Source organism: Mycobacterium sp. SP-6446 (genome assembly GCF_001954045.1).
GTDB lineage: Bacteria > Actinomycetota > Actinomycetes > Mycobacteriales > Mycobacteriaceae > Mycobacterium.
Map to the genome: position 1 here is coordinate 1 of NZ_MBEM01000064.1, position 56,749 is coordinate 56,749.

Here is a 56,749-nt window from a genome sequence, read left to right on the forward strand (position 1 = left end):
TGGTTGACCAGCTCGGTCAGGCCGTCGGTCAGGTGATGCCACAGCGTCGGCGAGTACAGCGCCATGATGGTGCCCACGATCGCGTCGCTGTAGCTCAGCCCGCGCGGGTCGTTGGTGGGCATCGGCCTGCCGATCAGCTGGTTGTTCGGGTCGACCATCGGGTCGATCAGGCTGTGGTAGACGTCGACGGCCTTGGCGGGGTCGGTGCCCAGCGGGCAGGTCGGCTGCTTGGCGCAGTCCGCGGCGAACGCGTTGAACGCGTCCTGAAATCCCTTGGCCTGACGCAGGTCCGCTTCGATCTGGTCGGCGTTGGGATCGACGGCGCCGTCGAGGATCATCGCCCGCACGTTCTGCGGGAAGGCTTCCGCGTAGGCGGAGCCGATCCGGGTGCCGTAGGAGTATCCGAGATAGGTCAGCTTGTCGTCGCCGACCGCCTTGCGGATGGCGTCGAGATCCTTCGCGACGTTGACGGTGCCGACGTTCGCCAGGAAGCTCTTGCCCATCTTGTCCACGCACCGGCCGACGAACTGCTTGGTCTCGTCCTCGATGTGGGCCACGCCCGCCGGGCTGTAGTCGACGTTCGGTTCCGTGCGCAGCCGGTCGTTGTCGGCGTCGGAGTTGCACCACAACGCCGGTCGCGACGAGCCTACCCCGCGTGGATCGAACCCGATCAGGTCGAACCGCTCGCGCACCCGCTTCGGCAGCGTCTGGACGAGGCCCAGGGCGGCCTCGATGCCCGACTCGCCCGGGCCGCCGGGATTGATGACCAGCGACGCGAGCTTGTCCCCCGTCGCGGGGAAGCGAATCATCGCCAGGGTCGCCAAGTCGCCGTTGGGATCGTTGTAGTCGACCGGCACGGCCAGCTTGCCGCACAGCGCGCCGGTGGGGATCTTGGCTTTCGGGTTGGACGAACGGCACGGCGTCCATTCGATCGGCTGGCCCAACTTGGGCCCGGCCATGAGCGGACGCCCGCCCACGACGCGGACACAGCCCGCGAGGAGCAGCGCCACGGCAGCAATCGCCGTCCAGATCAGCAGCAAGCGCGCGATCATGTCGCGGCGAGACGAACCCATGCCAACATATGCTGCCAGAGCAGCACCGAGTGCCTGATCAGCGGCCGGATGTCAGCCCGCTACCCGGCGGCCTCGAGCAGCTCTTCCATCCCCACCGCGAACTCGTCGGCCATCTCCCACAAATCGGGCAGTAATTCCGGGCAGGAGATGAGCCCGACGTCCAAATTTCCGCACAGCGACATCACTGTGATGTTGAGACCCGAGCTGTGAAAGATCGGCCCCAACGGGTACATCGCCTTGACGGCGCAGCCGAGCAGGTACAGCGGAACCTGCGGACCCGGCACGTTGGAGACGACGAGGTTGTGCACCGGCATGCTCTCGGTCAGTCGGGAACTGGCATAGAGCCGCATCGCCACGCCGAACACCGCCGGCGCCGCGAACTGCGACCAATCCTGCAACAGCGAAGCGCCGATAGCCGAACTATGTTGCTTGGCAACCGAATTCGCTTCGGCGATGGCCTTCAGGCGCTGCACCGGGTCGCTGATCTGGGTGTGCAGACTGGCAAACATGCCCGAAACCTTGTTGCGGCCAGGGCGATCGGACTTGCCGTGCACCGAGACCGGCACCATCGCCACCAGCGACTCGTCGGGCAGGTCGCCGCGGTCGGCCAGGTATTGCCGAAGCACCCCGGAAACCAACGCCAACACCACGTCGTTGACCTTGACGCCGAATCGGTTCTTTACCTTCTTGATGTCGTCGAGATCCAATGTGGCGTAAGCGATGTTGCGCCGGGCGTTGATGCTGGCGTTGAAGACGGTCCGCGGCGCGCCGAAGGGACGCGCCATCGTCTGACCCTGGCGGGCCTTGCGCAACGTCGAGACGAGCGACGACACCGTGTCGGGCACCGCATTGGCCAGACGCAACGGCCGGGTGGCGAATCGGTACAAGCCGCCCGCGGCGATCTGCCAGGTGCTGGCGCTCCCGACGCCGTCCACCGGATCCGGCGCGGGCGCGTCGGCCTCGGTGGCGCACAGCTGCGACATCAGGTTGGCGCCGGTGACCCCGTCGACTCCGGAGTGGTGCACCTTCGTCATCACGGCGACGCGCCCGTCGCGATGACAATCGGTGCCCGCCACGCCCTCGATGACCCACATCTCCCACAGCGGCCGCTGCCGGTCCAGCGGCAGCGACGCGATGTGCCCGCAGATTTGCGACATCTCGTCGCGCCCTCCCGGTGGCGGCAGCCCGATCCGGTGCAGGTGGCGGTCGACGTCGAAGTTGTCGTCGTCCACCCACACCGGGTGATCGAGGTTCAACGGACTGTTGGCGAGTTTTTCGCGGAATTGCGGCATCGCTTTCAGGCGCAGCGACAGCGCGTCGCGCAGCCGGTCGAAGGTGTAGCCGCCGGGCATCGTCGAGGTGTCCAGATCGAGGATCGAGCAAACATGCATGGGCTGCGAGGGGGTCTCCAAGTACAAGAAACTGGCGTCGAGTCCGCTGAGCCGCTGCATGGCCTGAATGGTATGTCTCACACTGCCGGGGCGGTGCAATTGCGCAGCCGAGATGGCAGAATGGCACCGTCAAGCGAACCCGGGGACCCCGTGGGGCCACGAGGATCGACCGACCACTACCAGGGACAATGATGTCTGAGCACAACGTTTACGGTGCAAACTCATCCGCAAACTCGGCCGCCGACGCCAAGCCGCCGACCAAAATCCGCACTCATCACTTACAGAAAATGAAGGCCGAGGGCCACAAGTGGGCCATGCTCACGGCCTACGACTACTCGACCGCCCGCATCTTCGACGAGGCCGGCATCCCGGTTCTGCTGGTCGGGGATTCCGCCGCCAACGTCGTGTACGGCTACGACACCACGGTGCCCGTCTCGGTCGACGAACTGATCCCGCTGGTTCGCGGCGTGGTCCGGGGGGCGCCGCACGCGCTGGTCGTCGCCGACCTGCCGTTCGGCAGCTACGAAGCCGGACCGAACGCCGCCCTGGCCACCGCCACGCGGTTCATGAAGGAGGCCGGCGCGCACGCCGTCAAGCTCGAGGGCGGCGAGCGGGTAGCCGAACAGATCGCCTGCCTGACCGCCGCGGGCATCCCGGTGATGGCGCACATCGGCTTCACCCCGCAAAGCGTGAACAGCCTCGGCGGTTTCCGGGTGCAGGGCCGCGGTGACGGCGCCGAACAAACCATCGCGGATGCGATCGCCGTCGCGGAAGCCGGAGCGTTCTCCGTCGTGATGGAGATGGTGCCCGCGGAGCTGGCCACCCAGATCACCGGCAAGCTGACCATCCCGACGATCGGGATCGGCGCCGGCCCCAACTGCGACGCGCAGGTCCTGGTCTGGCAGGACATGGCCGGGATGAGCGGCGGCAAGACCGCTCGGTTCGTCAAGCGGTTCGCCGACGTGGGCGCCGAATTGCGCCGGGCCGCAACGCAATACGCCCAAGAGGTGGCCAGCGGGGTTTTCCCGGCCGACGAGCACAGCTTCTAGCATCGGCTTGACCATCGCGGGCTTTCCGCCCGCCCGAACCGTCGAACCCGTCACGGCAGCTTCTGCCGAAAATCGTTGTGTGACAACGGTGGTAGGATTTCTCCTATATATAAACGCGACTCCGTGGGCGGGGGGTTGAACATATAGTCGGCAATCGTGGTTGCTTCGTGCACCGCCGAACGGTCTTGAAGTTGCCGCTGCTACTGGCAGGAGGCACCGCCCTGGCGCGAGCGCCTCGCGCCACCGCACAACCCCTCGACCCGCCGGACTCGGCCCGGTGGTCAACCGACCGCGCCGACCACTGGTATCGAGCGCAAGGCTGGCTCGTCGGCGCCAACTACGTCACGTCGAACGCCGTCAACCAGCTGGAGATGTTCCAGCCCGACACCTTCAACCCCCTGCGCATCTATCTCGAGCTGGGCTGGGCCCGGGCCGCCGGATTCAACACCGTGCGGGTGTTCCTGCACGACCAGCTCTGGACCGAGGATCAGCGGGGGTTCCAAGGCCGTCTGGCCCAGTTCGTCGCCATGGCGGCCGAGCACGGCATCAAACCGCTCTTCGTCTTGCTCGACTCCTGCTGGGACCCGTTCCCGAAAGCCGGCCCGCAGCGCGCCCCGACGCCCGGCGTCCACAACTCGGGCTGGGTGCAAAGTCCGGGCGCCGAACGGCTCGGCGACCGCGCCTACCTCGACACGCTGCGCGCCTATGTGACTGGCGTGCTGTCGCAATTCCGCAATGACGACCGGGTTTTGGGTTGGGACCTGTGGAATGAGCCCGACAATCCCTCGCGCCACTATGGGTCCGTCGAGAGGCCGGACAAGGTGGAGCTGGTCGCGGACTTGCTTCCGCAGGTTTTCGCGTGGGCGCGTTCGGTTGATCCCGTTCAACCGCTGACGAGTGCCGTCTGGCAGGGCGAGTGGCCGGACGCCGGAAGTACCGACGTCATCAGCCGGATCCAGCTCGACAACTCCGACATCCTCACATTCCACTCCTACGGCGCACCGGTGGACTTCGAGAGGCGCATCGACGATCTCGCCTCGGGGGACCGACCGATCCTCTGCACCGAGTACCTGGCCCGGCCCCTGGGCAGCACCGTTGCGGAGATCCTGCCAATCGCCAAACGCTACAAGGTTGGTGCGATCAATTGGGGACTCGTCGCGGGGAAGACTCAAACCTACTTGCCCTGGGACTCGTGGGATCACCCGTACCCGGCGATTCCGGATGTCTGGTTTCACGATCTGCTGCAACACGATGGACGGCCGTTTCAGGACGACGAAATCCAAGCGATTCGTCAGCTCAACGGCCTGGCGATGCACCTCCGCCCTTAGGGCCGCTTAAGCGCGGCACCGCGGTGTGGCAATCTGTGTGTGCCCGGCCGCGAGCGCCGACGACCTTTTGACAGCGCAGCAACGCGCAACGGAGCCGAAAATGCCTGCAGAAGCGCAAAACACCTCCCGCTATCTGGAGGTGGAGCGCAAGTTCGACGTCGTCGAATCCACGGTGTCGCCATCGTTCGAGGGCATCGCGGCGGTGGCTCACGTCCAGAAATCGCCGACCCAATCGTTGGACGCGGTGTACTTCGACACCCCGTCGCATGACCTGGCGCGGCACAAGATCACGCTGCGGCGCCGCACCGGTGGGCACGACGCGGGCTGGCACCTGAAGTTGCCGGCCGGACCCGATGCGCGCACCGAGATCCGGGCGCCGCTGGGCACATCCGACCCGACGGCCGCCGACACCGTGCCGGGAGAGTTGGTTGACGTTGTGCTCGCGATCGTTCGCGACCGCCCGATCGAGCCGGTCGCGCGCATCGCCACCCAGCGGGAAAGCCAGCTGCTCTACAGCGCCGACGGCACCGCGCTGGCGGAGTTCAGCAATGACCACGTCACGGCCTGGTCGGGCGGCGCGGCCGCGGACGCCGGCCCGGCCCCGGCCGAACAGGAGTGGCGCGAGTGGGAACTCGAACTCGTCGCCGGGAACGGCGCCGCCGACGCCTCGTTGTTGAGCCGGCTGAGCAATCGGTTGCTCGACGCGGGTGCCGCGCCGGCCGGCCACGGCTCGAAGTTGGCGCGAGTGCTGGGCGCGACGTTGCCGGCCAACGGCAGCCGGCCGCCCGACGACCCCGTGCACCGCGCGGTGGCCGAACAGGTTGACGAGCTGTTGGCGTGGGACCGCGCCGTGCGCGCCGACGTGGACGACGCCGTGCACCAGATGCGGGTGACCACCCGCAAGATCCGCAGCCTGCTGCGGGAATCGCCGGAGTCCTTCGGGTTGTCCGACGGCGCCTGGATCCTCGACGAGCTGCGCGAGTTGGCCGGTGTGCTGGGCGTGGCGCGCGACGCCGAGGTGCTCGGGCAGCGCTACGAGCAGGAGCTGAACCGGTTGGCGCCGGAGCTGGTGCGCGGGCCCATTTGGGAACGTCTGGTCGAGGGCGCCCGCCGCCGCTACCAGACGGGGCTGCGGCGATCGTTGATCGCGATGCGCTCGCAGCGATACTTCCGTCTACTCGACGCCCTCGATGCGCTGGTGGCCGAGGTCCCGGCGCCCGCGTCCGGTGCGGAATCGCATGCGATAACCATCGAGCGCGCCTACAAGAAGGTGCGGAAGGCGGCCAACACCGCGGCCGAACTGGATCAAGTCGATCAGACCGACCAGGAGTACGAGCATCATCGCGACGAGGCGCTGCACCGGATCCGCAAGCGCGCCAAGCGACTTCGCTACACCGCGGCGGCCACCGGCGACGACGAGGTGTCCAAGCAGGCCAAGGCCATCCAGACGCTGCTCGGTGATCACCAGGACAGCGTGGTCAGCCGCGAGCACTTGAATCAACAAGCCAACGCCGCACACCTCGCCGGCGAGGACACCTTCACCTACGGTCTGCTCTATCAGCAGGAGGCCGAGCTGGCCGAGCGTTGCCGCCAGCAGCTCGACGACGCGCTACGCAAGCTCGCCAAGTCGGTGCGCAGAGCCCGCGAATGAGGCCGCGCCCCTGAGGGGCGGACGAGTTGGCCTGTAAGCCGGATTCTGTTCCCCGTCGCCGCGCTTGAGCAACGGCGACGCGGCGGCGACCATCCATCTGGACACACCGTTGCCGGGTGCCTCGAGCGGCCTACCCGCAGGCTCGGGCGAGCAACCCTCGGACGCCTGCGCGGCCGCACTTTCGTGCGGCCTTCTTGGCCTTGCTTCGGGTGGGGTTTGCCAAGCCACCCCGGTCACCCGGAATGCTGGTGCGCTCTTACCGCACCGTTTCACCCTTACCACCGCGAGGGTGGCGGTCTGTTTTCTGTGGCACTTTCCCGCGAGTCACCTCGGATTGCCGTTAGCAATCACCCTGCTCTGTGAAGTCCGGACTTTCCTCGAACCGCCTTGCGACGGTCCGCGGCCGCCCGGCCAACTCGTCCGCGACGATCCACGGTACCCGCAGCGGAATCTGCTGGCCAGCGGCGTTTGTCCATTACGCCATTTATTCAATCATTGCCTAATTAGCGACGTTGGTGTCACGCTGACCGCATGACAGAAACCGAAGGGTATGTCGATCAGGCGTACATGGGAATCGCCGAGCCCCAGCCGATGTACAAGGCGTTGCGCGAATCCACCCCGGTGTTCCGAGGCCCCACGGCGGTGGTTCTCAGCCGCCTGGCCGACATCGAGATGGCGCTCAAGCACACCGAGCTGTTCTCGTCGAACATGGACGCCGTCGACCTCGGCAACGTCCGACCGATGATCCCGCTGCAAATCGACCCGCCCGACCATGCGAAGTACCGCCGCATCCTCGATCCGTTGTTCACCCCGCGAGAAATGGCCCGGCGCGAGCCCCGCGTCAGCGAGCTGGTCAACGAGATGATCGACCGCTTCGCCGGCCGGGGCGAATGCGACTTCCACGAAGAGTTCGCCGTTCCCCTCCCCTGCACCGTCTTCCTGCAATTGCTCGGTCTGCCGCTGGAGGACCTCGACCAGTTCCTGGAGTGGAAGGACGGCATCATCCGGCCTGAGGGCGACTCGGGCTTCGACCGCCGCCACGACACCTGTGCGGGCACGGCGCAACAGATCTACGACTACTTCGACCGCGCCATCGACGACCACATCGCCAGCCCGCGCGACGACGTGCTCTCCGCCATGATCGCCGCGAACGTGGAAGGTAGACCGCTAACGCGCGAGGAGCTCCTCGACATCTGCATCCTGTTCCTCATCGCGGGGCTGGACACGGTGACCGACTCGCTCGACTGCTTTTTCGTGTACCTGGCGTGCCATCCCGACCACCGTCGTCAGCTCGTCGAGCAGCCCGACATCCTGCCGAGCGCCATCGAGGAGTTGTTGCGCTGGGAGACCCCGGTGCCGGGTGTGGCCCGCGTCTGCATCCAGGACACCGAGGTGGGCGGTTGCCCGATCAGCAAGGGCGAAAGGATCAGCCCGCTGCTCGGTGCGGCCAACACCGACCCCGCCGAATTCCCCGACCCCGAACTCGTCGACTTCAACCGCAGCCCAAACCGGCACCGCGCGTTCGGCGGCGGACCGCACCGCTGCCTCGGATCGCACCTGGCCCGCATGGAGCTGCGGGTGGCGCTGCGCGAATTCCACCGGCGCATCCCGGATTACGAGATCAAGCCGGGCGCGCAGCTGACCTACACCGCAGCGCTGCGGTCGGTGGAGTCGCTGCCGCTGGTATTCCCGGTGTCATGAGTCGCGTGTCGGTTGACGCCGAGCGCTGCACGGGGCACGGCCGCTGTTACACGTTGGCGCCCGACGTCTACGACGCGGACGAGGTAGGTCACTGCGTCGTGCTCGTCGAAGACGTCTCCGGCGACCTCGAAGCACAGGCCGCCGTCGGCGAGCAGAACTGCCCGGAGCAGGCAATCACGTTGTCTCGCTGAGTATTTCAGCGATATTTAGGCGAAGCAGACGACGCTGCGCGCCCCGCGCCCCGCGGTCATGTCGGTGAAGGCCGCCTCGACGTCCTCGATGCCGATCCGCCGCGTCACCAGCGCCTCGAGATCGAGGCGGCCACGCTGGGCGAGCTCGGCGAGCACCGGGATGTCGCGCACCGGATCGCTGGCGCCGTAGACGCTGCCCTGAATCGTCTTGCCGTCGGCCATCAACGACAGCGCGGGAAACGTCACCTCCTCCGCGATCCCGGCCGCGCCGACCAACGTGACCTTGCCGCCGCGGCGGGTGGCCTCGTAGGCGGCGCGCATCGTGGCGGGCTTGCCGACCACCTCGATTCCGTGATCGACCCCGGCACCGCCGGTCAGGTCGAGCACCGCCTTGGACAGGTCGACGTCACTCGCGTCGACGGTGTCGGTCGCGCCGTTGGCCACGGCGGCGGGGAGTTGGGCGGCGACCCGGTCGGCGGCGATGATCCGCGACGCGCCCGCCAGCCGTGCCCCCTGGATCGCGGCCAAACCCACACCGCCGCAACCGATCACGAGCACGCTCTCCCCCGACCGCACGGCCGCCGTGCGCATCACCGCGCCGACCCCGGTGGTGACGCCGCAGCCCAGCAGCGCGGCAAGGTCGAGCGGCAGCGACTCGTCGACCGGCACCACCGCCGCCGCCGGGAGCAGCGTCTGTTCGGCCAGCGACCCCACGCCCATGCCCGGCCACACCGGCCCGCCGGCGCTCTCCGCGTACGGATCGCCGTAGGCGTGGTCGTAGCCGTGCGCGCACAGCTGGGCCTCCCCGCGCAGGCAATGTGGGCAGGCCCGGCAGGGCACGTTCCACGTCAGCACGACGTGGTCACCCGGGCTCACGTTGGTGACGTCGTCGCCGACCTCGGCGACGACGCCGGCGCCCTCATGTCCGAGCGTCGACGGCAGCAGCGTCGGTATCGACCCGTCGCGCAGCGACAGGTCGCTGTGGCAGACGCCGCTGGCGCGCAGTTGCACCCGCACCTCCTGCTTGCCGAGGGGCCGTAGTGAGAGTTCCTCCAGCGCGGTGGGCTGTCCGACCTCGCGCAGCACGACGGCTTTCATGGGACGGCCGCCTTCATGAAACCCATACTGTGATCCACGTCATATCGACTTACGATGGCGGGACATCCGCACTGGGTCAAGGGAGGCGGGCATGACGGGATCAACGACGATCACGCGAGAAACCCACGCCGATCAGGCGGTGCTGACGATTGGCGGACAGACGCAGCCGGGTGCCGCGGGGACCTACCCCGTACACAATCCGGCCCGGCCGGCCGAGATCGTCGGCTATGCACCCGCCGCCGACAAGGCCCAGCTCGACGCCGCGGTGTCGGCCGCACGTCGTGCGGCGCCCGAATGGCGAGCCCTCGGCGTCACCGAACGCATCGCGGCTTTCACCGCCGCGGCCACCACGGCCGCCGAACAGTTGGCCGCGCGAGACGGCGCACGCCTGTACACCCGCGAGCACGGCAAGGTGCTGTCCGAAGCGAATTTCGAGATCGACACCGGCCCCGGCCTCGCCGCGCTGATCGGCTCGATGGCCGAGGCCGCGCTAGCGCCCGAGCAGATCGACCCGCAGTCGGAATACCCACGGCTGCACCGCGAGCCGTTCGGTGTGGCCGCGCTCGTGCTCCCGTTCAACTGGCCGCTGGCGCTGACGATGACGAAGCTGGCGTCGGCGCTGACCGCCGGCAACACCGCCGTCGTGAAGGTGCCGCCGAGCTGTCCCCTGGCGGCGCTGCAACTTGCCGGGGCGCTGGCGCAGGCACTGCCGCCGGGTGTGGTCAACGTGCTCGCGGGCCCCGGGAGCGAGCTCGCCCAGGCGCTGGTCACCCACCCCGGCATCGACCTCATCTCGCTGACCGGCGGCGTCGCCACCGGGCGGGCCGTCATGGCGGCCGCCGCGCGCCGGCTCACCCCGGTGTTGCTGGAGCTGGGCGGGAACGACGCCGCGATCGTCGCACCCGACATCGCGATCGGCGACGAGCTGGTCGAGCGGCTGGTGACGGCGACCTACACCACCGGCGGGCAGGTGTGTATGGCGATCAAGCGGCTGTATGCGCCCACCAAACGCGTCGGTGAGCTGGCCGAGGCGGTGCTGGCGCGCTGCGGGCGGGAGGTGCTCGGCGACGGGCTCGCCGAGGAGGTGACGCTGGGCCCGCTGCACACGGCCGCCGGCCGCAACCGCGTCACCGCGCTGGTCGCCGACGCCGAGGCGCAGGGCGCGACAGTGCGAACGGCGGGAAGGGTCCGCGACGAGGACGCCGACTCGGGCGGATACTTCGCGCTGCCAACCGTCGTCACCGATCTGGCGCCGGACTCGAAGCTGGCCACCGAGGAGCAGTTCGGTCCGGTGCTGCCGATCTTCGGCTACGACAGCATCGATGACGCCGTAACCGCCGCGAACGCAACCGAATTCGGCCTCACCGCGTCGGTCTGGACCGGTGATGACGCCCTCGCCGACCGCGTCGCCGGGCAACTCGTGGCGGGCACGGTCAGCGTCAACTGCCACGGCCTGGCCGCCCAGGACCCGCGCCTGCCGTTCGGCGGCTGCGGCCAGTCCGGCATCGGGCGGGAACTCGGCGTCGAGGGAATCCGGGCATTCACCCAGCCGCGCACGTTCGTCCGCCACCCGGCGCCGGGCTAGTTCGTCGGCTGGCGTTGGCCGGCGTTTCCACTGTGCGGTCTGGGCCTTGAGTGTGCGCTGAGGGCGGCCTGGATGCGCACTCAAATTCCAGACGCATACCCTAACGGACGATCTTCGCATTGGTAGACAACGGATTTGAGTTCATCCGCTTGTCCAAGACGAAGTTGTGCGACGCAGCGACGTGGACCATCCACGACTCTCAGTCGGAGGCGCCAGGCTGTCTCGAATGTCGTCTTTTCAGGACAGACGGATCGCCGTAACAACCGGCTCGAACAGCCCACTTCGACTACCCTTGCCGTCCACGGCTTCAGCGACTTGCGGCCTAGTATGACGCCGGAGGTGATCGAATGTCGCAACGGCTGCGCATCGCACACGTCGGGTCTGGCCGAACGGGGCACCTCGTGCTGCGAATGATCCTGACTACGCCTGCGCTCGATCTGGTCAGCCAGTATGTTCACAGCCCGGATAAGGTCGGTCGCGACTCTGGCGAACTCGTTGGCGCGTCAGCGACCGGAATCGTCACTACGCAAGACTTTGAGGCGTTCTTGGCTACCGAAGCCGACTGCGTCACGTATCTCGCGACCGGCACCGGCCGCGCGATCGACGAAGTCATCGATCAGCACTGCGCGATCCTAGCTAGCGGCAAGAACATCGTCACCACAGCGCTGGGCGAACTGATCCATCCCGAGACGCTCGGCGACGCACGGCTGATGAGATTGCAGAATGCCAGTCGTGCAGGTGACACCTCACTCATCGCCGCTGGCATCGCGCCCGGATTCGCGATGGACGTGTTGCCGGTGCAGGTGGCCACGTTATCGGCCATGCCAACGAAAGTCGTTGTAAGCGAACGGATTCTGTGCGGTGCGTACTCGGTGCCAGGATTCTTTGCGGCATTCGGCTTCGGCACGACCCCCGCCGTCGACGCCCAGGCGTACCGACCGGGGACCGGTGTCGCACTCTTCGGGAGTCCTATTCGGTTAATGGCACACGGGCTGGGGTGGCACCTCGACGAGCTTCGCGACCGCAAGGATGTCGCGGTTGCACGAAGCGACTATTCCTGTCCCGCTGGTGAAGTGCCTGCCGGGACAATCATCAGCGTTCGGATTACCGCAGAAGGCATCATGAACGGCGAACCTCGCCTGGCCATCTCCGAGATCTGGTCCTTGAGCGACGAGGTCATCGACGATTGGGAGCCGCGGCCAACCCCCGACGCTGCACCCCGGCTAACGCGGATCACCGTCGACGGAACGCCGTCAGTAATTGTCGATCTTGCACTCGCCGGAAGCCCATTGCCCGGCGCAGACGCGACCGCGGCGCGGGTAGTCAACTCGATCGCTGCGGTATGCGCTGCCGAGCCCGGAATTTATGGCGTACTTGACTTGGCGGTCACACCGGCGATGACGTCGTCCGCTCGTCGGTGACCGGAAGGCAATCTCAGCGCGACCCGTGACGACCCAATCTGAGCGATAATTTCGTCATCCGACGAGGCCGGGAAGCGACGACCCGGCAAGCCAGCGCAGCATCTGCAGCCGACCTGGGCGAGGCAAAGGCGCAACAGGATACATGTGACTTCTGCTCGTAGAAAAAGTCCGATGCGCCCTACGGCATAGTGTGCGAGGCCCTGAGTTGGTCGCTCGCCCGGCTGTCGGGTTTGGGGTCGATGCGTCGCCGCACTGAATCAACGGCCTCGCGCAGCGCCGGCACGAACTGCTCGGACTGCAACACGCTGCATGAATGGCCGGCATCGACGGTCACCACGTGCGCATCGGGTATCTGCTTAGCCAGCCAGAACTGTTGTTTTGGCGGAATCGCCCTGTCGCGCAGCGGAATCAGCACCGCCGTCGGAACATCGATCTGCCCAACCCACGAAGTCGAGTCGAACCGCGTCATCTCGGCAACCGCACGGGCGATTCCACCCGGGCTTGTGCTTCGGAACTGGCCCAGCAGCCACTTAACGTCACTGCGGACGAGGGTTTCGGCGTCGGCCGCCACGGGCCGCGGCAGCCCGGGACGTGGGCTGAACGCCTCAATCAGCCCCGCCAACACGCCGGCTCCCATCCGTTCCCACGTCACCCCATTCCACCATCCGGTTGGCGCCGCCCCCAGCACCAGCCCGTCGAGCCGCTGCGGGTGCCGACGCCAAACTAGCTGGGCCACAGCCGAACCCATCGAATAACCAACCGGGACGAATGTCTCCACGCCGAGCGCATCGGCGAGCGCGGCGACGTCATCGGCGCAGTCCTCGAGCAGAAACCGGGGCGATGAAATGCCCTGACCGTGGAAGCGTTGATCGAACACCACCACGCGGCCAAACCCGCGCATCATCTCCAAGACCGGATACCACATCATCAGCCCGGTACAGGCGAGCCCATGCAGCAGCATGAATGTCGGCGCCCCGGCAACCGGCCCGGAATCGACCACATAAGTGCAACCGCGGCCCGGCAACTCCACGGTCCGGCCGCTGGGAACGTGACCGACCCGAGCAAACCCGGGCAGCCGAGGCGGTTGCCACTGAAAGCCAAGCGGGCGGCGATAGCCGGCCATACCGCCATTACAGCACAGCAACCCCGATTGCGCCGTCAGCCCGCCGGACGGGAACCGGCCGCCACCTCTTGGGCGTATTCGTCGTAGTAGGGCACGTAGCCCTCTTCGCGACCTTCCAGCACGTACAGAGGGTCGGGGACATCGGATCCGTAGCCCTGACTGCGCAGATCACCCTTCTTGCTCTTGAACGTCGAGGTCTGCTCCAGCGAGTCGACCACCCGCACAAACAGCGGGCGAGCGTAGCTCGGCAGACCCTCGGACACCGTGTTGGCCAACGACACACCGTCGAACTGTTTACCTTCGTGCAGCACCACGGCGGCCATCCCGGCGCGTCCGTCGGTGCCGGGAACCTCGACGCCGAACACGGTGGCGGCTTCGATGTTCGGGTCAGCCAACACGGCCGCTTCGACGTCGGTTGTGGCGACGTTTTCACCCTTCCACCGGAAGGTGTCGCCGAGCCGGTCGACAAACGCGGCGTGGCGCCAACCCTGTGGCCGCATCAGGTCCCCGCTGTTGAGCCACACGTCGCCCTTGCGGAAAGCGTTGCGCACCAACTTCTTTTCACTGGCTTCGGCATCGGTGTAGCCCTCGAACGGCTGCACGCTGGTGACCTTGCTCAGCAGTAGCCCCGGTTTTCCGCCGCGGACCTTGCGAACCCGCCCGTTGGAATCACGAACTGGCTCACCGGTTTCGGTGTCGTATTCGACGAATGCCACCGGCGTCGGGCACATCCCGGCGGTCCTCGGAATGTTGAACACGTTGACGAACCCGGTGTTGCCCTCGCTGGCTCCGTAGAACTCGAAGACCCGCGGAATATTGAACCGGGTGGTGAACTCGTCCCAGATGTCGGCGCGCAACCCGTTTCCGGCGATCACGCGCACCTTGTGTTTGCGGTCGGTGTCCTTCTCCGGTTGGTTGAGCAGGTAGCGGCATATCTCGCCGATGTACACGAACGCCGTCGCGTCGTACCGGATCACCTCATCCCAGAACCGCGACGCCGAAAACGACTGCCCCAAAGCCAAAGTGGCACCGGCGCCGACCACCGCCGACAACGCCACCGTCAACGCGTTGTTGTGATACAGCGGAAGGCAGCAGTACAACGTGTCGCTGCTTTTCAACCGCATGCCGAACGCGCCCGACCCACCCAGCGCCCACAGCCACCGGAAATGCGTCATCACACTGGCTTTGGGCGCGCCGGTGGTTCCGGAGGTGAAGATGTAGAAGGCGCTGTCCTTGGCCCGCACCGATGACGTCGCTGCCGGATTGTCGGTGGGCGCGTCGGCGGCGAGCCGGTCCAGTTCGTCGACGGACATCATGACTGCGACGTGCGCCCCGGATTCCTTGACGGCAGTGAGCAACTCGTCGCTGCCGATCAACACCTTGGCGTTCAGCAGGCCCAGGCTGTTGGCGAGCAACTGGTCGCGCTGGTGGTAGTTCAGCATGCCGGCGATCGCGCCCAGTTTGACCGCCGCGAGCATTACCAGCACCATCCGCGGCGAGTTCTTCAGCATGACGCCCACGACATCGCCTCGCCCGACGCCGCGCTCGACAAGCACCGCCGCGTAGCGGTTGACCGTCTCGTTGGCCTGGCGATAGGTCCAGCTTTCATCGTCGAACCGGATGAACACCTGGTCGCCGTGACGTGCCGCGCGGTCCTGGAAGACCTTGCCGATCGAGGTCTTGATCGATCGATGGGCGATGAAGCCGGTCAGCGCGCCACGCAAGATGATGGGCGCATCCTTGATCAGACCGGGTAGTCCGGCAGCGATATCGGTCAGCCCGACGGTGTCTTCAGCCATCGCTATACATTCCGCGCCCGATCGGAGTCTTCTGAGTGCCGGTAGACCAGCCCTGCCCCGCGTTCTAACACTGGCGCCAAGAGCACCGATGCGAGTTCACCGGGCAGCGTCCAGCGCGGCTGAACTCTGCGCGGCCGGTGGATAATCGCCTTCGCGACGACATCAGCAGCCTCGTCCGGCTGCATGCCGGGTATTCTGCGCAGGCTGGGGGTGGGCTCGCTCATTCGGGTGTGGATCAGCCCCATGTACACCGAGGTGACATCGATGCCGACGGCGCGGAGCTCGGGGGTGACGCTGCGCAGCCACAGGTCGAACGCCCCCTTGGATGCCAGGTAGGTGCCCCAACGCGGGGTTGGCATCATCCGCACACCGATGCTGGACACATTCACGATGTGTCCGCTTCCTCGCTCCTGCATCGCCGGTAGTAGTCCGAGCAGCAGGCGGATCGGCCCGAGATAGTTGGTGTCGATCGTGCGCTCGAAGTCGTGCGGCCGGTCGTACTGCAGCTCCAGCGATCGGCGAATCGACTTGGCGGCGTTACTCACAATGACGTCCAACGGCCCGTACGTCTCGGTCAGTTGGGTTGTCAGCGCGGTGATCGCCGCTGCATCGGTCAGATCACTCGGGAAGGCGACTGCGCGTCCACCGTCGGCAGAGATCGACTCGCGAAGCTCGTCGAGTTTGTCCGCGGAGCGAGCGACAAGCAAAACCGTTGCTCCTGCGGCGGCGAGTTTGCGGGCAGTCGCCTCCCCCAGGCCGTATGACGCGCCTGTCACCAGCACGCACTTGCCGGACACCGCTCACCGCAGCCTGCCTTGATCCGCCACTCGCGGCGGGCTTACGAGTGCATTCATTACCTTGCTGGCCAGACTCATTGGCACCTAAGTACCCGTTTCTCCGCGATGTTCCTCTGATCATGTCCGGCGCTAGACTCGACGGGTGGCGAAAGCCGCAAACCCGCGCGAAGAGGTCCCCGACGCCCCGTCCGCCAAATCATTCGCGCCGGTCGTCAAGGCCTTGGCGCCCTTGCGCCGCGTCATCAAACCCAAGGTCTACGGCATCGAACATGTGCCCAAACGCGGCGCGCTGCTGGTAGGCAACCACACCTTGTACGGGGTGTTCGACCTGCTGTTGTGGACTGCGGAGTTGATTGAGCGGGGAATTATGGTTCGCGGGCTCGGAGAGCATGTCCTGTTCCGGGTGCCGGGTAGCGGTGAGCTCTTGAAAGCCTGCGGTATCGTCCCGGGAACCCGAGCCAACATGCGTGAACTTATGCGCCGTCGCGACTTGATCCTGGTTTTTCCGGGTGGTGCTCGCGAGGTCGCCAAACGCAAAGGCGAACGGTATCAACTGATCTGGAAGAACCGTCTCGGATTCGCCAAGATGGCGATCGAAGGCCGCTACCCCATCGTCCCGTTTGCCTCGTTGGGCATTGAAGACGCGTTGGACATCATCTTGGACAACGATCATCCGCTGATGGCTCCGCTGCGCAAACTGTGCGAGAAGCTGCTGAACGTTGAACCGTTGCCGATCGTGCGGGGCATCGGACTGACACCCGTACCCCGGCCCGAGCGACTGTACTTCTGGTTCGGTGAACCGATCTCCACGCGCGAATATGACGGTGTCGCCAACGAGGACAACGCACAGGACCTGAGGGCCCGCACGGCCGCTTCGATCGAGGGTGGGCTCGACTTCCTGTTCGCCGAACGCGAAGAAGATCCAGAGCGGTCGCTCCTCAAACGCCTCAGCCCGTGGGGTTTCTGAAGGCAACTGACCGGCGAGGGCCGGGTAAACACCACTTGATCAAGGTGAGAAATGGCTCGTCAACGGAGCGTACGGCCTCGTCACCTGGGCAAACGCTGGTTTGAACCCCGGCGACCTGGCTATTCTCGCCTGGTCATGACAGATCGAGCGCGTTCACCGACACACCAGCGCCGACATCGCTCAAACGGGAGGGCCCTGGGCGCCAAGGTGCTCGCCGCGCTGACGGCGGTCGTCGTGGTCGTCGCCATTGGCATCGGATGGATCACCTACCGCAGGGCATCGGCGGGCATCACCAAATCCGAGGCATTGGCCGGTGAACCCGCGTCGACCGGAAGTGCTCAGAACATCCTGATCATGGGGTTGGATAGCCGTCGCGACCAGCACGGCCGGCCGCTGCCGCCCGACATCTATGACGCGCTGCACGCAGGCAACGAGGACTCCGCTGACGGCGACGCCGATGCGCTCATCGTCGTGCACTTGCCCGCCGGGGACGGCCCGGCCACGGCGATCTCAATCCCGCGGGACGACTATGTCGATCTGGCTGGATGCCCGGCCTCGGAATGCCGCGGCAAGGTCAAGGAGGCCTACAGCCTCGCCTACGAGCGCGTGATGGAGGGGCGCGGCTCCTACAAGCTGGAATCCGATGCCGCCTCGCCCGCAGGGCAGGACTCCGCGGCGAACGAACAGGCGGCGCGCGAGGCGGGCCGCAAAGCGGAGATCGGCACGGTCAGGCGTCTGCTGCAAATTCCGATCGACCACTTCATTGAGGTCACGTTGGCCGGGTTCTTTCAGATCGCGCGGGTGGTCGAACCCCTCACCGTGTGCCTGAAAGAAGACACCGCGGATCGCTATTACTCCGGCGCGGACTTTCATCGAGGCATCCAGCAGATCAACGCGACCCAGGCAATGGCGTTCGTCCGGCAACGCCGCGACGCCAACGACGCGATGTTCACCGACCTCGATCGAACCCGCCGTCAGCAGGCCTTCATCGCCTCGCTGGTCAGTGCGCTGCGCCGCGGCGGAGCGTTGTCGGACCCCATCCGACTGCACGGCCTGCTGGAGGTCGCCAAGCAAAACGTCGCCGTTGACGCCGGCCTCGACCTGGACGACCTCGCGCGTGACGCGTCCGCGTTCCAGAACCGGTCCGTCTCGCTCTATACGCTGCCGGTCACCGGTTTCGGCGAAATCTCAAACGGTGCGTTCGTCAATTTTATTGACGTATCCGCGGTGCGCTCCATTGTGCAGAACCTGGTCGCCGCCGATCCGTCGGCGGCCACCTCGACCAGCATCCTCGGCACAACGGGGCAAACGGGCAACGACGCGTCGCTGGCCGCCGGCGACGTCGCGCTCGACGTGGTCAATGCCTCAGGCAGGCAAGGCGAGGCCGCGGACCTCGAGATAGCCTTGGCCACAGGGCACTTCAGCAAGGGAAATGTCAGCACCGCGGACTCCACCAGCCAGACGAGCACCATCGCCTACGGGCCGGGGGCGAAACTCGCCGCCGCCGAGCTGGCCGATGAATTCGGCATAACTGCCACCGCATCCGACGGCGTCGCCCGCAACACGGTGCGGCTGACCGTCGGGACCGATTTCGCCAGATTTGACAATTTCCACCCCACGTCGGCAGCGCCGACCACCACCTCCGCGGCGCCCGTCAGCACTGTCCCGGCCACCGGCACAGGAACGCAGGAACCTGCGGCGACCAACCTCACACGCATGACCACCGATGGCATTCCCTGTGTGAAATGACAAGGGCCCCAAGATCCTTTCACCACAGGGTCGTTGAGGTGAGTGCGAGTACAGTGGGTCGATGGTCGTCGGCCCGTCCAATGCGCGGATGCTCGCTGGCGTCGCCGCCGCGTCCGTCGCGCTAGGGGTGGCCGAGCTGGTGGGCATCCCGTTCGGTGCGCGTGCCGATGCGCGTGCCGCTATCGGCTCCGCGGCCATCGACCTGACACCTGGGTCCATCAAGGAGGCGGCCATTCAGGCCTTGGGTTCTCAGGACAAATTCTTCGTGGCCGCCGTCGTGCTTGTGGCGATCGCCGCGATCGCCGCAATCGCCGGCACACTCGAGACCCGCCGCCGCCCGTTCGGCAGCGCCGTGATCGCCGCGGCCGGGGTCCTCGGATGCATTGCGGTGCTGTCGCGCCCGGGTGCGACAGCGCTCGACACCATCCCCACCGTCGCGGGCGCCGCCTGCGGTGTGGCGACCCTTCGCTTGCTCATCCGTCGATTCTGGGCTGAACCGGAAGACAGCGGCGACGAGCCGGACACCGGCAGGCGCAGGTTCGTCACGTTGGGAGTTCTCGGACTCGGAGTGGTCAGTGGCGTGGCGGGCGCGGTCATCACGCGGTTGGTGCATTCGGTGGCCACTGACCGCACCACCTTCGCATTTCCCAGGCCACGCGTACGGTCGGCACCGATACCCGCCGACGTGCAACCGAACGGCGTTGCGCTGCCGAGCTTTATCACCGCCAGCGCCGACTTTTACCGGGTGGACACCGCGCTCATCGTCCCCCAACTCAGCCACGGCGACTGGCGGCTGCACATCCACGGCATGGTGGACCACGAGGCGACCTACAGTTTCGACGACCTCGCCCGCTTCGACGTTGTCGAAACTGTGACGACGTTGACCTGCGTGTCGAATCCCGTTGGGGGCGATCTGATTTCGACAGGCGTGTGGACGGGCTACCGGTTGGCCGATCTGCTGGCGGTGGCCGGCGTGCACGCGGACGCCGATATGGTGCTTTCGACGTCGATCGACGGGTTCACCGTGGGCACGCCGGTGCAGGCGCTCACCGATGGCCGCGACGCGCTGCTGGCGATTGGCCTCAACGGTCAGCCCCTACCGATCGAGCATGGCTACCCGGCCCGGCTGGTGGTACCCGGGCTCTACGGGTACGTGTCGGCGACCAAGTGGGTCGTCGAGATGGAGCTGACCCGCTTCGACAGGGCGCAGGCGTACTGGACGCGGCAGGGCTGGGCAGCGCGCGCACCCATCAAAACCGAGTCGCGGATCGACGTGCCGAGAGGCGGCCAGAAAGTGCCGATGGGGCCGGTGGTTTTCGGCGGTGTCGCGTGGGCGCAGAATCGCGGCGTGCGGACCGTGGAGGTCCGCATCGACGATGGCGCATGGCAGCCCGCGCAACAGGGCGCGAGCTATTCCAACGACACGTGGCGGCTGTGGAGCTTCCCATGGCAGGCGAAAAGCCTTGGGAGACATACCATCACCGTGCGCGCCACCGACAACACCGGAGCTACCCAGACGGCGGACCAGGTTAGTCCCGTCCCGGACGGCGCGACCGGCTGGCACACGGTGGATTTCACCGTGGCGGCGACATAAGCATTACTTCGACGAGAGTTTCCGCCAGCTGAACAACGCAATCACGAGGCCGATCAGCACGGTGATCGGGCCGATGATGGACCAGGTCGTGGTGTTGCTCATCGGGCTACCGCCAAGCACTCCGAATCCCTGCAGCGCCCAGATCAGCCCGAACAGCGCGACGATCAACCCGAACGCCAGCGTGGCGACGAAAGTCCTTCTCATATACGGATGCTAAGCCCACGGTTCAAGGGCCCGCGAAGTCACCGACGGCGGTCATCTTGTTGCCGTCCGAGGCGGTGGCGAAGCCGGCCGCGGTGAATGCGCAGTTCAGGATGATCGCTCGGTGCGCGGGACTTTCCATCCACAGGTCCAGCGCCAGGTTCGGGTTCGCGGCGGATCCGGTGCCCCAGTAGACGATCTCACCGGTGTAGGTGGGCCGGTAGCCCGCGTCGGTGATACGCACCTGCGGTGACGAGCCGTCCGATCCGATATGGCCGCCCACACCGCTTTTCAGCATGTCGTCGGCGTGACGCTGCGCCGCGACCGTCAAGCGCGGGTCATCACCGAGCGCCCCGCATGTCTGGCGAATCCGGCTGACGCCGCTGTACACCGCCGCCCCCGAGTCGTCCGCGCGCGCGGCAGAACCAGCAACTGTGCCGAGCGCCGTAGTGCAGACAGTGCAGATCGAGAAGGCGGCGACGATCGTGACTTTCCTCGTCATGTTGCCTCTTGCCACGCGCTCGCTTCGTTGTATAGCAAACAAATGCTATCGACTTTCGACAATGAAATGTCGGGAATCGCCGATGTCGAGAATCGGCGCGAAGTTTCGAGAGGCGCTTTCAGCGCGCGCCGACGAAATCGCGGAACTTCTGCGGTACCGCGGATGCCTCGACCTTCGTCAGGAAGTCGGGCGTCGTAATGGCGCTGTAGGTTTCCTCGCCGACGATGAAGCCCTCGGCATCGAACGGCCACACGATCAGCATGCGCAGGGTCAGGACGTAGAAACCGTCTGGATCGTCGACGGGAAAGCCCCTTGATGCCGCGTCAGCGCCGTAGTAGAGGGAGCGGAAACAGCCTTCGGTGACGATCGTGTCGTCGTCGACGACGATTCGGTCCATATCGAACTCGAGGTGCCACTGGCCGCCTTTCACGATCGTGTCCTCGTAGAAGGTCCGAACCGCTTGTCGCCCCACCGGGCGGCGGGTGCGCCCCACGCGATGTAACGCGGGTTCGGGGTCAACGTTGACATCACGCGGTCGAGATCCTGCTCGGCCTCGCCCTTCGCGTGATCCAGCAGCCGCTCAAGCATCAGCAGGTGCCGTGGATTGGTCGTCTTGGCGATCCGCTCTTCGATAAGCCGGAAAGTCTTGGTCGGATCGATGAGGTCGGTCATGTCGTTCCTTCCCGCGGGCCGCCCGCCGAATTTTTCCACGCCGGCGCCAGACGCTGGGGCTTCCGTCCCACTGGGCGGAAGCGGCTGCTCGAGTGTGCGCTGAGGGCGACCTAGACGCACATCCGAGACCCAGGCCGCACACTCGACGCCTGGACCCTTGCCAAACGGATAGGAAACCCTTCCCTTTCGGGAGTGGAATCTGGCTTTGCGGGTGATTACCAAACCATCGCGCATCGCCGAGCATTTCAGTCATGACATTGATGACCGCACCGCCCAACACCGACATCCTCAGCGACGCCGAACTCGCCCGCGCTGCCGCAGCCGGCGATCGTGCGGCGTTGGCGGGTCTCTACAACCGTTATGCCGGACCGCTGCACGCCTATTGCGCCGGGATGTTGCGCGATCACCACACGGCCTCCGACTGCGTGCAAGAGGTCTTCTGCATCGCCGCGGCTGAGTTGCCGAAGCTGCGTGACGCGGAGAAGCTGCGCCCGTGGCTCTATGCCATCGCCCGGCGCAGGGCGCTGCGGGTGTTGTCCGAACGCCGCCGCGAACGCGCGTTCGACGAGTTGCCCGACGACGCGGCGACCGGCCCGGGGCCGTTCACGTTGACGGCCCAGAATGAGCTCGCTCAACTGGTCGCGCGTGCGGCCGAGGGTCTGTCCGAGCGCGACCGCCACGTGCTGGAGCTTGTCTACCGCCGCGGGATGACCGTCATCGACCTCGCGCACACGCTGGGCATCAGCTACGACTCGGCCAAGAAACTCCTGCAGCGGCTGCGCGACACCGTCCAACGCTCATTGGGTGCGCTGTTGGTAGCCCGGCGCGCCGCCCAGAACGGGTGCCCGCAGCTCGCCGCGGACCTGGCCGGCTGGGACCAACAGTTCACGGTCCTGATGCGGAAACGCATTGCGCGCCATGTCGACTCGTGCGACACATGCGACGAATACCGCCGCCGTGTCCTCAACGCCGTCGCCATGCTGGGCGGCGGGGTGCTCGAAAAGGTGTGCTGATGACGCCCCGACCAGGCTTCCCGCGCTCACTATCGCTGCGGACGGCGATCACGCAGCATGGTGCGGTTTACGGCCCCCAGCCGGATGGCCGCGTTGGCCAGCCGGACCCGGCGATCCCCCTCGGGGGTGATGCCGAACTTGTCGTACAGGTGCTGCAGATGTTGCTTGACCGCCGCCTCGGTCACGAATAGCTCCTGGGCCATCCGACGAACCGACGCCGGCTCAGGAAAAGGATCATCAGAGACGAAGGGACGACATAGGACCTTGAGGACCTCGAGTTCGCGCGGCGTCATGCGCGGCGGTCGCAGGATGGATTTACCGGTTTCCGTTTCTTGATCATGCGGTGCTTCGTCAGCTTCGGCGCCCATCCAAAAGACCAACCGCGAACTGCCGAGCCGAAGTTCGTCGCCCGACCGCAGGATGCGTTCCGCGGCGATTTTTTCGCCGTTGACGTAGGTGCCGTTGCGGCTACCCAGGTCCCGCACGGACCAAGCCTGCCCGAAATTCTCCAGGACGGCGTGTACGCGCGACACCGTCGGGTCATGTTCGAGCGCCACGGCGTTGGTTAAGGCCTTGCCGAGGGTCACTCGTTGACCGCTCAGCGCGATGAGCTCCCGTCCGGATGGTTTCCAGACTTCCAAATGGGAAGACATACAGACCTCCTATCAGCCCATTCTGACGCTCACGAGCTCGCTCATGCGCTAAGGGCGCCAAAATGGCCCAATCCGCGCCCTGGACGACCACGCAAAGCCCAGGCCTCGACGCCCGCGGCGGCAACTTTGCATTGATTGCATAGATAGCATTGACAGCGGGCAAAAACCGACCATAGTCATCAGGTATGGCGCTGCTGCCAGACCCAGATCCACGGCGGCGACAGCACGTGGTGATCTCGGTCGACGACCACGTCATCGAGCCACCCGACATGTTCGTGGGCCGGCTTCCCGCCGCGTTGGCCGACCGCGCACCGCAAGTCGTCGAGACCGACGACGGGCGCCAGGTGTGGCGCTACGAGGACCGCGAGTACCCGAACATCGGGCTCAACGCGGTGATCGGACGGCCCCACGAGGAGTGGAGCATGGAGGCCGCCCGCTTCGACGAGATGCGGCGCGGCTGTTGGGATATCGACGCCCGCATCGCCGACATGGACCTCGCGGGCATCTGGGCGTCGTTGAACTTCCCGTCCCTGATCGCGGGGTTCGCCGGGACGGTGTTCTGGAAGAGTGACGATCTGGAGCTGGGGCTGGCGACGCTGCGGGCCTGGAACGACTGGCACCTCGAGGTGTGGGCCGGCAGCTACCCCGAGCGGATCATCCCGCTGCAGCTGCCGTGGCTCGCCGACCCGCAGCTGGCGCCCGAGGAGATACGCCGCAACGCCGCGCGCGGGTTCAAGGCGGTGAGCTTCCCCGAGCTGCCCGCGCAATGCGGCATCCCCAGCCTGCACAGCGGCGTCTGGGATCCCTTCTTCGCCGCCTGCGAGGAGACGAACACGGTCGTATGCCTGCATACGGGTTCGGCACAATGGGCGCCGATTCCCGCCCCGGACACCCCATTCGAGACCATCACCACGCTGTTCCCGGTCAACGGGCTGGTCGCCTGCGCGGACATGCTGTGGTCCGGCATCCCGGTGCGGTTTCCGCGACTGAACTTCACGCTGGCCGAGGGCGGACTGGGCTGGGCGGCCATGCTCGGCGACCGGGCCGATTACGTTCTGGCGCACTCGGCTTCGGGGCATGAGGGCGGAGCGTGGCAGGGCGACCTGCTGCCCAGCGAGGTGCTGCGCCGCAACTTCTGGTTCTGCTCGATCGACGACCCGCACGCGTTCGGCGCGCTCGACGCGATCGGGACCGAGCGGATCCTCGTTGAGAGCGACTATCCGCACGCTGACTCCACCTGGCCCGACACCCAACAAGTCGTGGCGCGCAACGTCGCCGGCCTCTCGGCGGACGATGCGGCCCGGATCACCCATCGCAACGCGGCACAGCTGTTCCGCCACCCGCTTCCCGACGACGGGTGGCTGGCCGCGGCAGTGTAGGAGGCCCCAATGCTCGACTTGTTGATTCACGACGCCGAGATCGTCGACGGCACCGGCGCACCGGCCCGCCACGGCGACGTCGGCGTCCGCAACGGGCGGATCGTCGCCGTCGGTGAGGTCGACGATCTGGCAGCGAAAACCGTTGCCGCCCAAGGGCAGACGCTCGCGCCGGGCTTCGTCGACCTGCACACCCACTACGACGCACAGCTGTTCTGGGACCCGACCGCGAGCCCGTCGGTGCAGCACGGGGTCACCACGGTCTTCGGCGGCAACTGCGGATTCACGCTGGCGCCCGCGGCATCCGACCAACACGACTACCTCACCCGCATGCTCGCGCGGGTGGAGGGGATGCCGCTGGACGCGCTCCGGGCGGGGCTCGACTGGGGCTGGGCATCTTTCGGCGACTGGCTCGGTCGCCTCGACGGACGCATCGCCATCAACGCCGGCTTTCTGGTCGGTCACTCGGCGCTGCGGCTGGCGGCGATGGGCGACGACGCCGTCGGCGGCGAGGCCACGCCCGAGCAGATCGAGAACATGGTCGCGGTGCTGCACGACGCGCTGGCCGCCGGCGCGCTCGGACTTTCCACAAGCCAGTCGCCTACCCACAACGACGGCGCGGGCCAGCCGGTGCCGTCGCGTGGCGCGTCGCGCGACGAGCTGGTGACACTGGCGGCCGGCCTGCGCGACCATCCCGGGACCACCCTTGAGGCGATCATCGCCGGCTGCCTGTCGGGCTTCACCGACGACGACATCGCGCTGCTCACCGATATGTCGAAAGCCGCCGACCGGCCGCTGAATTGGAACCTGCTGGGCGTGTCGGCGGCGAACCCGGACGGGCACGAGAGGCAGTTGCGGGCCTACGAGGCCGCGGCTCAACGCGGCGGCCGGGTGGTGGCGCTGACCCTGCCGCAAGCGATGAAGATTCGGCTGTCGTTCCTGTCCGGCTTCGTGCTCGACGGGCTGCCGGGCTGGCGCGACACGATGCATCTGCCCGTGCCGGAACGCCTTGCCGCACTTGCCGATCCGCAGGTGCGTCGCCGGCTGGCCGACGGCGCCGCATCGAAGGAGGCGGGTATGCTGCGCGGCCTGGCGCAATGGGATCGGCTGATCATCGTCGAGACGTTCGCCGCCGAGAACGCCGATGCGACGGGTCGCAGCGTCGGCGAGGTGGCCGCCGCTCGCAGTGGTGAGCCCTTCGACACGTTGCTGGACATCGTGATCGCCGACGAGCTTCGCACCGGCCTCAGCCCGCCGCTGACGGGCGACGACGGGGCGGACTGGCGCTTGCGCGCCCAGGTGTGGCGCCACCCGGGCGCGGTGATCGGCGGCTCGGACGCCGGAGCCCACCTGGACATGATGTGCGGGGCGATCTACACGACGGCGCTGCTGGGCCGCGGCGTCCGCGAACACCAGGTGGTGACGCTCGAGGAAGCCGTTCGGTTGATCACCGACGTGCCGGCCCGGTTCTACGGGCTGACCGAACGCGGCCGAATCGCGCCCGGCTGGCACGCCGACCTGGTGATGTTCGATCCCGCGACCGTCGACCACGGACCCGAGCGCACCCGTTACGACCTGCCCTCGGGAGCGCCCCGGCTCGTTGCCGACGCCCACGGCATCAGCTCGGTGCTCGTCGGCGGTGTCGAGGTATGCCACGACGGCGCCGCCACCGGTGCCATGCCCGGCACCGTGCTGCGCTCCGGGCGTGACACCGAGACGGTCACGGCCTCATGAGCCACGTGACCGAAGAATTCGACCCGGCCGAGCTGCAGACCGGGCTGCTCATGCAGATCGAAAACGTGCACGAGCGGCTGCGCGAGGCCCGTGAGCGGCACCGCGTGATGTGCGGAAATCCCTTCGGGGAGACCAGTTCCGGGCAGGTTGGCGAGCTCGGGGTAACCGTGCTGGGCTACGACGAATGCCAGACCGTGCTCACGCATCCCGGCACCTTCTCGTCGTCGATCTACGACCAGATCATGGGCCCGGTCATGGGCCGCACCCTGCTCGAACTCGAGGGAGCCGAACATCGGGCCAGCCGGGCCCTGGTCTCGCCGTCGTTCCGCACGGTGCTGCTGGAGCGATGGCGCAGCGAGCTGGTGGAGGTGGTGGTCCACGAGCTGATCGACCGGTTCGCGCCACGCGGGCGGGCCGAGCTGGCCCGCGAATTCACCTTCGCTTTTCCCGTCCAGGTCATCGCGCGGATCATGGGCCTGCCGCGGGAGGACTACCTGCGATTCCAGCGACTGTCGATCGAGTTGCTCAACGTGGTCTACGACTGGGATCGCGGGCTCGCCGCATCTGCCTCGCTCAAGGCCTATTTCGGGGAGGTCCTCGCCGCGCGGCGGCGCCGCCCACAGGACGACCTGATCAGCACGCTGGCGGAGTCGGAGATCGACGGCGCGCGCCTCACCGACGACGAGATCTTCGCGTTCCTGCTGCTGATCCTGCCCGCGGGCGTCGAGACCACCTACCGGGCGTCCGGCAACCTACTGGTCGCGCTGCTCACGCAGCCGGCGCTGATGGATGCGCTACGGGCGGATCGCGGCATGCTCCGCGGCGCTTTCGAGGAAGCGTTGCGCTGGGAGCCGCCGATCACCACGGTGGTGCGACGGGCAATCCGGGACTGCGAGCTGGGCGGGGTCGCGATCCCGGCGGGCACGCACGTGAGCGTCAGTGTCGCGGCCGCCAATCGGGATCCGGCGCGCTACCCGGACCCGGACCGATTCGATCCCACCCGCAGGAACATCGCGCACCTGACGTTCGGCGGCGGCCCCCATCTGTGTCTGGGCATGCATCTGGCGCGGATGGAAGCGATTGTGGCCATCAACGCGCTGCTGGATCGGCTGCCGGACCTGCGGCTCGATTCGAGCGCTCCGACACCACGCGTCGTGGGGGTGGCGTTTCGATCGCCGGCGACGCTGCCCGCCGAGTTCACGCCGGCTAAAAGGTAGCTATTTGCGCGCCAGCCCATGCCATGCCGTGTCGGCAATGGCAGCACTGTAACGCTCGTCGATGGGGTCATCGGTGTAGAGAGCAACGATGTAGAGCGGCGCAAGGACCATCTGGACAGCGGCGAGCGTGTTGACTCCCCCGCGCAACTCGCCCCGCTCCTTCGCGCGATCGACGACCGCACGTACCACGCCGAAACGTTCCCGCCACAGCATCGCTCGGGTATCCCCGTCATGATGTACCCGACGGTCCATGACCAGCGACCGCAGGAAGGTGCGGCCGACCTCGGTATTCAGCTGCGTTGTCATGGCCTGCGCCAGCGCCATCAGGTCTCCGCGCAACGAGCCGGTATCCGTCGTCGCGCGCAAGCCCTCGACATCGGCCAGAACCATATCGACGATCAGTCGTTGCCGATCGCCCCAGTAGCGATAGATCATCGCCGCGTCGAGGTGGTGACGCTCGGCGAGAGCCTCGATGCTGAAGCGCTCGACGCCCCAGCGGGCCATCTCGTCGAGCACCGCCGGCATCACCCGCGCCCGGAGGTCCGCGGGCACGGGTTCGTCGGGTGGCTGAGACGGCTCCATCGATGTCTCCTTAACCGGATGGTTGCCCCGCTAAAGATAACCTGTCTGGTTCACCAGTCGCACCGAAGATGCGCCATCGGAATAGAACTCGGCGATGCTCAACGACGCCAGGTCAAGGTGCAGCCGATACAAAACGCTGGGCCCCGCGTCCAGGGCGAGACGCAGCAGCATCTTGATAGGCGTCACATGCGACACCACCAGCACCGTCGCGCCCTCGTGCGCCGCGACGATCCGGTCCCGCACCCGGCACACCCGATCCAGCACGCCGTCGAAGCTCTCGCCATCTGGGGGCAGAGTGCTGGTGTCACGCAACCAGCGCCGATGCAGCTCCGGATCATGTTGGGAGGCCTCGGCGAACGTGAGCCCCTCCCAGGCCCCGAAGTCGGTCTCGATCAAATCGTCGTCGACGGTGACATCCAGGCCCAGCGCCTTGGCGGCGGTCGCCGCCGTGTCGTAGGCGCGTTGCAGCGGGGACGACAGCACGGCGGCTATCCCGCCGCGCTCCGCCAAATATCGCGCCGCGGCCTGCGCCTGCTGCCGCCCCACCTCGGTCAGCGCCGGGTTGCCCCGGCCCGAATATCGGCGCTCCACCGACAGCTCGGTCTGCCCGTGCCGCAACAACAGCAGGCGGGTCGGGGTGCCGCGGGCGCCGGTCCATCCCGGCGCCGTCGGAGCTTGGGCCGTAACGGTTTTCGCGGGTTCAACAACCGGCGGCGTCGGCTCTTCGGATTCGATGCCGGCCGCGGCGTCCATCGCCTCGTTGGCCAACCGGTCCGCATGGGTGTTGCGGGCGCGCGGGACCCACGTGTAGCTGATCCGTTCGAACCGCGACGCCAGCTTTCGGGCCTGGGCGTGCAGCTCGATGAGGTCGGGGTGTTTGACTTTCCACCGCCCCGACATCTGTTCGACCACCAGCTTGGAATCCATGAAGACGGCGGCCTCGGTGGCCCCCAGCTTCGCGGCGTCGTCCAAACCGGCTATCAGGGCCCGGTATTCGGCGACGTTGTTGGTCGCCCGGCCGATAGCCTGCTTGGTCTCGGCGAGCACCGCGGAGCGGTCTTCGGCCAGCACCACCGCGCCGTATCCGGCCGGCCCGGGATTGCCACGCGACCCGCCGTCGGCTTCGATGACGACTTTCACTGCTCGAATCCCTTGATCCGCAACAGGATCGCACCGCATTCCGGGCACCGCACCAGTTCGTCCTCGGCGGCGGCCGAGATGCGGGACAGCTCACCGCGCCCGATCTCGATCCGGCAGGCGCCGCAGCGGTGACCGAGCAACGGCCCGGCACCCGGCCCGCCCCCAGCGCGCTGTCGCTCGTAGAGCGCGGACAGCGCGGGGTCCAGCGCCGCGGTCAACGTGTCGCGCCGCGACGAATGTTGCTGGCGGGCCTCGTCTATTTCGGCCAGCTCAGCATCCAGTTCCCGCTGGACGCTGACCAGGTCGGCCTGCAACGCCTCGATCGCCCGCTGCTCGGTGGCCAGCTGGCCCTGCAACTCCTCGCGGCGCTCCATCACCTCCAGCAGCGAATCCTCCAGGCTGGTCTGGCGCCGCACCAGGGTCTCCAATTCGTGCTGCAGATCCGACAATTGCTTCGCGTCGGCCGCACCCGACTTGAGCAATGCGCGGTCGCGGTCTTCGCGCTGGCGTACGGCGTCGATCTCGGACTCGAGCCGCGAGACCTGGGCGTCCAAGTCCTCCACCGCGATTCGCATAGTGGCCAGCCGGTCACTGGCGGCGTCGTGCTCGGACTGCATCCGCGCATACGCCTCCCGCTGCGGCAGATGGGACGCACGGTGCGCGATGCGGGACAGCTCGGCGTCCAGCTTCGACAACTCGAGTAGTGAAAGCTGCTGCGCTACTTCGGCTTTCATGAACCATCTCCCCCAAGATTCCACGGGTCGGTGCGCAGGGTGCTCACCCGCACCGGCAACTCCGCACCGAAACGGGACCGCAGCAAGTCGGCGGCCTGCTCGCACCACGGGAATTCGCTGGCCCAATGCGCGACGTCGATCAGCGCGACGTCCGAGGCCCGGCGATGCTCGTCGGCCGGATGATGCCGCAGGTCGGCGGTGACATAGGCCTGCACTCCCGCGCCCGCCGCGGTCGCCAACAGTGAGTCTCCTGCGCCGCCGCACACTGCGACCCGCGTCACCGCCATGTCGGGGTCCCCCGCGGCGCGCACACCCCAGGACGTCTGCGGCAGCGCCCCGGCGACGCGGGAGACGAAGGCGCGCAACGGTTCCGGTTGTGGCAGCGTGCCGATGCGGCCCAACCCGGCGTCGCCGGGCGGGGGCACCAGCGCGAAGATGTCGAACGCGGGCTCCTCGTACGGGTGGGCGGCGCGCATCGCCGCCAGCACCGCCGCGCGGGCACGCGCGGGCGCGACGACCTCGAACCGGTCCTCGTCCACCCGCTCGACGGTGCCGACGCTGCCCACGGCGGGTGTCGCCCCGTCGTGCGGCAGGAACTGCCCGATGCCGCTGACGCTCCAGCTGCAGTGCGAGTAGTCGCCGATGTGGCCGGCGCCCGCGTCGAACACCGCCGCCCGCACCGCGTCCGCGTTCTCGCGCGGCACGTAGATGACCCACTTGTCGAGATCCCCCGTCACCGACAATGGCTCGAGCACGCCCTCGACGGTCAGGCCAAGCGCGTCGGCCAGCGCGTCCGACACGCCCGGTGACGCCGAGTCGGCATTGGTGTGCGCGGTGAACAGCGAACGCCCGCTTCGGATCAGCCGGTGCACCAGTGCCCCCTTCGGCGTGCTGGTCGCGACCGTGTCGACTCCGCGCAACAGCAGCGGGTGATGGGCCAGCAGCAGGCCGGCGTCGGGAACTTCGTCGACCACCTCTCGCGTGGCATCGACGGCGACGGTCACCGAGCCCAGCGCCTCGTCGGGGTCGCCGCACACCAGGCCGACCGAATCCCACGGCTGGGCAAGCCGCGGCGGGTAGGCCTCGTCCAGCACCTCGATGACATCGGCCAGCCGCACGCTCACGGCCGCACCTCGTCGATCGTCTCGACCAACCGCGGCCATTCGGGACGCACCGCCGCCCGCAGATACTCCTCGCCCAGGCCCACGAAGGTATCGCAGCGGCGTATCGCAATCCCCTTGTGGTGCAGATGCTTTCGCAGTGCGACCGCATCCGGCCGACGGAACAGCACGAACGGCGCCCGGCCGTCGACCACCTCGGCGCCCACCGATGCCAGGCCGGCCACCATCTGCGAACGCAGCCGCGCCAGCCGCAGCGCATCGGCGGTCGCGTCGGCGACGGCTTCCGCCGCGCAGCAGGCAGCAATGGCGGTCAGCTGCAGCGTGCCGACCGGCCAGTGCGCACGCCGGGCGGTCAGCCGCGCCAACACCTCCGGTGGGCCGAGGGCGTATCCCACTCGCAATCCGGCCAGCGCCCAGGACTTGGTCAGGCTGCGCAGCACCACCACGTCGGGCAGCGCGTCGCCGGCCAGCGATTCCGGCTCGCCCGGAACCGAGTCGGCGAACGCCTCGTCGATCACCAGAATTCGCCCGGGCCGGCGCAACGCCAGCAGCCGCTCGCGCGTGTGCAGCACCGAGGTGGGATTGGTCGGATTGCCCACCACCACCAGGTCGGCGTCGTCGGGGACGAACACCCCATCCAAGCCGAACGGCGGATCGAGCACGACGTGACGCACCGGCACCCCGGCCGCGGTCAGCGCCACCGCCGGCTCGGTGAACGACGGCGCGACGATCACCGCCCGCGCCGGACGCAGGTTGGGCAGCAACGCGAACCCCTCCGCCGCACCGGCCAGCGGCAGCACCTCGTCGCGGACCCGGCCATGGCGCTCGGCGACGGCGTCTTGCGCCGCGTGCAGGTCCTCGATGCCGGGGTAGCGCGCCAGATCCGGCAGCCGCGCAGTAAGCCGCCGTATCAGCCATTCCGGCGGTTGCGCGTGACGAACGTTGACGGCGAAATCCAGCATCCCCGGCGCGGCGGCCTGATCACCGTGGTAGCGCCCGGCACCAAGCGGGCTCGGATCCAGACTCGCCATCACTGAAACATTAGTGCGCCGCCGCGGGAGCGTGGCGGGAACACCGTCACAGCACGGCATGCCTATCTAGGACAATGGTGACGTGACAGGCACAGTCCCGGCCGATTACGCGGCGCCGCAGCTGGTGATCTTCGATCTCGACGGCACCCTCACCGACTCCGCCGAAGGGATCGTCGCGAGCTTCCTGCACGCGCTCAGCCACATCGGCGCCCCGGTGCCCGAGGGCGACCTGGCCGCGCAGATCGTCGGGCCGCCGATGGACGACACGTTCCACGCGATGGAACTCGGCGAGCACGCCGACGCGGCGATCGCGGCCTTCCGCGCCGAGTACGGCGCCCGGGGCTGGGCGATGAACACGCTGTTCGACGGGATTGCCACCCTGTTGGCCGATCTGCACTCCGCGGGCGTCCGGCTGGCGGTGGCCACCTCGAAGCTGGAACCGACGGCGCGGCGCATCCTCGCCCATTTCGAGCTCGACCGGTATTTCGACGTCATCGCCGGTGCCAGTCCCGACGGATCCCGCAAGACGAAGGAGGAGGTGCTGGCGCACGCGCTGGAGCAGCTGCGGCCGCTGCCCGATCGGGTGCTGATGGTCGGCGACCGCAGCCACGACGTGGACGGGGCGGCCGCACACGGGATCGACGCCGTGGTGGTCGGCTGGGGCTACGGGCGGGCCGACTTCGCGGAAACGGGCGCGCCCGCCGTCGGCGTGACGCACGCCGCCACCATCGCCGAGCTGCGGAGGGCGCTGGGTGTCTAAACCGCTGCACGTGACCTTCGTCTGCACGGGCAACATCTGCCGCTCTCCGATGGCCGAGAAGATGTTCGCCGAGCAGCTGCGGCGACGCGGTCTGGGTGACGCGGTGCGGGTGACCAGCGCGGGCACCGGCGACTGGCACATCGGCAGCTGCGCCGACGAGCGAGCCGCCCGGGTGCTGCGGGCGCACGGCTATTCCACCGATCACTGCGCCGCGCAATTCGGCACCGACCACTCGGCGGCCGACCTGGTGGTGGCGCTGGGCCGCAACCACGTCTGGATGCTGCAGCAGCTGGGAGTCGACGAGAGCCGGATCCGACTGCTGCGGTCGTTCGACCCACGCTCGGGGGCCTATGTGCCGGACGTGGAGGATCCCTATTACGGCGACCACGCGGACTTCGAAGAAGTCTTTGCCGTCATCGAAGCCGCCCTGCCCGGCCTGCACGAGTGGGTCGACGAGCAACTGGCGCGAAGCGGGCATGGTTGATGCCCCGCTTGGCGTACTTGCTGCGGCCCGGCTGGATTGTGCTGGCCCTGGTGGTGATCGCCTTCACCTACCTGTGCTTCATGGTGCTCGCGCCGTGGCAGCTGGGAAAGAACACCCGCACGTCGCGGGAAAACCACCAAATCGAGTATTCCCTCAACACCGCCCCCGTTCCGTTGAAAACATTGTTACCGCAACAGGATTCGTCGGCCCCGGATGCGCAATGGCGCAGGGTGACGGCAACCGGCCACTATCTGGCGGATGTTGCGGTGCTGGCCCGGCTGCGGGTCGTCGAGGCCGAGCAGGCATTCGAGGTGCTGGTGCCGTTCGTCGTCGACGACGGACCCACCGTCCTGGTGGATCGCGGCTATGTGCGACCCGAGGAGGGTTCGCATGTACCGCCGATCCCGCGGCCGCCGGCGGAGACCGTGACCATCACGGCGCGCCTGCGCGATTCGGAGCCCCTGGTGCAGGGCAAAGACCCCTTCACCAGAGACGGCTTCGAGCAGGTGTATTCGATTAATACCCAACAGGTTTCGGCGCTGACCAAAGTTCCGCTGGCCGGCTCGTATCTGCAATTGGTTGACAACCAACCCGGCGGGCTCGGCGTGGTCGGCGTGCCGCGCCTGGACGCCGGGCCGTTTCTGTCGTACGGCATTCAATGGATTTTGTTCGGCATCCTGGCGCCGATCGGGCTGGGATATTTCGCGTATTCCGAGATTCGGGCCCGGCGCGCGGAAAAACAGGCGCCCGTCGCTGAAAGCTCCGACAGCCCCACGACCGTCGAGGAAAAACTCGCCGACCGCTACGGCCGCCGGCGCTAAACACTTTTCAGTGTGCGCTGAGGGCGCCCTACGTACACACTCGACGCCGCTGATGCACACTCGATGCCCAAAACAGACATCCGAGTAGGGCCGTGGCCGTCTGCACTGCCCGAGACAGGGTCACCGCGCGCCGCAGGTCGGCGACCGTAGGCTGCGGGCCGTCGCCCAGGGTGGGACGTATCTGCAGCTCATGGCGGTACTGGGTGGGCCCGCCGAGCCGCACGCGCAGCGCCCCGGCGAACGACGCCTCGACCACCCCGGCGTTGGGGCTGGGATGACGGGCCGCGTCGCGGCGCCAGGCCCGCAGCGCACCCACCGTCGACCCGCTGACCAGCGGCGCGCACAACGCCACCAGCGCGGCGGTCACCCGAGCAGCGACGTAGTTGGCAACATCGTCCAATCGCGCTGCGGCCCAACCGAAGCGGATATAGCGCGGGGAGCGGTGGCCGATCATCGAATCCAAGGTGTTGGCGGCGCGGTAGGCCAGCACCGCGGGCACGCCGCCCGCCGTCGCCCACAGCAGCGGCGCCACCTCGGCGTCGGACGTGTTTTCCGCGACCGATTCCAGCGCCGCGCGCGTCAGACCCGGGCCGTCCAGCGCCGCCGGATCGCGCCCGCACAGCGACGGCAACAACCGTCGCGCGCCCTCGAGATCGTCGCGTTCCAGCAGCCGCGACATCGCCGTGCCGGTGCGCGCCAACGACGTTCCGCCCAGCGATATCCAGGTCGCCGCGGCGGTGGCGGCGATCGGCCACGGCCCGCCCAGGCGCACCGCGGCCCTCTCGACCGTCGCGCCGAGCAGCGTTGCGGCGCCGACCATCAGGCCCACGTGCAGCGCGCCCGCGAGCTTGGCGTCGCGGTAGGTGAGGCGCTCCACCCGCGCGGCCGCCGTGCCGAACAGCGCGACCGGATGCCGCCGCTGCGGGTCGCTCAGCGCGAGGTCGGCCAGGTAGCCGGCCAGCACGCCGGCGACGCGGGTCCGAATCGCAACCATTCCGGCAGCGTCTCACACGTGGTCTACTCGATTGCATGAGGCGAGTTCCGCGATGAAGCGGCCCGCGACCCGGATCGCCGACCTACTGAATCCCGCGGCGATGCTGTTACCGGCCGCCAATGTGATCATGCAGCTGGCCCTGCCGGGCGTCGGTTACGGCGTGCTGGAAAGCCCGGTGGACAGCGGCAACGTCTACAAGCATCCGTTCAAGCGGGCCCGGACCACCGGCACCTACCTGGCGGTGGCGACCATTGGTACCGAGGCCGACCGGGCGCTGATCCGCGGCGCCGTCGACGTCGCACACCGGCAAGTGCGGTCGACGCCGTCAAGCCCGGTGTCCTACAACGCGTTTGACCCCAAGTTGCAGCTGTGGGTGGCGGCGTGTCTGTACCGCTATTTCATCGACCAGCACGAGTTTCTGCACGGCCGGCTCGACGACGCCACCGCCGACACCGTCTACCGCGACGCCAAGCGGCTGGGCACCACGCTGCAGGTGCCCGAGCGCATGTGGCCTCCGGACCGGGTCGCGTTCGACGAGTACTGGAAACGCTCGCTCGACGAACTGCGCATCGACCCGCCGGTGCGCGAGCATCTGCGCGGGGTGGCGTCGATGGCCTTCCTGCCCTGGCCGGTGCGGGCGCTGGCGGGGCCACTCAATCTGTTCGCGACGACGGGATTTCTGGCCCCCGAGTTTCGGGCGATGATGAAGCTGGACTGGTCGGAGGGCCAGCAGCGCCGATTCGAATGGCTACTGGCAGCCCTACGGCTGGCCGACCGATTGATTCCGCACCGGGCGTGGATCTTCGGCTACCAGCTCTACTTGCGGGACATGCGATCTCGCGCACGACGCGGCCGCCGCATCGTCTAGGGCTAGAGTCAGCCCATGCCCTTCCCCGCACTCAACCATGTCGCGGTCACGGTGCGCGACCTCGAAGTCAGCAGTCCCTGGTACCGCCGCCTTCTCGGCTCTGACCCCCTCACCGACGAGCACGACGACGCCGGCTACCGGCATCAGGTGTGGTTGCTCGACGGCGGCACGGGGTTCGGCCTCCACCAGCACGACCGCCCGGCCCCCGATGAGAAGTTCAGCGAACATCGCGTCGGCCTCGACCATGTCGCCTTCGGCTGCGCCAATCGCGCCGAGCTCGAGGACTGGGTCAAGCGGCTGGACGAGCTCGGGATCGAGCACGGCGGCATCGTGGATGCGGAGTACGGCTCGGGCCTGAGTTTCCGCGACCCCGACGGCATCGCGTTGGAATTCTTCGCGCTTCCGGGGTAACCCGTCAGCGCACCGTCGCAAAGAACGCGCGCAGGTCGTCGACGAACAGCTCCGGTTGTTCGAACGCTGCGAAATGCCCGCCGCGCGGCATGTCGGTCCAGTGGGTGATGTTGTAGACCGGCTCGCACCAGCTTCGCGGCGCCTTCAGCAGCTCATGAGGGAAAGCCGCTACGCCGGTTGGCAATTCGACGCGGTCTATTTGTCCCCAGACCCGAAAGCTCTCCCAATACAGTCGCGCCGAGGAGGCGGCGGTCTCGGTCACCCAGTACACCATCACGTTGTCGAGTAGCTCGTCGCGGCTGAACGCGTTCTCCGGATGCCCGTCGCAATCCGACCAGGCCCAGAACTTCTCGACGATCCACGCCAGCTGCCCCGCCGGCGAATCGACCAGCCCGTAGCCCAGCGTCTGCGGCCGGGTGGACTGCTGCTTGGAATAGCCGGTGCCCCACTTGCGGTGCTCGGCCAGGGCGGCCATCGCCGCCTTCTCCTCCTCGGTGGGGTTCGCCATCGCTTCGGCCGTGGGCCTTCCGAGCGGCATGTTGAGGTGAATGGCCACGCAGTGGCCGCCGTTTCGGCCGATCTGATTCGTGACGGCCGCACCCCAGTCGCCGCCCTGCGCGCCGTAGCGGTCGTAGCCGAGGGTGCCCATCAGCGTCTCCCACGCCGCGGCGATCTTCTCCACACCCCACCCGGTGCGGGTGGGCTTACCCGAGAACCCGTATCCCGGAAGTGACGGGCAGACAACGTGAAAGGCGTCCTCGGTGCGTCCCGACGCCGGATTCGTCAGCGGCTCAATCACCTTGTGAAACTCCACAATTGAGCCCGGCCACCCATGCGTGATCACCAACGGAAAGGCGTCCTCGTGCGGGGACCGTTGGTGGATGAAATGGATGTCCAGCCCGTCGATCTCGGTGACGAATTGATCGAAGCGGTTGAGCGCGGCCTCGCGCGACCGCCAGTCGTATTCGTTGGCCCAGTAGCCGGCGAGCTCGCGGGTGTAGGCCAGCGGGATGCCCTGGCTCCAGTCGTCCACGCACTCGGCTTCGGGCCACCGGGTGCGCGCCAAACGGGATCGCAGATCGTCGAGAACGTCATCGGAAACGTCGATGCGAAACGGCTTCACCCGTTCATAGTGCCGCACGCTCGCCAAACGCCGGTGGGCGCGGACGGTATCGAACCGCCGACCGCTGGTGTGTAAAACCAGAGCTCTACCACTGAGCTACGCGCCCTTGAAACCCAGGGGGTCCGCCGCAGGCTACACGTCAACAGCCTAAGCAGCCAAAACGATCAGGCCCTCTCAGGCCTTCAACGCCGCCAGCGCGTCGGTCCACAGCTTCTGGTCCCGGGCCTCGCCCGGCTCCTTCATCTCGGCGAACTGGATGATTCCCGACCGATCGACGACGAAGGTGCCGCGATTGGAGTATCCGGCGGCGTCGTTGAATACGCCGTAGGCCTGGCTGACCTCGCCGTGCGGCCAGAAATCCGACAGCACGGGAAACGTGAAACCGCTCTCGAGGGACCAAATCTTGTGCGTCGGCGGCGGGCCCACCGAGATCGCCAGCACCGCGCTGTCCTCGTTTTCGAAAACGGGCAAGTGATCACGCAGCAAGTCGAGTTCCCCCTGGCAGATCCCGGTGAATGCCAGCGGGAAGAACACCAACAGGACGTTCTTGGCTCCGCGGTAGGAGCTCAGGGTGACGCGCTGCTGATTCTGATCGCGCAAGGTGAAGTCCGGGGCGGGCGTTCCGACCGGCAGCATCAACGCTTCCCGGCCCGCGACTTCGGCTGAACCAACCGGCTGGCGCTCCAGTCGCCGAGATTGACCGACGAGGTCGGCATCAGGCCGGCGGTGGGGGCCGCCTCGGCAATCTCGGCCGGCAGGACGTGACCGGGCTTGCCCGTCTTAGGTGTCAGCACCCAGATCACGCCGTCCTCAGCCAGCGGGCTGATCGCGTCCATCAGGGTGTCCACCAGATCGCCGTCCCCATCTCGCCACCACAGCAGGACGACGTCGACCACCTCGTCGGTGTCTTCGTCGAGCAGGTCACTGCCACAGGCTTCCTCGACCGCGGCACGAATGTCGTCGTCGGTGTCTTCGTCCCAGCCCCACTCCTGGACGACTTGGTCCCGTTGGATGCCCAGCTTGCGAGCGTAGCTCGGGGCGTCATCCGCCGCGACCACCGTGGAGCCTCCTTTTGCCATGTGCGCCGTGCGATGGGGATTATCGTCGCACAGCCGGAACGCGGTCCATACCCGTGCCTCGTAACGCGTGTCAGAACGACGCCAAGCAGAGTTTGAGTGCCTTGGTCTTCGTGTCGTTGAGCTGATTGACCCGCTTGTTGAACTCGCCCGTCGGCGCGTGCGTGCCAATCGCGTTGGCGACCCCGCGGGCGGCGTCGATGTAAGCGTTGAACGCGTCCTTCATCTGCGTCGACAGCGCATCGCTGAAGCTGTTGGCCACCGTCGAGGCGCTGTCGTTGAGCGCGTCGATGGCCGGCCCCTCGGTCGGACCCGTGTTGCGACCCGCATTGAACGCCCCGACAAAGGCATTCACCTTGTCGATCGCGGCGCTGCTGGTGGTGGCCAGCGAGTCGCACGAGGTGCGAACCGCCCGGGTCGTCAGGGATTGCTGCCGCTGGGTTTCCCGGATGCTGGACGTCGCCGCCGACGCGGACACCGAGGCGGACACCGACTGCCGGTAAGCGGGGGCCACCTTCGTGTCGGGCGTTGCCGTGCCATTGGTGACGGTGGTACAGCCCACGATGCCCATCACGACCACCGCGACACAGCCGAGCGCCAGAGCGCCTCGCTTTACGGCTTCCCCCGTAAGGACGGCACGCCATCCGATGAGCACAGCTAGACGTTACCGGGTGGCCGTTCCCGCCGCCTGCGGCGCACCGCGGCTACCCGCCCGGGAGGCCGGTGCGGCACGATAGAAGGCGAAACCGCGGGCAGACGACCCGCCAACCAAGGAGCGGAAGTTGACCACCGAGTTCGCGCGCCACGATCTGGCCCAAAACTCAAGCAACCCAAACGAATCCGATCGGGTGCGGGTGATCCGCGAGGGTGTCGCGTCGTATCTGCCCGACATCGACGCCGAGGAGACCAGCGAATGGCTCGAATCGTTCGACGAAATGCTCGAACGCTCCGGGCCGGCCCGCGCCCGGTATCTGATGCTGCGCCTGCTGGAACGCGCCGGTGAGCAGCGGGTCGCGATCCCGGCGCTGACCTCCACCGACTACGTGAACACGATCCCCACCGAACTGGAGCCGTGGTTCCCCGGCGACGAGGACGTCGAGCGCCGCTATCGGGCCTGGATCAGGTGGAACGCGGCGATCATGGTGCACCGCGCGCAGCGACCGGGCGTCGGCGTGGGCGGCCACATCTCGACGTACGCCTCGTCGGCGGCGCTCTACGAGGTCGGGTTCAACCACTTCTTCCGCGGCAAGGCCCACCCCGGCGGCGGGGACCACGTGTTCATCCAGGGCCATGCGTCGCCGGGCATCTACGCCCGCGCCTTCCTGGAGGGCCGGCTGACCGCCGACCAGCTCGACGGCTTCCGCCAAGAGCACAGCCATCCCGGCGGCGGCCTGCCGTCCTACCCGCACCCGCGGCTGATGCCCGACTTCTGGGAGTTCCCGACGGTGTCGATGGGGCTGGGCCCGATGAACGCGATCTATCAGGCCCGGTTCAACCACTACCTGCACGACCGGGGCATCAAGGACACCTCCGACCAGCACGTGTGGGCGTTCCTCGGAGACGGCGAGATGGACGAGCCGGAGAGCCGTGGGCTGGCCCACGTCGCGGCGCTGGAGGCACTGGACAACCTGACCTTCGTCATCAACTGCAACCTGCAGCGCCTCGACGGCCCGGTGCGCGGCAACGGCAAGATCATCCAGGAACTGGAGTCGTTCTTCCGGGGCGCGGGCTGGAACGTCATCAAGGTGGTATGGGGCCGCGAGTGGGACGCACTGCTGCACGCCGACAAGGACGGCGCACTGGTCAACCTGATGAACACCACACCCGACGGCGACTACCAGACCTATAAGGCCAACGACGGCGCCTACGTACGAGACCACTTCTTCGGTCGTGATCCGCGCACCAAGGCGCTCGTCGAGCACATGACCGATTCCGAGATCTGGAACCTCAAGCGCGGTGGTCACGACTACCGCAAGGTATACGCGGCTTACCGGGCCGCCGTCGACCACAAAGGCCAGCCGACGGTGATCCTGGCCAAGACCATCAAGGGCTATTCGCTGGGCGCGCACTTCCAGGGCCGCAACGCGACACACCAGATGAAAAAGCTTGCGCTGCAAGATCTCAAGGACTTCCGCGACGCCATCCGAATCCCGATCGGCGACGCCCAGCTGGAGGCGGACCCCTATCTGCCCCCGTACTACCACCCGGGTCCCGAGGCCCCCGAGATCCGCTACCTGCTCGACCGGCGCCGCGCGCTGGGTGGCTTCGTGCCCGAGCGGCGCACCAAGGCCAAGGCGCTGGCGCTACCGGGCCGCGACACCTACAAGGCCCTGAAGAAGGGTTCCGGCCAGCAGGAGGTGGCCACCACCATGGCCACGGTGCGCACCTTCAAGGAAGTGTTGCGCGACAAGGAGATTGGGCCCCGCATCGTGCCGATCATCCCCGACGAGGCGCGCACGTTCGGCATGGACTCGTGGTTCCCCTCGTTGAAGATCTACAACCGCCTCGGTCAGCTCTACACCGCCGTCGACGCCGAATTGATGTTGGCGTACAAGGAAAGTGAAGTCGGCCAGATCCTGCACGAGGGCATCAACGAGGCAGGCTCGGCCGCGTCGTTCACCGCGGCCGGTACCTCGTATGCAACGCACAACGAGCCGATGATCCCGATCTACATCTTCTATTCGATGTTCGGGTTTCAGCGCACCGGCGACGGCCTGTGGGCCGCGGCCGACCAGATGGCGCGCGGCTTTCTGCTCGGGGCCACCGCCGGCCGGACGACGCTGACCGGCGAGGGCCTGCAGCATGCCGACGGCCACTCGCTGCTGCTGGCGGCCACCAATCCGGCGGTCGTGGCCTATGACCCGGCGTTCGCCTACGAAATCGCCTACATCGTGGAAAGCGGCCTGGCCCGGATGTTCGGCCAGAACCCGGAGAACGTGTTCTTCTACATCACCGTGTACAACGAGCCCTACGTGCAGCCGCCGGAGCCGGAGAACTTCGACCCCGAAGGCGTGCTGCGCGGCATCTACCGCTACCGCGCGGCCACCGAGCAACGCACGAACAAGGCGCAGATCCTCGCGTCGGGCGTGGCGATGCCGTCAGCGCTGCAAGCCGCCGAGATGCTGGCCGCCGAGTGGGACGTCGCCGCCGACGTGTGGTCGGTGACCAGCTGGGGCGAATTGAACCGCGACGGCGTGGCCGTCGAGACGGCGCGGCTGCGCCACCCCGACCAGCCCGCCGGTGTCCCCTACCTGACCAAGGCCCTCAACGGGGCCGTCGGACCGGTGATCGCCGTATCGGACTGGATGCGCGCGGTCCCCGAGCAGATCCGCCCCTGGGTGCCCGGCACCTACGTCACGCTGGGCACCGACGGGTTCGGCTTCTCCGACACCCGGCCCGCGGCGCGGCGCTACTTCAACACCGATGCGGAATCCCAGGTGGTAGCCGTGCTGGAGGCGTTGGCCCGCGACGGGGAGATCGACCCGTCGGTGCCGGTCGCGGCCGCCCGCCAGTACCGGATTGACGACGTGCAGGCCGCCCCGGAGCAGACATCCGACCCCGGCGTGGCCTAAGCCCGGGTTGGCCATCCCCGCGAGCGTGCGGCTAGCCGCACGTTCGGGGCCCAGCGTGCGGCTGGCCGCACGTTCGGCGAGGGGTCGCGCCGCGGGCCCGCGCGGCTTTGGCGGAAAGTTCCAAAATCTGGCGTAGGTTTTAGGGGTGAATGACAACCCGTTCGCCGGTCCTTTTGCCAAGCATCCCCGTTCGCCGCTGGAACTGCTGGACACCGTCCCCGATTCGTTGCTGCGGCGGCTGAAGCAGTATTCGGGCCGGCTGTCCACCGAAGCGGTCAACGCCATGCAGGATCGGTTGCCGTTCTTCGCCGACCTGGAAGCCTCCCAGCGGGCCAGTGTCGCGCTGGTGGTGCAGACGGCCGTCGTGAACTTCGTCGAATGGATGCACGACCCGCACAGCAACGTCAGCTACACCGCCAAGGCCTTCGAACTGGTGCCCAAGGACCTGACCCGACGGATCGCGCTGCGCCACAGCGTGGACATGGTTCGGGTCACGATGGAGTTCTTCGAGGAAGTCGTGCCGCTGCTGGCCCGCTCCGACGAGCAGCTGACCGCACTGACGGTGGGGATCTTGAAGTACAGCCGCGACCTGGCCTTCACCTTCGCCGGCGAGTACGCCGACGCGGCCGAGGCGCGGGGAAACTGGGACAGCCGCATGGAGGCCAGCGTCGTCGACGCGGTGGTGCGCGGCGACACGGGCCCGGAGCTGCTATCCCGTGCGGCGGCATTGAACTGGGACACCACCGCGCCGGCGACCGTGGTCGTCGGGACCCCGGCACCGGGCCGCGAGGATGCGAACGGACAGGGCGACAGCGAGCGAGCCAGCCAACACGTCCGCGACGTCGCCGCCATCCACGGCCGCGCGGCGCTCACCGACGTGCACGGCACCTGGCTGGTGGCGATCGTGTCGGGTCCGTTGTCGCCGACGGAGAAATTCCTCGGTGACCTGTTGGTCGCGTTCTCGGACGACCCGGTGGTCATCGGACCCACCGCGCCGATGCTGACCGCGGCTTATCACAGCGCCAGTGAGGCGATATCGGGGATGAACGCCGTCGCGGGCTGGAGCGGGGCGCCCCGGCCCGTGCTGGCCCGAGAGCTGCTGCCCGAACGCGCCCTGATGGGGGACGCGTCGGCGATCGTCGCGTTGCACACCGACGTGATGGGGCCGCTGGCCGAGGCCGGGCCGACCCTCGTGGAGACCCTTGAAGCTTTCTTAGATTCGGGCGGCGCGATTGAGGCTTGCGCCCGCAAGTTGTTCGTTCATCCAAACACCGTGCGGTACCGCCTGAAGCGCATCACGGACTTCACCGGCCGCGATCCCACTCAGCCGCGTGATGCGTATGTGCTGCGTGTGGCGGCGACCGTCGGTCAGCTCAACTACCCCACGAGCCCATCTAGTGTCGGCAGCACCGCCCTGACGCAGGTTCCTCTCCCGGTCAGAGGGGGTGCCGCGGCGCCGTTCGCGAGATAGTGATCCAGGCAACAGATCGCGGCACGATATCAAACATGTTGCTTACGGGGCTGTTTTGTAAGGTGTATACAAAAACCTAAGACGAGGTTCATAATCTGTTACACCCGCCAAAACCGTTTCCACAGTGTTCTCTTAGACACGTGATTGCGTTTCTCGCGCCCGGACAGGGTTCGCAGACCGAGGGGATGCTGTCGCCGTGGCTGGAGTTGTCCGGCGCGGCGGACCAGCTGACCCTATGGTCGAAGGCCAGCGGCCTGGATCTCGTGCGGCTGGGCACCACCGCCTCGACCGAAGAGATCACCGACACCGCGGTCACCCAGCCGTTGGTCGTCGCGGCCACGCTGCTGGCTCATCAGGAACTGACAAAGCGCGGTCTGCTCGCGGGCGAGGAATTCATCGCGGCCGGTCACTCCGTCGGCGAAATCGCCGCCTACGCGATCGCCGGTGTGATGGGGGCCGACGACGCCGTCGCGCTGGCCGCCACCCGGGGTGCCGAGATGGCCAAGGCCTGCGCCCTCGAGCCGACCGGCATGTCCGCGGTGCTCGGCGGTGACGAGGCGGAGGTGCTGGCCCGCCTCGAGCAACTCGACCTGACCCCCGCGAACCGCAACGCCGCCGGCCAGATCGTGGCCGCCGGCCCGCTGGCCGCGCTGGAGAAGCTCGCCGAAGACCCGCCGGCCAAGGCCCGGGTGCGCGCCCTCGGCGTGGCCGGAGCGTTCCACACCAAGTACATGGCTTCAGCTCTCGACGCGTACGCCGCCGCGGCGGCCGCAATCGCGACCGCCGAGCCCACCGCCACGCTGTTGTCCAACCGCGACGGGAAGCCGGTCACCTCGGCGGCCGCGGCGATGGACGCGCTGGTCGCCCAGCTGACCCAACCGGTGCGCTGGGACCTGTGCACCGAGACGCTGCGTGAGCACAATGTCACGGCGATCGTGGAGTTCCCGCCCGCGGGCACCCTCACCGGCATCGCCAAACGCGAACTTCGGGGGGTTCCGGCACGCGCCGTCAAGTCGCCCGCAGACCTGGACGGGTTGACCGACCTCTAACGGCAAATTTGTCCAGTACAACCAAAAAGCACGTCAGTTCGATTTACACACAACACATTACGAAGGGAAGCAAGGCTGTGGCCGTCACTCAGGAAGAAATTATCGCCGGTATTGCGGAGATCATCGAAGAGGTCACCGGTATCGAGCCCTCCGAGGTCACCCCGGAGAAGTCGTTCGTCGACGACCTGGACATCGACTCGCTGTCGATGGTCGAGATCGCCGTCCAGACCGAGGACAAGTACGGCGTGAAGATCCCCGACGAGGACCTCGCCGGTCTGCGCACCGTCGGTGACGTCGTTGCGTACATCCAGAAGCTCGAGGAAGAGGACCCGGAGGCCGCCGCCGCGCTGCGCGCCAAGATCGAGTCCGAGAACCCCGACGCCGTGGCCAACGTCAAGGCGAGGATGGAAGCGGACACCAAGTGACCAAGCCTTCCACTGCTAATGGCGGTTACCCCAGCGTTGTGGTAACCGCCGTCACGGCGACGACAGCAATCGCGCCGGACATCGAGAGCACGTGGAAGGGTTTGTTGGCCGGCGAAAGCGGCATCCACGTACTCGAAGACGAGTTCGTCACCAAGTGGGACCTGCCCGTCAAGATCGGCGGGCACCTCAAGGAGCCCGTCGACAACCACATGGGCAGGCTGGACCTGCGGCGCATGTCCTACGTCCAGCGCTTGGCGAAACTGCTGAGCGGTCAGTTGTGGGAGACCGCGGGCACCCCCGAGGTCGATCCCGACCGGTTCTCGGTCGTGGTCGGCACCGGTCTGGGTGGCGCCGAGCGGATCGTCGAGAGCTATGACCTGATGAACGAGGGCGGCCCCCGCAAGGTGTCGCCGCTCGCCGTTCAGATGATCATGCCCAACGGCGCCGCGGCCGTGGTCGGTCTGCAGCTCGGCGCCCGTGCCGGGGTGATAACTCCGGTGTCGGCCTGCTCGTCGGGCTCGGAGGCAATCGCCCACGCGTGGCGTCAGATCGTCATGGGTGACGCGGATATCGCCGTGTGCGGCGGAGTCGAAGGTCCGATCGAGGCGCTGCCCATCGCGGCGTTCTCGATGATGCGGGCCATGTCGACCCGTAACGACGAACCCGAGCGTGCGTCGCGGCCGTTCGACAAGGACCGCGACGGCTTCGTGTTCGGCGAGGCCGGGGCGCTGATGATCATCGAGACCGAGGAGCACGCCAAGGCCCGCGGCGCCAAGCCGTTGGCCCGGTTGCTCGGTGCCGGCATCACCTCGGACGCCTTCCACATGGTGGCGCCCGCGGCGGACGGCGTGCGCGCCGGCCGGGCGATGACGCGGGCGATGGAGCTGGCGGGCTTGTCCCCCAAGGACGTCGACCACGTCAACGCCCACGGGACCGCAACGCCGATCGGCGACACGGCCGAGGCCAACGCGCTTCGGGTCGCCGGCTGCGAAAAGGCCGCGGTGTATGCGCCGAAATCGGCGCTGGGGCACTCAATCGGCGCAGTCGGGGCGCTCGAGTCGGTGCTCACGGTGCTGACCCTGAGGGACGGGGTCATCCCACCCACCCTCAACTACGAAACCCCCGATCCCGAAATCGATCTGGACATCGTCGCGGGCGAACCGCGCTACGGCGAGTACCAGTACGCGATCAACAACTCGTTCGGGTTCGGAGGGCACAACGTCGCGCTCGCGTTCGGGCGTTACTAAAGCACGGAAGGAACGTTCGCCACACCCATGACAGAGCTGGTTACGGGGAAAGCTTTCCCCAATGTGGTCGTCACCGGCATTGCCATGACGACTGCCTTGGCACCCGACGCGGAAACCACCTGGAAGTTGCTCCTGGACAGCCAAAGTGGGATCCGTCTCCTCGAGGACCCCTTCGTCGAGGAGTTCGACCTGCCGGTCCGTATCGGCGGGCATCTCGTGGAGGAGTTCGACAGCCAGCTGACTCGCATCGAGCTGCGCCGGACGGGCTACCTGCAAAGGATGTCCACGGTCTTGGGCCGCAGGGTGTGGGAGAACGCCGGTTCACCCGAAGTCGACACCAACCGGTTGGCCGTTTCCATCGGCACGGGCCTCGGCTCGTCGGAGGAAATGGTCTTCAGTTACGACGACATGCGGGCCCGCGGAATGAAGGCGGTCTCTCCGTTAGGCGTGCAGAAGTACATGCCCAACGGGGCGGCCGCGGCGGTCGGGCTGGAACGGCACGCCAAAGCCGGTGTGATGACACCGGTTTCGGCGTGTGCGTCCGGTTGCGAGGGTATCGCCCGGGCGTGGCAGCAGATCGTGCTGGGTGAGGCGGACATCGCAATCTGCGGCGGCGTGGAGACGCGGATCGAGGCGGTGCCGATCGCGGCGTTCGCGGCGATGCGCATCGTGATGTCGACCAAGAACGACGACCCCGCCGGTGCATGTCGCCCGTTCGACCGGGACCGCGACGGTTTCGTGTTCGGCGAAGCCGGCGCTCTGATGGTGATCGAGACCGAGGAGCACGCGAAAGCCCGCGGCGCCAACATCCTGGCCCGGATCATGGGTGCCAGCGTCACCTCGGACGGCTTCCACATGGTCGCGCCGGACCCCAACGGTGAACGTGCCGGCCATGCGATGACGCGGGCGATCCAGCTCGCGGGCCTCACTCCCGGCGACATCGACCACGTCAACGCCCACGCCACCGGCACCCAGGTCGGCGACCTGGCCGAAAGCAAGGCCATCAACAACGCCCTGGGCAGCAACAAGCCGGCGGTATACGCCCCCAAGTCCGCCCTCGGCCACTCGGTCGGTGCGGTCGGCGCCGTGGAGTCGATCTTGACCGTGCTCGCGTTGCGGGATCAGCTGGTCCCACCGACACTGAATCTCGAAAACCTCGATCCAGAGATCGATTTGGACGTGGTGGCGGGTAAGCCGCGGCACGGTGATTACCGGTACGCGATCAACAACTCGTTCGGATTCGGCGGTCACAACGTGGCGATCGCCTTTGGGCGGTACTAAACCCTGACGCCATCAAGCCCGAGCAACACCGGAAACAGGAGACCTGCAATGACACTCATGGCCCCCGAGGCGGTCGGCGAATCGCTCGACCCCCGAGATCCGTTGTTGCGTCTGAGCAATTTCTTCGACGACGGCAGCATCCAACTGCTGCACGAGCGTGACCGATCGGGCGTGCTTTCCGCCGCGGGCACCGTGAACGGTGTGCGCACCATCGCGTTCTGCACGGACGGAACCGTGATGGGCGGGGCCATGGGCATCGAGGGTTGCACGCACATCGTCAACGCCTATGACACCGCCATCGAGGAGCAGAGCCCGATCGTGGGTATCTGGCATTCCGGCGGTGCCCGGCTGGCCGAAGGCGTCAAGGCGCTGCACGCGGTGGGCCTGGTGTTCGAGGCCATGATCCGGGCGTCCGGCTATGTCCCGCAGATCTCGGTGGTCGTCGGCTTCGCCGCCGGCGGCGCCGCCTACGGGCCGGCCCTGACCGACGTCGTGGTGATGGCGCCGGAGAGCCGGGTCTTCGTTACCGGGCCCGACGTGGTGCGCAGTGTCACCGGCGAGGATGTCGATATGGCCGCGCTGGGTGGCCCGGAGACCCACCACAAGAAGTCCGGGGTGTGCCACATTGTCGCCGACGACGAGCTCGACGCCTACGAGCGCGGTCGCCGGTTGGTCGGATTGTTCTGCCAGCAAGGGCATTTCGACCGCACCAAGGCCGAGGCCGGCGACACCGATATTCACGCGTTGCTGCCCGAGTCGTCCCGGCGTGCCTACGACGTGCGCCCGATCGTGACCGCGATCCTCGACGACGAGACACCGTTCGACGAGTTCCAGGCCAACTGGGCACCGTCCATGGTGATCGGGTTGGGCCGCTTGTCCGGCCGCACGGTCGGCGTGCTGGCCAACAACCCGCTGCGTCTGGGCGGCTGCCTGAACTCCGAAAGCGCCGAGAAGGCGGCACGTTTCGTGCGCCTGTGCGACGCCTTCGGCATTCCGCTGATCGTGGTCGTCGACGTCCCCGGTTATCTGCCCGGCGTCGACCAGGAGTGGGGCGGCGTGGTTCGCCGCGGCGCCAAGTTGCTGCACGCGTTCGGTGAGTGCACGGTTCCGCGGGTCACGCTGGTCACCCGAAAGACCTACGGCGGGGCCTACATTGCGATGAACTCTCGGTCGCTGAACGCCACCAAGGTGTACGCCTGGCCGGACGCCGAGGTCGCGGTCATGGGCGCCAAGGCCGCCGTCGGCATTCTGCACAAAAAGAAGCTGGCCGCCGCGGCCGACCACGAGCGCGAAGCGCTGCACGACGAGCTGGCCGCCGAGCACGAGCGGATCGCCGGCGGTGTGGACAGCGCCATCGAGATCGGCGTGGTCGACGAGAAGATCGACCCGTCGCACACCCGCAGCAAGCTCACCGAGGCACTGGCCCAAGCGCCGGCACGCCGCGGCCGCCACAAGAACATCCCGCTGTAACCGTGCTCTGCCGGCCCGGCGCCGCGCGCGTAACGCTACTGCGGTAATTCGCGCGAAAATTCGCCGTGACGTTACGCTCGTGGGTCACTAACGGCCCAGGATCTGCGAAAGGGCTTTGCGCAGGGCACCTTCCGGATCGTCGGGAAGATCCTCGGCGCGCCAGCCGACGAAGTCGTCCGGGCGGACAAGAAGCGCGCCCTCGGGCTTGAGTCCGGTCACCGCAGCCCATTCGTCGCTGTCGACACGATGCGCGGCGACCGACGCCGAAGCCGCGGCGGCACACCATCGCTCACTCCCGGTAAGGACGGTGAACCCGGGGCCGAGCAGGTCAAGCGTCGACACACCGTCCCGCACCCACACGTGCGGAACCCGCGTTCCGGGCTGGCCGCGCAACTCGTCCACGATCTGCACCTCGTCCGGGTCGACCGGGGGCTCGTCCGTGACGACCGCAGCGGAACGATAGCGGTACCCGACTAGCAGCGGGAACATCGAGGATTCTTCCTCTGGTGGCAACAGCGGCCGGTCATCGTCGACCCGCAGCAGACCAATCGTCGGGCCGGACAGCGACTGTCGGGCGGCGAAGCGGCCGACCGGATGCCGCTCGGCATGGAAGGTGTCCAGCAGCGCGGGCCCGGCCGTGCCGTCCAGGACCGCCGCCAACTTCCACGCCAGGTTGTGCGCACTCTGGATCGCGGTGTTGGCTCCCCCGGCTTTGAACGGCGGCATGGTGTGTGCCGAATCGCCGACGAGAAAGACTCGACCACAGCGGAATTGGTCGGCCACCTGCTCGTGGGGCTGCCACGACGCGACGTCGATAATCTCGATGTCGATCTGCTCACCGATCGCCTTGGTGAGCAGATCACCGCAGCGTTGCAGCGTGAACTGCTCCGCCGTCTCGCCCTTGTCGGGGAAATAAGTGGTGACGAACATGCCGAGATCGCCCTCGGCCACGATGAAAATGCCCTGCACGTCAGCGTTTTGAACCTGCACGCCGTCTCCGTCGCCTAGGTGCGGGACAAACTTGCGCCACGGCGCGCGAAAGTAGATGAACACCACGAAGATCGGCAGCGCACCGTATCCGGAGGTAGTGATGCCGAGCGCGCGGAGCGTCGGGCTGTGCACACCGTCGGCGGCGACGAGATAATCGGCCCGCACCGTCTCCGACTCTCCCGAATCCCGGTCGCGGACAACGGCGGTGACACCGGTCCCGTCCGGCTCGAACGACGACAGTTCGGTGCCATAGCGCACCTCACTGCCGCGTCGGCGTGTTTCGGCGAGCAGGATCGGCTCGAGCCTGCTTTGCGGGCAATATTGCACGGTGGGCTCGGGGCTCAACATCTCCAGGCCGCCGAAGAGCGCATCGAGGTCGATGGCCGGCTGTTCCTCCGGGCTGTTGAGCGTTGGCTTGGTAACCAATTCGGAAACCTGCTCGGCGACGGCGTGAACCTGGTCGCCCAAGCCGAGCCCGCGCAGGATTTCCAGGCTGCGGAAGCTCAGATTGCGGGCCTTCGGATAGATGAAGACCTCGTCGCGCTTTTCGACCAGTAGCGAGCGGACGCCATGCTTGGCGAGCGACGCCGACATGGCCAGCCCACCGACGCCAGCGCCGACGATCAGCACAGGAACACGGACATTCATCAGGCCTCACCCCCAAGTACCGCTCTTGGCGAATTATGACAGTCACTACCATTCAATAGTAGATGTCACAATATCGGCCCCGCAAGCTCGCCAGAAATTCCAGGCGATAGCCGTTCCGGTACAGCAGGAGTGGGTAGTCAGGTGGAATCAGGTTCTAGGCAGAAGGCGGCATCGGATGGTTCGTCAAGAGGGAGGCCGATGGGACGTCGGCACCCAGGACAACGCGGTTTACCTTGAGCGCATCGATGGGAGCGACGAGCGGCTATTCGACGATGTATTGGCACCTGACGAAGCCCGCGATCTCGCTGGGCTCTTGACGAAGTTCGCAGCGAAGGCCGAGAAGGCTGACGACTCCGACAAGGGTGGGCAATCCGACGAGTCCGACGAGTCCGACAAGTCCGAGTCCGACAAGTCCGATTCTGACGATTCCAAGGACTCCAAGGACTCCGACGAGGACGAGCGCTCCGACGATTCAGATGATTCGGATGACTCCGAGGACTCCGAGGACTCCGACGATAAGGACTCCAAAGACTCGTAAAGGCTGCCCGCTAGCCAAGGCAGGCCAGGAATTCCTCAGCGACCGACACCACCCGCTCGCGATCGCGTGCCACCAGGCCGATCCGGGTCCGCCGGTCCAGGATGTCGTCGACACCCAGGGCGCCCTCGTGGGTCACCGCGAATTCGAACTCCGCGCGAGTCACGTCGATCCCGTCGGCCACTCGCTCGCCAGGGCGCTCGCAGGTGGCAGCGGCGATGACGTGGGCAGCCTCCGCCCCGTACCGCAGGATCAGCGACTCGGGCAGGCCAGCCATCGGCGGGACCGTCGAACCCGGGTTGGCCGGCGCGCCGACGAGCGGCAGATTGCGGGTCCGGCATCTGCCCGCATGCAGGTGCCGCAATTCGACGGCGCGATCCACGACATCCTCTGCCATGTAACGGTATTCGGTCAGCTTCCCCCCGATCACGCTGATGAGGCCGGAGGACGATTCGACGACGGCGTGCTCGCGCGAAACGTCCGCTGTGCGACCTCCGCCGGTGTCGATCAGCGGGCGCAAACCGGCGTAGGCGCCGATCACATCGCCGGCCTGCAGCGCGGTCCCCAACGCGGTGTTCACCGTGTCCAACAGGAACGTGATCTCCTCCGACGACGGTTGTGGCACATCGGGAATCGGGCCGGGGGCGTCTTCGTCAGTCAACCCGAGGTACACGCGGCCCAGTTGCTCGGGCATGGCGAAAACGAAGCGGTTGAGCTCCCCGGGGATCGGAATCGTCAGCGCAGCAACAGGATTCCCAAACACAGCAGCATCGAACACCAGGTGGGTTCCGCGGCTGGGCCGCAACCGCAGCGATCCGTCGATCTCCCCCGCCCACACCCCGGCCGCGTTGACGACGGCGCCGGCGGTTACGTCGAACGACCCCCCCGTGCGTTGGTCGGTCAGACGCACCGAGCCGCCGGTGGCCTCGGATGCCGCGACGTAGGTGAGGATCCGGGCGCCGTACTGCGCGGCGGTGCGCGCCACGGCGGTGACCAGGCGGGCGTCGTCGATCAATTGCCCGTCGTAGGCCAGCAGGCCACCGTCCAGGCCGTCGCGTCGAACCGTCGGGGCCATCTCCACCACGCGAGCGGCCGAAACCCTGCCCGATCGGGGCAGCACCGACGACGGCGTACCCGCCAGCGCGCGCAGCGCATCACCGGCGAGGAATCCCGCGCGCACCAAGGCACGCTTGCCACGACTCATCGACGGCAGCAACGGAACCAGCTGCGGCATCGCGCGCGCGAGGTGAGGGGCGTTGCGCGTCATCAGGATTCCGCGTTCGATGGCGCTGCGCCGGGCGATCCCCACGTTGCCCGTCGCCAGGTACCGCAGACCACCATGGACCAATTTCGAACTCCACCGGCTGGTGCCAAACGCCAGATCGTGCTTTTCCACCAGCGCCACCCGCAGGCCTCGTGATGCGGCGTCCAAAGCGATCCCGACGCCGGTGATGCCGCCACCGATCACCAGGACGTCCAACGGCTCGCCGTCGGCGAGGGCATTCAGGTCGGCCGCGCGACGCGCGGCGTTCAGGGCTGTGGAGTTCACGACAGGTATCCATTCAGCGAGTAGGTGAGCTCGGTGGCCAGCGCATCGGAATCGAGAATCGGCCGGACGATCCGCTCCGACTGGATCGTGGACTGGGCGATCAGCAACACCATGGTGGCCATCTGCAGCGGGTCGCCGGCTCGGACGCTGCCGTGGCGTTGGGCCGCGCGCAACCGATCGGCTAGGGCGTCGATCAACATCTGCTGGCTGGACCCCAGACGCTCGGTGATGTAGAGCGGCGCCAGCTCCGAATGCATCACCGACATGACCAAGTCATCGCGACGCAGCAGATTGGCCACCGTAACGATCTGTCGCACAAGGGATTCCCGGTCTTCGCCGAGCAATGGCGCGTTGCGCATCACCCCAACGATGCGTTGGGTCAGCAGCGCCGCCACGATCGAGCGGGTATCCGGCCAGCGGCGGTAGACCGTCGGCCGGCTCACGCCCGCGCGCCGGGCGATCTCCGCCAGGGTCACCCGGTCCACCCCGAAATCGACCACGCAGGTGGCGGCCGCCGCAAGGATCCGTTCTCGGGTATCAACTGGCGCGTTACTGATTGACAGCATGTGTAATACTGTAACGCATGACGCACCTCGAGGAACTCCTCCCGCCGATGAAGTGGAACGCGTGGGGAGATCCCGCCGCCGCCAAGCCCCTGTCCGAGGGAATCCGGGCGCTGCTGAAGCAAGCCGTGGGCCTCGACGACGAGCCGAAGGCCGAACTTGACGCCGATGATGTCGAGCTGCGCCCGTCCGCACTCACACCAGAGGATCGAGACGCGCTGACCGCGATCGTCGGCGACGGCTACTGCCGCGTCACCGATCGCGATCGGTTGTTGCACGCGGGAGGCAAGTCCACCATCGACATGTTGCGGCGCAAGGAGAAAGTCCAGGACGCGCCCGACGCCATCCTGCTGCCCGGCGACGAAGACGCCGTGGCCGCGATCCTGCGTTACTGCTCGGAGCGCGGCATCGCCGTCATCCCCTTCGGGGGCGGCACCAGCGTCACCGGCGGCCTGAATCCCACCCGCGGCCAATTCGACGCGGTGGTCTCCCTCGATTTGCGCCGCTTCGACCGGCTGATCGACCTCGACGAGGTGTCCGGGCAGGCGGTCTTCGGTGCCGGCGTGACCGGGCCGGACGCCGAACGCATGCTTGGCGCCCAAGGCTTTTCGCTCGGGCATTTCCCGCAGAGCTTCGAGTACGCCACCATCGGCGGCTTCGCGGCCACCCGGTCGTCGGGCCAGGATTCGGCCGGCTACGGCCGGTTCAACGACATGGTTCGCGGCCTCCGGGTGATCACTCCGGTCGGCACCCTGGATCTGGGCCGCGCGCCGGAGTCGGCCGCCGGTCCCGACCTTCGTCAGCTACTGATCGGCTCCGAGGGCACGTTCGGTGTCATCACCCAGGTGCGGCTGCGCGTGCACCGCGCGCCGGAAGCCGTCCGCTACGAGGCGTGGTCGTTCCCGGATTTCGCGACCGGGGCCGCGGCCCTGCGCGCGGTCACCCAAAATGCCACTGGCCCCACCGTCATTCGGCTCTCCGACGAAGCGGAGACCGGGGTCAACCTCGCCACCACCGAGGCGATCGGCGAAAACCAAATCACCGGCGGCTGCTTGGGGATCACGGTGTTCGAGGGCACCACGGAACACGTCGAAAGCCGGCACGCCGAGACCCACGCACTGCTGGAGGCGCAGGGCGGCACGTCGCTCGGCGAAGCGCCGGCCCAAGCCTGGGAACGCGGCCGGTTCGCCGCGCCGTACCTGCGCGACTCGCTGTTGTCCGCGGGCGCGCTGTGCGAGACGCTCGAGACCGCCACCGATTGGTCCAACATTGCTGCCCTCAAGGCCGCGGTCACCGAAGCGCTCACCGGTGCGCTGGCCGAGACCGGCACGCCGGCGCTCGTGATGTGCCACATTTCGCACGTCTACCCCACCGGCGCCTCGCTGTACTTCACCGTCGTCGCCGGGCAACGCGGCAATGCGATCGAACAGTGGCAGAAGGCCAAAAAGGCGGCGTCCGACGCGATGATGGCCAACGGCGCGACGATCACCCACCACCACGCCGTCGGCGCCGACCACCGACCCTGGATGCGCGACGAGGTGGGTGATCTCGGAGTGCAGGTACTGCGCGCGGTGAAGGCGACGCTGGACCCGGCCGGAATCCTCAACCCCGGCAAGCTGATTCCGTGAGTACGCGTGAAATCGCCAAAGTCACCGCGCTGACCAATCCCGTGTCGGGGCATGGCGCCGCGATCCGCGCGGCCCAAAGAGCGATCGCAAGGCTGCACGATCGGGGCGTGCAGGTCACCGAGATCATCGGCGACGACGCCGAAGACGCGCGCCACCTCGTCGGCGCCGAGCTCGAGCGAGGAACCGACGCGGTCATGGTCACCGGCGGCGACGGCGTCGTCTCCAATGCCCTACAGGTGTTGGCGGGCACCGACATTCCGCTGGGAATCATCCCGGCGGGGACCGGCAACGATCACGCCCGCGAATTCGGCATTCCCACAAAGGATCCCGAGGCGGCCGCCGACATCGTGGTCGACGGCTGGACGGAAACCATTGACCTGGGCCGGATTCGCGACAGCGACGGCACCGACAAGTGGTTCGGCACCGTCGCCGCGGCGGGATTCGATTCCTTGGTGACCGATCGCGCCAACCGGATGACCTGGCCGCACGGGCGGTTGCGCTACTACATCGCGATGCTCGCCGAGCTTTCGAGGCTGCGGTTGTTGCCGTTCCGGCTGGTGCTCGACGGGACGAAAGAGATCGACGCCGACATCACGCTGGCGGCCTTCGGCAACACCCGCAGCTATGGCGGTGGGCTGCTGATCTGTCCGAACGCCGACCCCACCGATGGTCTGCTCGACATCACGATGGCGCATTCGGCGTCCCGGACCAAACTGGTCCGCCTGTTCCCCACCGTCATGAAGGGCACCCACGTCGACCTGGACGAGGTGACCACCGCACGCGCCAAATCAATCCACGTCGAGTGCCCGGGCATCAACGTGTACGCCGACGGCGACTTCGCCTGCGCGCTGCCCGCCGAGATCTCCGCGGTCCCCGCCGCGCTGCGGATTCTGCGCCCCGCGCGATAAGCATGAGCGCCGTGTGGTGGTGGCCGTTCCTCACATACTGCAGATCTGGTCGTGGAGCTCGTCGAGGTAATCGTCGTAGGCGGCGGTGATGTCGTCGAGGTCGAGCTGCTCGGGCAGCTCGTCGGGCGACTGCCGCGCAATCAGATAGGCGATGGTGGCAGCGACAACACGGGTTTCGTCGGCGTCGGGTCCGGCGATGCGCACGACGATCTCTGGCGTGGCCCGCATCCGGATGGTGACGAGCTCCTCGCCCTGGGCGACACGCACGAGGTAATCGTGATCGCCGAGCGCTTCGATTCGGGGAGTTTCAATGTTTTTCATTGTCATGACACACCTCCACGCCACTAGATGGTCTGGTGTCGCCCGAAGTATTCGTGGTCTTC

General features: G+C 67.2%; 54 protein-coding genes, 1 tRNA gene, 1 other RNA gene and 1 pseudogene (1 of these 57 cut by a window edge). 29 read left to right on the top strand and 28 right to left on the bottom strand.

The annotated features are described in order from the left end of the window. Together A5736_RS04560 and A5736_RS04565 are read right to left on the bottom strand one after the other, a co-directional pair. A partial coding sequence (locus A5736_RS04560) for an alpha/beta hydrolase (protein ID WP_076244907.1) occupies window positions 1–1,073 on the bottom strand: 1,073 nt, incomplete at its 3' end. Window positions 1,074–1,132: 59 nt separating this feature from the next. Continuing rightward, a complete protein-coding gene (locus A5736_RS04565; protein WP_076244751.1) occupies window positions 1,133–2,524 on the bottom strand; it encodes a wax ester/triacylglycerol synthase family O-acyltransferase in 1,392 nt (463 codons plus the stop codon). Window positions 2,525–2,655: 131 nt separating this feature from the next. On the opposite strand from A5736_RS04565, the gene panB reads away from it, so the two are divergent. The 3 genes from panB (at window position 2,656) to A5736_RS04580 (ending at window position 6,492) form a co-directional block, all read left to right on the top strand. Next, the gene (panB, locus tag A5736_RS04570; RefSeq protein ID WP_076244909.1) at window positions 2,656–3,513 is read left to right on the top strand and encodes a 3-methyl-2-oxobutanoate hydroxymethyltransferase; all 858 of its coding nucleotides are present in this window, start codon (window positions 2,656–2,658) and stop codon (window positions 3,511–3,513) included. Between the two features lie 167 nt (window positions 3,514–3,680). Next, a complete protein-coding gene (locus tag A5736_RS04575) occupies window positions 3,681–4,841 on the top strand; it encodes a cellulase family glycosylhydrolase (protein ID WP_076244753.1) in 1,161 nt (386 codons plus the stop codon). A gap of 100 nt (window positions 4,842–4,941) precedes the next feature. Beyond that, a complete protein-coding gene (locus tag A5736_RS04580) occupies window positions 4,942–6,492 on the top strand; it encodes a CYTH and CHAD domain-containing protein (RefSeq protein ID WP_076244755.1) in 1,551 nt (516 codons plus the stop codon). An 18-nt stretch (window positions 6,493–6,510) separates the two neighbouring features. Here the strand turns inward: A5736_RS04580 and rnpB are convergent. Then, window positions 6,511–6,911, bottom strand: an RNA gene (gene rnpB, locus A5736_RS04585) — RNase P RNA component class A. 112 nt (window positions 6,912–7,023) lie between these two features. Here rnpB and A5736_RS04590 point away from each other — a divergent pair. Both A5736_RS04590 and A5736_RS04595 read left to right on the top strand, forming a co-directional pair. Beyond that, window positions 7,024–8,193 (top strand): cytochrome P450, encoded by a 1,170-nt coding sequence (locus A5736_RS04590; protein ID WP_076115923.1) that lies wholly within the window; start codon window positions 7,024–7,026, stop codon window positions 8,191–8,193. Next, window positions 8,190–8,384, top strand: coding sequence for a ferredoxin (locus A5736_RS04595; RefSeq protein WP_076244757.1), 195 nt, complete (start codon window positions 8,190–8,192; stop codon window positions 8,382–8,384). The genes A5736_RS04590 and A5736_RS04595 overlap by 4 nt, the downstream gene beginning before the upstream one ends. Window positions 8,385–8,399: 15 nt before the next feature. Here A5736_RS04595 and A5736_RS04600 read toward each other — a convergent pair whose 3' ends face one another. After that, window positions 8,400–9,482 carry a Zn-dependent alcohol dehydrogenase gene (locus tag A5736_RS04600; protein ID WP_076244758.1) on the bottom strand — a complete coding sequence of 361 codons (1,083 nt, stop codon included), beginning with the start codon at window positions 9,480–9,482 and terminating at the stop codon, window positions 8,400–8,402. 91 nt (window positions 9,483–9,573) lie between these two features. Here A5736_RS04600 and A5736_RS04605 point away from each other — a divergent pair, with 91 nt between their 5' ends. After that, window positions 9,574–11,067, top strand: a complete 1,494-nt coding sequence (locus A5736_RS04605; protein ID WP_076244760.1) for an aldehyde dehydrogenase family protein — start codon at window positions 9,574–9,576, stop codon at window positions 11,065–11,067. A 347-nt stretch (window positions 11,068–11,414) separates the two neighbouring features. Beyond that, window positions 11,415–12,488 carry a hypothetical protein gene (locus A5736_RS04610; protein ID WP_076244762.1) on the top strand — a complete coding sequence of 358 codons (1,074 nt, stop codon included), beginning with the start codon at window positions 11,415–11,417 and terminating at the stop codon, window positions 12,486–12,488. A gap of 178 nt (window positions 12,489–12,666) precedes the next feature. Here the strand turns inward: A5736_RS04610 and A5736_RS04615 are convergent, their stop codons facing one another. The 3 genes and pseudogenes from A5736_RS04615 to A5736_RS04625 all read right to left on the bottom strand — a co-directional run bounded on the left by A5736_RS04615 (window position 12,667) and on the right by A5736_RS04625 (window position 16,285). After that, complete coding sequence (locus A5736_RS04615; RefSeq protein ID WP_076244763.1) at window positions 12,667–13,611, bottom strand: alpha/beta fold hydrolase; 945 nt, start codon at window positions 13,609–13,611, stop codon at window positions 12,667–12,669. Window positions 13,612–13,646: 35 nt separating this feature from the next. Beyond that, entirely contained in the window at window positions 13,647–15,410 is a 1,764-nt protein-coding gene (gene fadD6, locus A5736_RS04620; RefSeq protein ID WP_076244765.1) for a long-chain-acyl-CoA synthetase FadD6, read from the bottom strand. 2 nt (window positions 15,411–15,412) lie between these two features. After that, a pseudogene (locus tag A5736_RS04625) lies at window positions 15,413–16,285 on the bottom strand (SDR family NAD(P)-dependent oxidoreductase). Window positions 16,286–16,349: 64 nt separating this feature from the next. Here A5736_RS04625 and A5736_RS04630 point away from each other — a divergent pair. From A5736_RS04630 to A5736_RS04640, 3 genes are all read left to right on the top strand, one after another. Beyond that, complete coding sequence (locus A5736_RS04630) at window positions 16,350–17,174, top strand: lysophospholipid acyltransferase family protein (RefSeq protein ID WP_076244767.1); 825 nt, start codon at window positions 16,350–16,352, stop codon at window positions 17,172–17,174. 135 nt (window positions 17,175–17,309) lie between these two features. Further along, complete coding sequence (locus A5736_RS04635; RefSeq protein ID WP_076244769.1) at window positions 17,310–18,923, top strand: LCP family protein; 1,614 nt, start codon at window positions 17,310–17,312, stop codon at window positions 18,921–18,923. 61 nt (window positions 18,924–18,984) lie between these two features. After that, window positions 18,985–20,517 carry a molybdopterin-dependent oxidoreductase gene (locus A5736_RS04640; protein WP_254848281.1) on the top strand — a complete coding sequence of 511 codons (1,533 nt, stop codon included), beginning with the start codon at window positions 18,985–18,987 and terminating at the stop codon, window positions 20,515–20,517. A gap of 3 nt (window positions 20,518–20,520) precedes the next feature. Here the strand turns inward: A5736_RS04640 and A5736_RS04645 are convergent, their stop codons facing one another. From A5736_RS04645 to A5736_RS25535, 4 genes are all read right to left on the bottom strand, one after another. Next, window positions 20,521–20,721, bottom strand: coding sequence for a hypothetical protein (locus A5736_RS04645; RefSeq protein ID WP_076122269.1), 201 nt, complete (start codon window positions 20,719–20,721; stop codon window positions 20,521–20,523). Between the two features lie 22 nt (window positions 20,722–20,743). Continuing rightward, window positions 20,744–21,220, bottom strand: a complete 477-nt coding sequence (locus A5736_RS04650) for a CAP domain-containing protein (protein WP_175611185.1) — start codon at window positions 21,218–21,220, stop codon at window positions 20,744–20,746. A gap of 118 nt (window positions 21,221–21,338) precedes the next feature. Further along, on the bottom strand, window positions 21,339–21,650 hold the full coding sequence (locus tag A5736_RS25530) for a hypothetical protein (protein WP_083667147.1): 312 nt from the start codon (window positions 21,648–21,650) through the stop codon (window positions 21,339–21,341). Next, a complete protein-coding gene (locus A5736_RS25535; protein ID WP_083667149.1) occupies window positions 21,647–21,892 on the bottom strand; it encodes a hypothetical protein in 246 nt (81 codons plus the stop codon). Before A5736_RS25535 ends, A5736_RS25530 begins: the two co-directional genes overlap by 4 nt. Before the next feature lie 251 nt (window positions 21,893–22,143). Here A5736_RS25535 and A5736_RS04660 point away from each other — a divergent pair, with 251 nt between their 5' ends. Beyond that, window positions 22,144–22,905: an RNA polymerase sigma factor gene (locus A5736_RS04660; protein ID WP_076122271.1), complete on the top strand. Its 762-nt coding sequence runs from the start codon at window positions 22,144–22,146 to the stop codon at window positions 22,903–22,905. 29 nt (window positions 22,906–22,934) lie between these two features. On the opposite strand, the gene A5736_RS04665 is transcribed toward A5736_RS04660, so the two are convergent. Next, entirely contained in the window at window positions 22,935–23,558 is a 624-nt protein-coding gene (locus A5736_RS04665) for an FHA domain-containing protein (RefSeq protein WP_076122272.1), read from the bottom strand. Window positions 23,559–23,743: 185 nt separating this feature from the next. Between A5736_RS04665 and A5736_RS04670 the strand changes: the two genes are divergently transcribed. From A5736_RS04670 to A5736_RS04680, 3 genes are read left to right on the top strand one after another with little or no spacing between them, the layout of a single operon-like run. Continuing rightward, window positions 23,744–24,937 (top strand): amidohydrolase family protein, encoded by a 1,194-nt coding sequence (locus A5736_RS04670; RefSeq protein ID WP_076244770.1) that lies wholly within the window; start codon window positions 23,744–23,746, stop codon window positions 24,935–24,937. Window positions 24,938–24,946: 9 nt separating this feature from the next. Next, the gene (locus A5736_RS04675; protein ID WP_076244772.1) at window positions 24,947–26,668 is read left to right on the top strand and encodes an amidohydrolase family protein; all 1,722 of its coding nucleotides are present in this window, start codon (window positions 24,947–24,949) and stop codon (window positions 26,666–26,668) included. After that, window positions 26,665–27,885 (top strand): cytochrome P450, encoded by a 1,221-nt coding sequence (locus A5736_RS04680; RefSeq protein ID WP_076244773.1) that lies wholly within the window; start codon window positions 26,665–26,667, stop codon window positions 27,883–27,885. The genes A5736_RS04675 and A5736_RS04680 overlap by 4 nt, the downstream gene beginning before the upstream one ends. Here A5736_RS04680 and A5736_RS04685 read toward each other — a convergent pair whose 3' ends face one another. Genes A5736_RS04685 through cobC form a run of 5 tightly spaced genes read right to left on the bottom strand, consistent with a single transcriptional unit; the run spans window position 27,886 to window position 32,493 of the window. Then, window positions 27,886–28,467, bottom strand: coding sequence for a TetR-like C-terminal domain-containing protein (locus tag A5736_RS04685; RefSeq protein WP_076122276.1), 582 nt, complete (start codon window positions 28,465–28,467; stop codon window positions 27,886–27,888). It abuts the gene before it with no gap. 30 nt (window positions 28,468–28,497) lie between these two features. Further along, window positions 28,498–29,607 (bottom strand): bifunctional RNase H/acid phosphatase, encoded by a 1,110-nt coding sequence (locus tag A5736_RS04690; protein ID WP_076244775.1) that lies wholly within the window; start codon window positions 29,605–29,607, stop codon window positions 28,498–28,500. Further along, complete coding sequence (locus A5736_RS04695; RefSeq protein WP_076244776.1) at window positions 29,604–30,341, bottom strand: zinc ribbon domain-containing protein; 738 nt, start codon at window positions 30,339–30,341, stop codon at window positions 29,604–29,606. The genes A5736_RS04690 and A5736_RS04695 overlap by 4 nt, the downstream gene beginning before the upstream one ends. Then, complete coding sequence (locus tag A5736_RS04700; protein WP_076244778.1) at window positions 30,338–31,465, bottom strand: Nif3-like dinuclear metal center hexameric protein; 1,128 nt, start codon at window positions 31,463–31,465, stop codon at window positions 30,338–30,340. The genes A5736_RS04695 and A5736_RS04700 overlap by 4 nt, the downstream gene beginning before the upstream one ends. Next, window positions 31,462–32,493, bottom strand: coding sequence for an Rv2231c family pyridoxal phosphate-dependent protein CobC (gene cobC, locus A5736_RS04705; RefSeq protein ID WP_076244779.1), 1,032 nt, complete (start codon window positions 32,491–32,493; stop codon window positions 31,462–31,464). Before cobC ends, A5736_RS04700 begins: the two co-directional genes overlap by 4 nt. Window positions 32,494–32,575: 82 nt before the next feature. Between cobC and A5736_RS04710 the strand changes: the two genes are divergently transcribed. Genes A5736_RS04710 through A5736_RS04720 form a run of 3 tightly spaced genes read left to right on the top strand, consistent with a single transcriptional unit; the run spans window position 32,576 to window position 34,558 of the window. After that, window positions 32,576–33,253 (top strand): HAD-IA family hydrolase, encoded by a 678-nt coding sequence (locus A5736_RS04710; RefSeq protein WP_175611186.1) that lies wholly within the window; start codon window positions 32,576–32,578, stop codon window positions 33,251–33,253. Then, entirely contained in the window at window positions 33,246–33,737 is a 492-nt protein-coding gene (locus tag A5736_RS04715) for a low molecular weight protein-tyrosine-phosphatase (protein WP_076244781.1), read from the top strand. Before A5736_RS04710 ends, A5736_RS04715 begins: the two co-directional genes overlap by 8 nt. Further along, window positions 33,737–34,558, top strand: coding sequence for an SURF1 family protein (locus tag A5736_RS04720; RefSeq protein WP_076244782.1), 822 nt, complete (start codon window positions 33,737–33,739; stop codon window positions 34,556–34,558). Before A5736_RS04715 ends, A5736_RS04720 begins: the two co-directional genes overlap by 1 nt. Window positions 34,559–34,586: 28 nt before the next feature. Here the strand turns inward: A5736_RS04720 and A5736_RS04725 are convergent, their stop codons facing one another. After that, window positions 34,587–35,552, bottom strand: a complete 966-nt coding sequence (locus A5736_RS04725; RefSeq protein WP_076244784.1) for a cobalamin biosynthesis protein — start codon at window positions 35,550–35,552, stop codon at window positions 34,587–34,589. Between the two features lie 52 nt (window positions 35,553–35,604). Here A5736_RS04725 and A5736_RS04730 point away from each other — a divergent pair, with 52 nt between their 5' ends. Beyond that, window positions 35,605–36,420 (top strand): oxygenase MpaB family protein, encoded by an 816-nt coding sequence (locus tag A5736_RS04730; protein ID WP_076244786.1) that lies wholly within the window; start codon window positions 35,605–35,607, stop codon window positions 36,418–36,420. 15 nt (window positions 36,421–36,435) lie between these two features. Further along, window positions 36,436–36,831, top strand: a complete 396-nt coding sequence (locus A5736_RS04735) for a VOC family protein (RefSeq protein ID WP_076244788.1) — start codon at window positions 36,436–36,438, stop codon at window positions 36,829–36,831. Between the two features lie 4 nt (window positions 36,832–36,835). Here A5736_RS04735 and A5736_RS04740 read toward each other — a convergent pair whose 3' ends face one another. From A5736_RS04740 to A5736_RS04760, 5 genes are all read right to left on the bottom strand, one after another. Continuing rightward, entirely contained in the window at window positions 36,836–37,954 is a 1,119-nt protein-coding gene (locus A5736_RS04740; protein ID WP_076122426.1) for an epoxide hydrolase family protein, read from the bottom strand. A gap of 34 nt (window positions 37,955–37,988) precedes the next feature. Next, a tRNA-Val gene (locus tag A5736_RS04745) sits at window positions 37,989–38,060 on the bottom strand. A 68-nt stretch (window positions 38,061–38,128) separates the two neighbouring features. Beyond that, on the bottom strand, window positions 38,129–38,590 hold the full coding sequence (locus A5736_RS04750; protein ID WP_076122286.1) for a peroxiredoxin: 462 nt from the start codon (window positions 38,588–38,590) through the stop codon (window positions 38,129–38,131). Next, window positions 38,590–39,012 (bottom strand): DUF3052 domain-containing protein, encoded by a 423-nt coding sequence (locus A5736_RS04755; RefSeq protein WP_076061181.1) that lies wholly within the window; start codon window positions 39,010–39,012, stop codon window positions 38,590–38,592. The genes A5736_RS04750 and A5736_RS04755 overlap by 1 nt, the downstream gene beginning before the upstream one ends. Before the next feature lie 91 nt (window positions 39,013–39,103). Next, window positions 39,104–39,685: a hypothetical protein gene (locus A5736_RS04760; RefSeq protein WP_076122287.1), complete on the bottom strand. Its 582-nt coding sequence runs from the start codon at window positions 39,683–39,685 to the stop codon at window positions 39,104–39,106. 127 nt (window positions 39,686–39,812) lie between these two features. Here A5736_RS04760 and aceE point away from each other — a divergent pair, with 127 nt between their 5' ends. The 7 genes from aceE to A5736_RS04795 all read left to right on the top strand — a co-directional run bounded on the left by aceE (window position 39,813) and on the right by A5736_RS04795 (window position 49,545). Next, window positions 39,813–42,602 carry a pyruvate dehydrogenase (acetyl-transferring), homodimeric type gene (aceE, locus tag A5736_RS04765; protein ID WP_076122288.1) on the top strand — a complete coding sequence of 930 codons (2,790 nt, stop codon included), beginning with the start codon at window positions 39,813–39,815 and terminating at the stop codon, window positions 42,600–42,602. Window positions 42,603–42,747: 145 nt separating this feature from the next. Then, entirely contained in the window at window positions 42,748–44,073 is a 1,326-nt protein-coding gene (locus A5736_RS04770) for a CdaR family transcriptional regulator (protein ID WP_076122289.1), read from the top strand. A gap of 140 nt (window positions 44,074–44,213) precedes the next feature. After that, window positions 44,214–45,122: an ACP S-malonyltransferase gene (locus A5736_RS04775; protein ID WP_076122290.1), complete on the top strand. Its 909-nt coding sequence runs from the start codon at window positions 44,214–44,216 to the stop codon at window positions 45,120–45,122. Window positions 45,123–45,199: 77 nt separating this feature from the next. Beyond that, complete coding sequence (gene acpM, locus A5736_RS04780) at window positions 45,200–45,547, top strand: meromycolate extension acyl carrier protein AcpM (protein ID WP_076061171.1); 348 nt, start codon at window positions 45,200–45,202, stop codon at window positions 45,545–45,547. After that, window positions 45,544–46,794: a 3-oxoacyl-ACP synthase KasA gene (kasA, locus tag A5736_RS04785; protein WP_076115173.1), complete on the top strand. Its 1,251-nt coding sequence runs from the start codon at window positions 45,544–45,546 to the stop codon at window positions 46,792–46,794. Before acpM ends, kasA begins: the two co-directional genes overlap by 4 nt. Window positions 46,795–46,821: 27 nt before the next feature. Further along, window positions 46,822–48,075 (top strand): 3-oxoacyl-ACP synthase KasB, encoded by a 1,254-nt coding sequence (gene kasB / locus A5736_RS04790; protein ID WP_076061167.1) that lies wholly within the window; start codon window positions 46,822–46,824, stop codon window positions 48,073–48,075. 48 nt (window positions 48,076–48,123) lie between these two features. Further along, on the top strand, window positions 48,124–49,545 hold the full coding sequence (locus A5736_RS04795) for an acyl-CoA carboxylase subunit beta (RefSeq protein WP_076115174.1): 1,422 nt from the start codon (window positions 48,124–48,126) through the stop codon (window positions 49,543–49,545). 87 nt (window positions 49,546–49,632) lie between these two features. Here A5736_RS04795 and A5736_RS04800 read toward each other — a convergent pair whose 3' ends face one another. Beyond that, on the bottom strand, window positions 49,633–51,183 hold the full coding sequence (locus tag A5736_RS04800; RefSeq protein WP_076244789.1) for an FAD-dependent monooxygenase: 1,551 nt from the start codon (window positions 51,181–51,183) through the stop codon (window positions 49,633–49,635). 175 nt (window positions 51,184–51,358) lie between these two features. On the opposite strand from A5736_RS04800, the gene A5736_RS04805 reads away from it, so the two are divergent. After that, window positions 51,359–51,721 carry a hypothetical protein gene (locus A5736_RS04805; protein WP_076244791.1) on the top strand — a complete coding sequence of 121 codons (363 nt, stop codon included), beginning with the start codon at window positions 51,359–51,361 and terminating at the stop codon, window positions 51,719–51,721. A gap of 10 nt (window positions 51,722–51,731) precedes the next feature. On the opposite strand, the gene A5736_RS04810 is transcribed toward A5736_RS04805, so the two are convergent. After that, window positions 51,732–53,276 (bottom strand): glycerol-3-phosphate dehydrogenase/oxidase, encoded by a 1,545-nt coding sequence (locus A5736_RS04810; protein WP_076244793.1) that lies wholly within the window; start codon window positions 53,274–53,276, stop codon window positions 51,732–51,734. Continuing rightward, window positions 53,264–53,833, bottom strand: a complete 570-nt coding sequence (locus tag A5736_RS04815; RefSeq protein WP_076244794.1) for a TetR/AcrR family transcriptional regulator — start codon at window positions 53,831–53,833, stop codon at window positions 53,264–53,266. The genes A5736_RS04810 and A5736_RS04815 overlap by 13 nt, the downstream gene beginning before the upstream one ends. A gap of 47 nt (window positions 53,834–53,880) precedes the next feature. Here A5736_RS04815 and A5736_RS04820 point away from each other — a divergent pair, with 47 nt between their 5' ends. Both A5736_RS04820 and A5736_RS04825 read left to right on the top strand, forming a co-directional pair. Then, window positions 53,881–55,458 (top strand): FAD-binding oxidoreductase, encoded by a 1,578-nt coding sequence (locus A5736_RS04820; protein ID WP_371328360.1) that lies wholly within the window; start codon window positions 53,881–53,883, stop codon window positions 55,456–55,458. After that, window positions 55,455–56,366: a diacylglycerol kinase gene (locus A5736_RS04825; protein WP_076244797.1), complete on the top strand. Its 912-nt coding sequence runs from the start codon at window positions 55,455–55,457 to the stop codon at window positions 56,364–56,366. The genes A5736_RS04820 and A5736_RS04825 overlap by 4 nt, the downstream gene beginning before the upstream one ends. A 30-nt stretch (window positions 56,367–56,396) precedes the next feature. On the opposite strand, the gene A5736_RS04830 is transcribed toward A5736_RS04825, so the two are convergent. Next, window positions 56,397–56,687: a hypothetical protein gene (locus A5736_RS04830; RefSeq protein ID WP_076244799.1), complete on the bottom strand. Its 291-nt coding sequence runs from the start codon at window positions 56,685–56,687 to the stop codon at window positions 56,397–56,399. Window positions 56,688–56,710: 23 nt separating this feature from the next. Continuing rightward, window positions 56,711–56,749, bottom strand: the 3' end of a protein-coding gene (locus A5736_RS04835; protein WP_076244915.1) for a molybdopterin-dependent oxidoreductase. It continues 1,662 nt past the right edge of the window; only the last 39 of its 1,701 coding nucleotides appear in the window; the start codon falls outside the window, past its right edge; its stop codon occupies window positions 56,711–56,713.

What these genes read in the sequence shown, in the direction of transcription:
- A5736_RS04720 (WP_076244782.1), top strand. Translation starts at nt 33,737, where the DNA reads ATGCCCCGCTTGGCGTACTTGCTGCGGCCCGGCTGGATTGTGCTGGCC.
- A5736_RS04640 (WP_254848281.1), top strand. Translation starts at nt 18,985, where the DNA reads ATGGTCGTCGGCCCGTCCAATGCGCGGATGCTCGCTGGCGTCGCCGCC.
- A5736_RS04680 (WP_076244773.1), top strand. Translation starts at nt 26,665, where the DNA reads ATGAGCCACGTGACCGAAGAATTCGACCCGGCCGAGCTGCAGACCGGG.
- A5736_RS04615 (WP_076244763.1), bottom strand. Translation starts at nt 13,611, where the DNA reads ATGGCCGGCTATCGCCGCCCGCTTGGCTTTCAGTGGCAACCGCCTCGG.
- A5736_RS04610 (WP_076244762.1), top strand. Translation starts at nt 11,415, where the DNA reads ATGTCGCAACGGCTGCGCATCGCACACGTCGGGTCTGGCCGAACGGGG.
- A5736_RS04650 (WP_175611185.1), bottom strand. Translation starts at nt 21,220, where the DNA reads ATGACGAGGAAAGTCACGATCGTCGCCGCCTTCTCGATCTGCACTGTC.
- kasB (WP_076061167.1), top strand. Translation starts at nt 46,822, where the DNA reads ATGACAGAGCTGGTTACGGGGAAAGCTTTCCCCAATGTGGTCGTCACC.
- A5736_RS04750 (WP_076122286.1), bottom strand. Translation starts at nt 38,590, where the DNA reads ATGCTGCCGGTCGGAACGCCCGCCCCGGACTTCACCTTGCGCGATCAG.
- cobC (WP_076244779.1), bottom strand. Translation starts at nt 32,493, where the DNA reads ATGGCGAGTCTGGATCCGAGCCCGCTTGGTGCCGGGCGCTACCACGGT.
- A5736_RS04645 (WP_076122269.1), bottom strand. Translation starts at nt 20,721, where the DNA reads ATGAGAAGGACTTTCGTCGCCACGCTGGCGTTCGGGTTGATCGTCGCG.
- A5736_RS04735 (WP_076244788.1), top strand. Translation starts at nt 36,436, where the DNA reads ATGCCCTTCCCCGCACTCAACCATGTCGCGGTCACGGTGCGCGACCTC.
- A5736_RS04730 (WP_076244786.1), top strand. Translation starts at nt 35,605, where the DNA reads ATGAAGCGGCCCGCGACCCGGATCGCCGACCTACTGAATCCCGCGGCG.
- A5736_RS04595 (WP_076244757.1), top strand. Translation starts at nt 8,190, where the DNA reads ATGAGTCGCGTGTCGGTTGACGCCGAGCGCTGCACGGGGCACGGCCGC.
- A5736_RS04830 (WP_076244799.1), bottom strand. Translation starts at nt 56,687, where the DNA reads ATGAAAAACATTGAAACTCCCCGAATCGAAGCGCTCGGCGATCACGAT.
- A5736_RS04725 (WP_076244784.1), bottom strand. Translation starts at nt 35,552, where the DNA reads ATGGTTGCGATTCGGACCCGCGTCGCCGGCGTGCTGGCCGGCTACCTG.
- A5736_RS04685 (WP_076122276.1), bottom strand. Translation starts at nt 28,467, where the DNA reads ATGGAGCCGTCTCAGCCACCCGACGAACCCGTGCCCGCGGACCTCCGG.
- A5736_RS04665 (WP_076122272.1), bottom strand. Translation starts at nt 23,558, where the DNA reads ATGTCTTCCCATTTGGAAGTCTGGAAACCATCCGGACGGGAGCTCATC.
- A5736_RS04805 (WP_076244791.1), top strand. Translation starts at nt 51,359, where the DNA reads ATGGTTCGTCAAGAGGGAGGCCGATGGGACGTCGGCACCCAGGACAAC.
- A5736_RS04580 (WP_076244755.1), top strand. Translation starts at nt 4,942, where the DNA reads ATGCCTGCAGAAGCGCAAAACACCTCCCGCTATCTGGAGGTGGAGCGC.
- A5736_RS04820 (WP_371328360.1), top strand. Translation starts at nt 53,881, where the DNA reads ATGAAGTGGAACGCGTGGGGAGATCCCGCCGCCGCCAAGCCCCTGTCC.
- A5736_RS04795 (WP_076115174.1), top strand. Translation starts at nt 48,124, where the DNA reads ATGACACTCATGGCCCCCGAGGCGGTCGGCGAATCGCTCGACCCCCGA.
- A5736_RS04800 (WP_076244789.1), bottom strand. Translation starts at nt 51,183, where the DNA reads ATGAATGTCCGTGTTCCTGTGCTGATCGTCGGCGCTGGCGTCGGTGGG.
- A5736_RS04815 (WP_076244794.1), bottom strand. Translation starts at nt 53,833, where the DNA reads ATGCTGTCAATCAGTAACGCGCCAGTTGATACCCGAGAACGGATCCTT.
- A5736_RS04600 (WP_076244758.1), bottom strand. Translation starts at nt 9,482, where the DNA reads ATGAAAGCCGTCGTGCTGCGCGAGGTCGGACAGCCCACCGCGCTGGAG.
- A5736_RS04605 (WP_076244760.1), top strand. Translation starts at nt 9,574, where the DNA reads ATGACGGGATCAACGACGATCACGCGAGAAACCCACGCCGATCAGGCG.
- A5736_RS04675 (WP_076244772.1), top strand. Translation starts at nt 24,947, where the DNA reads ATGCTCGACTTGTTGATTCACGACGCCGAGATCGTCGACGGCACCGGC.
- fadD6 (WP_076244765.1), bottom strand. Translation starts at nt 15,410, where the DNA reads ATGGCTGAAGACACCGTCGGGCTGACCGATATCGCTGCCGGACTACCC.
- A5736_RS04670 (WP_076244770.1), top strand. Translation starts at nt 23,744, where the DNA reads ATGGCGCTGCTGCCAGACCCAGATCCACGGCGGCGACAGCACGTGGTG.
- panB (WP_076244909.1), top strand. Translation starts at nt 2,656, where the DNA reads ATGTCTGAGCACAACGTTTACGGTGCAAACTCATCCGCAAACTCGGCC.
- A5736_RS25535 (WP_083667149.1), bottom strand. Translation starts at nt 21,892, where the DNA reads ATGACCGACCTCATCGATCCGACCAAGACTTTCCGGCTTATCGAAGAG.
- A5736_RS04565 (WP_076244751.1), bottom strand. Translation starts at nt 2,524, where the DNA reads ATGCAGCGGCTCAGCGGACTCGACGCCAGTTTCTTGTACTTGGAGACC.
- A5736_RS04590 (WP_076115923.1), top strand. Translation starts at nt 7,024, where the DNA reads ATGACAGAAACCGAAGGGTATGTCGATCAGGCGTACATGGGAATCGCC.
- A5736_RS04695 (WP_076244776.1), bottom strand. Translation starts at nt 30,341, where the DNA reads ATGAAAGCCGAAGTAGCGCAGCAGCTTTCACTACTCGAGTTGTCGAAG.
- A5736_RS04635 (WP_076244769.1), top strand. Translation starts at nt 17,310, where the DNA reads ATGACAGATCGAGCGCGTTCACCGACACACCAGCGCCGACATCGCTCA.
- A5736_RS04660 (WP_076122271.1), top strand. Translation starts at nt 22,144, where the DNA reads ATGACATTGATGACCGCACCGCCCAACACCGACATCCTCAGCGACGCC.